A 53,211-nucleotide genomic window follows, 5' to 3' on the forward strand; every position below is an offset into this window, starting at 1 on the left:
GCCAGTATCCGTACTGCCTATCGCAGGTATCCTGCTGGGCGTCGGTTCTGCAAACTTCAGCTGGCTGCCAGCCGTCGTTTCCCACGTGATGGCAGAAGCGGGCGGTTCTGTTTTTGCCAACATGCCGCTGATCTTCGCTATCGGTGTTGCGCTAGGTTTCACCAATAACGATGGCGTGTCCGCACTGGCTGCCGTCGTGGCTTACGGCATCATGGTGAAAACCATGGCGGTTGTCGCGCCGCTGGTTCTGCATTTACCTGCGGAAGAGATTGCTGCTAAACACCTCGCGGATACCGGCGTACTCGGTGGTATCATTTCGGGTGCCATCGCAGCTTATATGTTTAACCGCTTCTATCGCATCAAGCTGCCAGAATATCTGGGCTTCTTTGCGGGCAAGCGTTTCGTGCCGATTATTTCCGGCCTGGCGGCGATTTTCACCGGTGTGATCCTGTCCTTTATCTGGCCACCGATTGGTACCGCTATCCAGACTTTCTCCCAGTGGGCGGCTTATCAGAACCCGGTTGTGGCCTTCGGCATCTACGGTTTCGTTGAGCGTTGCCTGGTACCGTTCGGTCTGCACCACATCTGGAACGTTCCTTTCCAGATGCAAATCGGTGAATACACCAACGCTGCCGGTCAGGTGTTCCACGGTGATATTCCTCGCTACATGGCAGGTGACCCGACGGCGGGCAAACTGTCTGGCGGCTTCCTGTTCAAGATGTACGGTCTGCCGGCAGCGGCAATCGCCATCTGGCACTCTGCGAAACCAGAAAACCGCGCGAAAGTGGGCGGTATCATGATCTCCGCGGCGCTGACCTCGTTCCTGACCGGTATCACCGAGCCGATCGAGTTCTCCTTCATGTTCGTTGCGCCGATCCTGTACGTGATCCACGCGATTCTGGCTGGCCTGGCATTCCCGATTGCTATCCTGCTGGGTATGCGTGACGGTACCTCGTTCTCGCACGGTCTGATCGACTTCATCGTCCTGTCTGGTAACAGCAGCAAGCTGTGGCTGTTCCCGATTGTTGGTATCTGCTATGCCATCATTTACTACACCATCTTCCGCGTGCTGATTAAAGCACTGGACCTGAAAACCCCGGGCCGTGAAGAGGCGACTGACGATGCGAAAGCCAGCGTTTCCAGCGAAATGGCTCCGGCTCTGGTCGAAGCCTTTGGTGGTAAAGCCAACATCACTAACCTCGATGCCTGTATCACCCGTCTGCGCGTCAGCGTAGCGGATGTGGCGAAAGTGGATCAGGCTGGCCTGAAGAAACTGGGCGCCGCGGGTGTGGTTGTTGCAGGTTCCGGCGTTCAGGCGATTTTCGGTACAAAATCCGATAACCTGAAAACCGAGATGGATGATTACATCCGCAACAACTAAAAAAGATAGTGGGGAGAACTAAGGCAGCCAAATGGCTGCCTTTTTTATTTTTTGCCCGGTGGCGGGCGGNTCTGGATAGTAGGTCGGGTAAGCGCAGCGCCACCCGACTCTTTTTTAGAAACTGTAGCTGGCGCTGACAGAGAAGTTGCGTGGCGCGCCATAGACGCCATAGGTGCCCAGATAATCGTAATATTCTTCGTCAAACACATTATTCAGGTTGCCCTGTACAGCGAAGTTTTTGGTCACCTGGTAGCGGGTAAAGAGATCGACCACAGTGTAGCCGTCCTGGGTAATCTGCTTAACGCCGTTCGGACCGTTATCGATATCCTGCCAGGTTTTGTTTTGCCAGCGCGCGCCGCCACCGACGGTCAGCTCAGGCAGCATCGGTAGCTGGTAGCGGGTGAACAGTTTCAGCGAGGTGCGCGGCTGACCTGGATTCACGGCGTTACCGTCTTCATCTTCCGCAATGTAACGGCTTCCGCCAAAGGTTAGCTGCCAGTTGTCGGTCAACGCGCCGTTCAGTTCAAACTCAATCCCTTTACTCACAGTGCCATCAACCGATTTATAGGCGGTCTGTCCGCCGGAACCCGGAATCGTCGTTCCTGTTGAAACGGCGACGTTGTCCTGTTCGATGCGGAACACGGATAGCGACGCAGTCAGACGGGTATTAAACCAGTCGCCTTTCACGCCCGCTTCATAGCTTTTACCGGTCGTCGGATCGATAAAGTTGCTGTTCACGTCACGCTGGCCAGATGGCTGGAAGATAGAGGTGTAGCTGGTATAGACGGACCAGGTATCGTCGATGTCGTAAATCAGGCCGGCATACGGGGTGACGTCATCGAACTTCGACGTACGAATCTCGTCAGGTTTACGTTCGAGGTTATATTTTGCGCTCCACTCGGTATAACGAGCACCGAGGATCAAATGCAGCGGATCGGCAAGCGAAAGGCGAGTGGCGGCATAGAGGGATTTCTGGCGAATCACGTCACGCTGGTAAAGGGCAAAATCAGACCAGGTCGGATCCGCCAGCTTGCCGTTGTAATCGTAAATGCTGCCCACATCCATCAGGCCGTAGTTGCTGTTAACCGGAAAAGAGTTGTCATAGTTGTTGCGTTGACGGCTGTAGCTGCCGCCCAGCATCAGCTCATGCTGACGGCCCAGCAGATCGTAACCGCCGCGCACGAACGCATCCACGGCGTCCTGCTTACGTTCGCCACGGTTCCAGCCGCCCCAGGCACCCTGGAACAGCGAGGCATCGTACAGGCCGGTGGCTTTATCCGGGTAACCATCGATGTACATCAGCTTGCTGTCGAAGTTGGTTTCCGCATGCATAGTGTTGATCTTCGCCTCCCAACCATTATCAAAACGCTGGGTCAGGTTGGCAAAGATCTTCGTGGAGTCTTTGTTCGAGTAAGTCCAGTCGGCGGCGGTATTAAAGCCACGACGGAAATGGGTCTTGCTGCCGTCACTGAACATCGACGGAAAACCGCCCCAGGTCGGGCTGTCTTCTTCACTTTCCTGATAGTCGTAGCCGACGGAAAGGGTTGTGGAGTCGGTGACATCGGCATCCACTACGCCGTAAATGAATTTTTTACGGTTGTGGTTGCGCTCGACCCAGGAATCGTTGTCCTGATAGCCGGTGATCACGCGTCCGCGAACGTCACCGGATTCAGTCAGTGGTGCCTGCAGATCCAGCACGTAACGCTGTTTATCCCAACTGCCATACGTCGCCGAGGCTGAGCCTTTGAATGCTTTGCTGTCGGCATGTTTACGCACCATGTTGACATAGGCGGACGGGTTACCTGTGCCGCTCATCAGACCCGCTGCGCCGCGCACCACTTCGATTTTATCGTAAATCGCCGTATCGCCCGCGGTATCGCCAAAGTTCCAGCGATTATCAAGGAATGTCGGCATATCTTCGTAAGCGAAGTTGCTGATAAAGAAACCACGGGAATAGAAATTAGTACGGCTGGTATCAATACGGGACGCGCTCACCCCGGTGGTGTTATCCAGCACCTGACCGATGGTGTTCAGTTCCTGATCCGCCATACGCTGCTGGCTGATCACGCTGACCGATTGTGGAATATCACGCGGAACCAGCAACAATTTGGTGCCGGTGGTTGTGGTTTTAACGCTGTAATCCTGATCCTGGCTGTCGGTAATGTTGTCCGCGGTGCCTTCAACGACGATGTTCTCTTCCTGAGCCTCGTTGGCGGCACGCAGGGTATTGGGAAAAAGTGCTGCTGCAATACAAACCGCCAGCATCGCTGGCGTGGTGACAGGGGAGCGCCGCTCATCCCTGGTGTGGTGGATGGAAGTCATGATAAACCCTTTAAAATAATTGTTGTTTTTTGCTGTTCACCTCGTCATGGCGAGATGAGCGTTATAGTGAGACGCGGTTGTGCATTTTTTGCATACAAATGCAAATGAGAAATATACGCATTCGAATTACCACTGTAAACAGATGTAAACAATATCAACGAAACTTTGTTTTACGTTCTGACAGGGGAAAGGCGCAGGAGAGTGGTTATTCCAACAGCAGCTAAAGGCTAAAGGGAGAAGAAATCACGGTTTCAGGTTGAAAGACAGGGAGTAAGTCGCTCATACTCAAGGTTCTATTCTGTTTGTCAGATTACCGCACGGTGAATAATTAAAAAGGAACAGGCCATGGCAGAAGAAACGATTTTTAGCAAAATCATTCGTCGCGAGATCCCCTCGGATATCGTTTATCAGGACGATCTTGTCACCGCATTTCGTGATATCTCCCCGCAGGCGCCAACCCACGTTCTGATTGTTCCCAATATCCTGATCCCGACCGTCAACCACGTCACCACCGAGCACGAACTGGCGCTGGGGCGCATGATGACTGTCGCGGCTAAAATCGCTGAACAGGAAGGAATTGCGGAAGACGGCTATCGACTGATTGTGAACTGCAACCGTCACGGCGGGCAGGAAGTCTATCATATTCATATGCACCTGCTCGGCGGCCGTCCGCTGGGGCCGATGCTGTCGAGAAAATGAAGGTGAACATGAAGACAGGGCGTTTCACCCTGATCCTGGCGCTGTTGACGCTGGCGGGTTGTGGTTCGCACCCGGAGATCCCGGTAGGCGACCAGCAGACGCTGGTGATGGAGTCGAACGTGCTGGTCGCCGGGATCAGCGCGGAAAAGCCGGAGCTGACGACGTCAGAAATTCAGGCGACCGCCTCTTCCGTTCTCTTCAACGAGCGCCGCGAACCGGTGACGCTCCACTATCGTTTTTACTGGTATGACGCCAGAGGGCTGGAAATGCATCCCCTCGAAGCGCCGCGCAGCGTGACGGTGCCGGGTAATGCCTCCGTTACGCTCTATGGCAGCGCTAAAAATCTTGGGGCGCATAAAGTCCGCCTTTATCTTTATCTTTAAGGGGTAAATCGTGATGTCAAAATTGAGTCGCTATGCATTAATGACGGCGCTGGCGATCGTCCTGTCAGGGTGTGTGGGGCAACGCGAAGAGCCCGCGCCGGTGGATCAGGTCAAACCGGTGCCGCAGCAACCTGAGCCGCAACAGCCGGTGCCAACCGTACCTTCAGTGCCGACCATTCCGCAGCAGCCAGGCCCGATTGAACAACCGGACCAGACCGCACAGCCGACGCCACGCGTTCGTCATTACGACTGGAACGGCGCAGTACAACCGATGGTCGGCAAAATGCTGCAGTCGGAAGGTGTAAACGCGGGCAGCATTCTGCTGGTCGACAGTGTCAATAACCGCACCAACGGTTCGCTGAACGCCAGCGAAGCCACCACCGCGCTGCATAATGCGCTGAGCGGTAACGGTAAATTCACCCTGGTGTCCGTGCAGCAACTGGCGGTCGCCAAACAGCAGCTCGGCCTGTCGCCGCAGGACAGCCTCGGCTCCCGCAGTAAAGCGATGGGCATCGCCCGCACTGTTGGCGCACAGTATGTGCTGTACTCCAACGCCACCGGCAACGTCAATGCACCGACGCTGCAAATGCAACTGATGCTGGTGCAGACTGGCGAGATTATCTGGTCAGGTAAAGGTGCAGTGCAGCAACAGTAAACTGACGCGTGACGAGGTGCTGTCGCGCTTTTTCCCCGACTATCAGCCTTTCCNNCAGCGGTTGGTGCTGCGCCAGCATCACACGCCCCAGGACGCCGAATACCATTTTCTTCGCCAGTATCATGCGCTGTCGCAGCTTCCACGGGATCTCGCGCCGCGCCCGCGTGTTTACACACGAGGCTGGATGGCGGTGGACTATGTCGCAGGTGAGATAAAAAGCGCGCTGCCCGACCATCGTCAACTGGCGGCAATGCTGTATTATTTGCATCAACAGCCCCGGTTTGGCTGGCGGGTGCTGCTGTTGCCGTTGCTGCAAAATTACTGGCAGCACAGTGCGCCCGCACGCCGTACGCCGTTCTGGCTGCGTCAGTTGCACCGCTTACGTAAAGCTGGTGAACCCGTTCCGCTGCGCCTGGCGCCGCTGCACATGGATATCCATGCCGGTAATATCGTCCATACGGCGGCGGGGCTGCGACTGATCGACTGGGAATATGCCGGAGATGGCGATGTTGCGCTGGAACTGGCGGCCGTCTGGGTCAGCAGTGAAGCGGAACATCGCCAGCTGGTTGAGGATTACGCCGCGCTGGCAAAAATAGAGCCACAGCGCCTGTGGCGACAGGTTCAGCGCTGGCTGCCGTGGCTGTTAATGCTCAAGGCCGGCTGGTTTGAACATCGCTGGGCGCAGANAACAATTTATCACGCTGGCCGATGACACATGGCGCCAGCTTAAGACGAATGGATAAGAGAGGTCTTTGTGGGTCCAGTAATGTTGGATGTCGAAGGGTTTGAGCTGGATGCGGAAGAACGCGAAATCCTGGCCCATCCGCTGGTTGGCGGGTTAATTATTTTTACCCGCAACTATCACGATCCCGCGCAATTGCGCGAGCTGGTACGCCAGATCCGCGCCGCATCGCACAATCATCTGGTGGTCGCCGTGGATCAGGAAGGCGGGCGCGTTCAGCGTTTTCGCGACGGATTCACCCGTCTGCCCGCGGCGCAGTCTTTTGCGGCGCTGCTGGGGATGGAAGAGGGCGGCAAACTGGCGCAGGATGCCGGGTGGCTGATGGCCAGCGAAATGATCGCCATGGATATCGACATCAGCTTCGCGCCGGTGCTGGACGTCGGACATATCAGCGCGGCGATTGGCGAGCGTTCATATCATGAAGATCCAGCCAAAGCGTTAGCCATGGCGCGTCACGTCATCGACGGCATGCACAGCGCAGGCATGAAAACCACCGGCAAACATTTCCCTGGTCACGGTGCCGTCACCGCCGACTCCCATAAAGAGACGCCGAGAGATCCGCGTCCACAGGCCGAAATTATCGCCAAAGACATGTCGGTATTCCGCACACTCATCGACGAGCAACGTCTCGATGCCATCATGCCAGCGCATGTCATCTACAGTGACGTTGATCCGCGCCCGGCCAGCGGCTCAGCACACTGGCTGAAAACCGTGCTTCGCGGTGAACTGGGCTTTGAGGGGGTTATTTTCTCTGACGATCTGTCGATGGAAGGGGCCGCGATCATGGGCAGTTACGCGGAGCGTGGGCAGGCATCGCTGGACGCTGGTTGCGATATGATCCTGGTCTGCAATAATCGTAAGGGTGCCGTCAGTGTGCTGGATAATCTGTCGCCGATCAAAGCAGAGCGTGTTACGAAATTGTATCATCAGGGTTCATTGACACGTGAGACGTTGATGGATTCCTCTCGCTGGAAGACGGTCAGCGCACAGCTGGAACAGCTGCATGAACGCTGGCAAGAGCATAAAGCGGATCGTTAATTCTCCCGCATCGGGATCGGAAGTGTTGTGAGGATGTGATGATTATTTATTTACACGGTTTTGACTCGAACAGTCCGGGTAACCACGAAAAGGTGTTGCAGCTGCAATTTATCGATCCGGATGTGCGATTGATAAGCTACAGCACGCTCCATCCAAAACACGATATGCAGCATCTGTTGAAGGAAGTCGACAAGATGCTCCAGCTTAACGTTGACGAACGCCCGCTTATTTGTGGCGTCGGGCTGGGCGGCTACTGGGCGGAGCGCATCGGTTTTCTGTGCGACGTGCGTCAGGTGATATTCAACCCGAATCTCTATCCGAATGAAAACATGGAAGGGAAGATTGACCGTCCCGAAGAGTACGTTGATATCGCCACCAAATGCGTGAGCAATTTCCGTGAAAAGAACCGCGACCGTTGCCTGGTGATCCTCTCGCGTCAGGATGAGGCGCTGAACAGCCAGCGTTCGGCGGAGGTACTGCATCACTACTATGAAATTATCTGGGACGACGTGCAGACGCATAAATTCAAAAATATCTCCCCGCATTTGCAGCGCATCAAAGCCTTTAAAACCTTAGGTTAACCCCTTTCAAACCCGGCGGGCGTCCTGCCTGCCGGGCCTCAGAATGCTCCCTCACCAGCTAAACTTGCTGATCATTGCAGCAGTAAAACTTGATGCATATCAATTTTGGTATGACCAATGCACCGTTCATGGTATTCTCAGTGCTGCTGAATGGTTTCGCGCAGGTAACCTGTTGTTAATTAAAGGCTATTTAAATAACTTTTAATTAACAATTGGTTAATAATTTTAGGGGGTCACGTTGACTACGCCATTGAAAAAAATAGTGATTGTGGGCGGCGGTGCTGGCGGTCTGGAGCTGGCTACTCAGTTAGGGAGAAAGCTGGGCCGTGGTAAAAAAGCGAAAATTACGCTGGTGGATCGCAATCACAGCCATTTGTGGAAACCGCTGCTGCATGAAGTGGCGACCGGTTCTCTGGATGAGGGCGTTGATGCCCTGAGCTATCTGGCGCACGCGCGTAACCACCATTTCCAGTTCCAGCTGGGTTCAGTGGTCGATATCAATCGCGAGAACAAAACCATTACGCTGGACGAAATCCGCGACAGCAAGGGCGACCTGCTGGTGCCGGAGCGCAAGCTGGCGTATGACACGCTGGTGATGGCGCTGGGCAGTACCTCCAATGACTTCAACACGCCGGGCGTGAAAGATCACTGCATTTTCCTCGACAACCCGCACCAGGCGCGCCGTTTCCATCAGGAAATGCTCAATCTGTTCCTCAAGTATTCCAGCCATCTGGGCGCGAACGGCAAGGTTAATATCGCGATTGTCGGTGGTGGGGCGACCGGTGTTGAACTCTCGGCAGAACTGCATAACGCGGTGAAACAACTGCACAGCTACGGTTATAAAGGGCTGACCAACGAAGCGCTGAACGTCACGCTGGTGGAAGCGGGCGAACGTATCCTGCCTGCATTACCACCGCGTATTTCCGGCGCTGCACATAGCGAACTGACCAAACTGGGTGTGCGCGTGCTGACGCAAACTATGGTCACCAGCGCCGACGAAGGCGGTCTGCATACCAAAGAAGGCGAGTATATTAAAGCCGATCTGATGGTCTGGGCGGCCGGTATCAAAGCGCCGGACTTTATGAAAGAGATTGGCGGCCTGGAAACCAATCGTATCAATCAGCTGGTGGTGGAACCGACGCTGCAGACCACCCGCGACGCGAACATCTATGCGATTGGTGACTGCGCTTCCTGCGCCCGCCCGGAAGGCGGATTTGTGCCGCCGCGCGCGCAGGCGGCACACCAGATGGCCTCCTGCGCCCTGAACAATATTCTCGCGCAGATGAAAGGCAAAACCCTTAAACCGTATGTTTATAAAGATCACGGTTCGCTGGTGTCACTGTCGAACTACTCGACAGTCGGCAGTCTGATGGGCAACCTGATGCGCGGCTCGATGATGGTGGAAGGGCGTATTGCGCGTATGGTCTATATCTCGCTGTACCGTATGCACCAGATTGCGCTGCACGGGTACTTCAAAACCGGGTTGATGATGCTGGTGGGGAGCATTAACCGCGTCATTCGTCCGCGCCTGAAACTGCATTAATCCTGCGTAGTATATCGCCGCCCCGGACTGGCTGCCGGGCCGGCGCTTTTCAGCATATCCTTCGGCATATCGCCGTTATCGCTTAAGAGTACTCTGAATCACTGCGATTTGCCCGACGATCACGCACTTTTCATCCACTTTCCGATTTGCTTAACCCCCTTTACAGTTGCAAAATTGTTACTAACAGCAACAAAGGAGGAACTCCCGTGAATAAATCAATGTTAGCGGGTATAGGGATTGGCGTGGCTGCCGCGCTGGGCGTGGCGGCAGTAATTAAAGAAACGGTCAAAACACCGCGTCAGGAATGCCGCAACGTCGCCGTCACCCATCGACGTCCGGTGCAGGATGAAAACCGTATTGCCGGTTCAGTACTCGGCGCGGTGGCAGGTGGGGTGATTGGTCACCAGTTCGGTGGCGGTCGCGGGCGCGATGTCGCTACGGTCGTCGGTGCGCTGGGCGGCGGTTACGCCGGTAACCAGGTGCAGGGGGCGATGCAGGACAACGACACTTACACCACCACGCAACAGCGCTGTAAAACGGTGTATGACAAATCGGAAAAAATGCTCGGCTATGACGTGACCTACAAGATTGGTGACCAGCAGGGGAAAATCCGTATGGACAAAGATCCTGGCACACAGATCCCACTGGATAATAACGGTCAGCTGATTCTGAATAACAAAGCGTAAAAAAAGCAGTTCCCGGTATATTGGCCCCTCATTCGCTCAGGCTGAGGGGCTTTTTTTGCGTCAGGCGGTGAGGATCTGCGGCCACAGACGCAGCGTGGTGTTCGCGATCTGCATCAGCGATTCAAAGCTGGCGCCATCACGGGCGCTGATCGACATCCCCTGCAAAATGCAGCTCAGAAACTGCGCCAGGGCGTTGATATCTTTTCCCTGTGGAATTTCGCCGCGCTGCTGTCGCTGGGCAAGAAACTGACGCAGCGTCTGTTCCTGCATGGCATGGCGGGATTTAATGGTTTTCGCAATCTCTTTAGAAGATGCCGCGAGCGTCGCCGAGGTGCTGATCAGGAAGCAGCCCGCCGGGGTTTCGTTGCTGGTAAAGCAGGCAGCGACGGCGGTGAAATAGTCACGCAAGGCCTGTTCTACGGGCTTTTCTTCGCAAAAGAGTTGCGCTTCATGCTTTGCGGCAAAACGCGCCACATAGCGGTCGAGGACAGCACGAAACAGCCCTTCTTTATTAACGAATTCAGCGTAGAGGGTAGGGGCTTTCGCGCCCGTTGCTTCTACTAAATCTGCCAGCGAGGTGGCTTCATAGCCGTGCTGCCAGAAGAGTGTCATGGCCTTATCAAGCGCCACATCCCTGTCGAACACTTTCGGTCGGCCACGGCTTTTTTTTGTGCAACTCGGAACGTCAGTTGTCATGGTGCCGGTGTACCTTAGTCAGTATTAATTACGTGCCTATTATAAATTATTTCTTATGGACGAACAGTAGCGACGACACAAAAATAAAAAAATCCTATCGATATGAAAAATATGGATTTTTAAATTATTTTAATGATCGTTATAAAATAAAGTTGACGTGTGATGCAGATCACATTATGATTTTTGTATCGATCGTTAAGCTAATGCTTGCGACCATCCTAATTCATCTGCACAGGTCATTAATCATGAAAAACGTTAACACCCTTATCGCTGCTGCTGTTCTGAGCTCACTGTCATTTGCCAGTTTCGCGGCTGTTGAAGTGCAATCCACTCCGGTCGATCAGCACAAAGTCGGCACCATCTCCGCTACCGCAGGCACTAACCTGGGTTCGCTGGAAGATGAGCTGGCACAGAAAGCTGACGCCATGGGCGCTAAATCTTTCCGTATTACCTCTGTGACTGGTCCTAACACCCTCCACGGGACTGCCGTCATCTACAAATAAGCATCATTAACCTCTGATGCCACTGCCACGAAAAAGCCCTGCTTCAGAAGAAGCAGGGCTTTTTTCTTGCCGCGAGATAAGTTACAGGGTTTGTGGGGCAGTGTCAGTGTGACGGCTCACATCTACCGGCATTCCTGAACGCACTTCCATTACCTGCGTCATGATTTCAGCGTCTGTCTGCGGCGCATCCTTAAATGTCTGCATCGCGGCATTGAGGACAATCGGCAGCGTCTGCGGATCGTCATCAATATGCTTCGACAGCGGCTGGTGTACTTCAACCAGACGCATACCGCCAGGCTCTACTGAGGTTTTGATCGGCGTATTGATGATATTCACCTTCGTACCCGGCTGGATCACCCTGAACAACGTTTCGATGTCGCCGTCGCGCAGGCGAATACAGCCTGAACTAACCCGCATGCCGATGCCGAAATCGGCGTTGGTGCCGTGCAAGAGATACACACCGCCGTAGGCGGCAAGANNCCACCGCAGGCAAATTAATCCCCTGTGCTTTATAACGTGCGCGAATATTCGCGGTAGGCGTCCACGTCGGGTTTGCACGCTTGTCTGACACCGTTGTGACCATAGTCGGCGTCAACGTGTCTCCTCCAAGCTGACCAATGCCAATCGGATAGACAGTCACCACGTTTTTACCCGGTGGATAATAATAAAGGCGCAATTCCGCCAGGTTGATAACGATGCCCACCCGAGGCGCATCCGGTAGCAGAGTCTGCAACGGGATCGTCAGCACGCTGCCGGCGCGGGGCACGTAAGGATCCACCCCCGGGTTGGCCTGCAACAGTGCGAGAAAACCGACATTGTATTTTTTGGCAATCGCTTCCAGCGAGCCGCCGTTATCTTCGACAACGTGGAAGCGGTTTTCACCCACCACGCGGCTGCCTTCAGGCGGCAACGGCCAGGTGTTGGCATGAGCGGGAAGGGCGAGAGATAACAACGAGGCTGCCATCAACAGCGGCAGCCAGCGGAAAAACGCGACATGTTTAATCATCACTGAACATCCATCCTGGTGATTGTCAGCTGCGGAACAGCGAAACCTCTATTATGGATTCAGATGATGAGAAAATGTTTCGATGGATTGCAAAGAGTTTGTAAATTAACGTCTTGCGTACCGGGCAGTCAGCGCCACCCGGCGACACCACCGGTCAGGCGACCGCGTTCTCTTCAAGCTGCTGCATAAACTGGCGCATCCAGTCCATACGGGTTTTACGCTCGCTGAGATCCTGCATAAACTTGAGGCGCGTCGGGCCGTCGAGGCGAAAATGCTGCGGCTGTTTTTGCAACAGGCCAATCAGCCACGCCGGATTAACGTGATTTTTCTCGTTAAACTCAATCACACCGCCTTTGTCATTGCCTTCCAGCTTACGAATGCCCAGTTTTTGCGCCTGCTGGCGTAAACGGGCGATATCCAGCAGATTACGCGCCGGGTCTGGCAGCAGACCAAAGCGGTCAATCAGCTCCACTTTCAGCTCTTCCAGCGCGCTTTCATTTTTCGCGCTGGCAATGCGTTTGTAGAAGGAGAGACGGGTATTCACGTCCGGAATGAAATCGTCCGGCAGCAGCGACGGCATCCGTAACTCCACTTCCGTTTGCTGACTGGTGAGATCTTCCAGCGAGGGCTCGCGACCCGCTTTCAGCGCATCAACCGCGTTTTCCAGCAGTTCCATATACAACGAGAAGCCGATGGTTTCCATCTGCCCGCTCTGATCTTCGCCAAGCAGTTCCCCGGCGCCACGGATCTCCAGATCGTGGGTTGCCAGCGCAAAGCCCGCGCCCAGATCTTCCAGTGAGGCAATCGCTTCGAGACGTTTTTGCGCATCGGTGGTCATCGCTTTCGGATGCGGCGTCAGCAGCCAGGCGTACGCCTGATGGTGTGAACGCCCGACGCGACCGCGTAACTGGTGCAACTGCGCCAGCCCGAAGTGGTCCGCACGTTCGATGACAATGGTGTTCGCCGTCGGGATGTCGATCCCGGTTTCGATGATGGTGGTGCAGACCAGCACGTTAAAACGCTGGTGGTGGAAATCGTTCATCACCCGCTCAAGCTCGCGCTCTCGCATCTGCCCGTGACCAATAGCGATGCGCGCTTCCGGCACCAGTTCCGCCAGTCGGTCCGCCGCTTTCTGGATGTTTTCCACGTCGTTGTACAGGTAATACACCTGGCCGCCACGTAACACTTCACGCAGAATCGCTTCGCGCACCACCAGGTTGTCGTACTCGCGCACAAAGGTTTTCACCGCCAGACGGCGTGCCGGTGGGGTGGCGATTATCGACAGATCGCGCATTCCGCTCATCGCCATATTCAGCGTGCGCGGAATTGGCGTTGCGGTCAGCGTCAGGATGTCGACATCCGCGCGCATCGCCTTGATACGCTCTTTATGTCGCACCCCGAAGCGGTGTTCTTCATCGACGATCAACAAACCGAGATCTTTCCATTTCACATCGCTCTGCAACAGCTTGTGGGTACCAATCAGAATATCGATTTTGCCCTCGGCGGCCTGCTCCAGAATCTGTGCCTGCTCTTTGGCGCTGCGGAAACGGGAGAGCATTTCGATGCGTACCGGCCAGTTGGCAAAACGGTCGCGGAAGTTGTCGAAGTGCTGCTGAGCGAGCAGGGTGGTCGGCACCAGCACGGAGACCTGTTTGTTGTTTTCAACGGCCAGAAAGGCAGCGCGCATCGCCACTTCGGTTTTACCAAAACCCACGTCGCCGCATACCAGACGATCCATCGCCAGCGGCTGGCACATGTCGCTGAGCACCGCGTTAATCGCCTGCGCCTGATCTGGCGTGGTTTCGAAGGGGAAACTGTCGCAAAACAGCTGATACTGCTCGCGGTCGTGTTTGAAGGCAAAACCGGATTTCGCGGCGCGCTGGGCGTAGATATCCAGCAACTCGGCGGCGACGTCGCGTACTTTCTCTGCCGCTTTTTGCCGCGCACGCGCCCAGGCATCGCCACCCAGTTTGTGCAGCGGCGCGTTATCTTCCGCACCGCCTGCATAACGGCTGATCAAATGCAGCGATGACACCGGGACGTACAGTTTTGCATCGCCCGCGTAGGTCAGCATCAGGTATTCGCCCTTGATACCACCCGCTTCGAGCGTGGTGAGCCCGGCGTAGCGCCCGACGCCGTGTTCCAGATGGACCACCGGTTGACCCGGATGCAGCTCCGCCAGGTTGCGAATAAGGGTATCCGGGTTGATGGTCCGGCGGCTGTCCTGACGACGCTGCGCCACGCGCTCGCCGAGCAGGTCGCTTTCGCAGATCAGCGCCCGGTTGCGCAGGGTATCGATGTAACCATGTTCCGCCGCGCCGAGCATCAGGTAACGCCCGTTGGCGGTGGCTTCTTCAAGACGAAGAAGGCGTTTGGGCGCCAGCTTAATGCGCGCCAGCAGTTCGCCCAGCGCTTCACGGCGACCCTCACTTTCCACGGAGAAAATCACCGGGCCAGTGAAGGCTTCAAGGAATTTACGCAGGTTATCCAGCGGCGACTTCTGCTGCGCCTGAACGGCGAGATCCGGTAGCGTCTGGTAGCCCAGATTCTGATGCGCGGCTTTCTCCGCCAGATGCTCTTTTCTCAACTGCACGCGCGGCCAGTTTTTCAGCTCGCTGAACAGGGCATCGGTGCGCAGCCAGATTTGCTCGGGCGGCAGCAACGGACGCATCGGGTCGACGCCGCGGTTTTCAAAACGCGCCTGCGCCTCTTTCTGAAAACGGTCAGCGCTGGATTCGAGATCGCCGGTGTTGACCAGCAGCGTATTCGCCGGGAAATAACTGAACAACGTCGGCAATGGCTCGCTAAAAAACAGCGGCTGCCAGNATATGTTCGGCGTCGCGTTTGACGTCGAATTTGTCGCGCCACTGGCTGCGGAACAGTTCAATAGCCGCTTTGTCCGTCGGAAATTCATGCGCAGGCAGTAAGTTAATTGCCTCAACCTCTTCCAGCGTACGCTGCGAGTCCACGTCGAACAGGCGCAGGCTGTCGATTTCATCATCAAAAAAATCAAGACGATACGGCTGCTCGCTGCCCATCGGGTAGAGATCCAGCAGCGCGCCACGGGTGGCGTATTCGCCGTGCTCCATCACCTGATCGACATGCCGGTAACCGGCGCTGTCAAGCTGCGCACGCAAGGCATCGCGGGAAAGCCGCTGCCCTTTTTTCATCACCAGCGCATGGCCGTGAAGAAAATTGTGCGGGCACACGCGCTGCATCAGCGTACTCAGGGCGACGATAAGCACGCCGCGTTGCATGGTCGGCAGTTGATATAACGTGGAGAGACGGGAAGAGATGATTTCCTGATGCGGGGAAAAGCTGTCGTAGGGGAGCGTTTCCCAGTCTGCAAGGTTCATCACCAGTTGATCGGTAAACTGCCTGACTTCATCCTGCAACCGCAGCGCGTTCTGCATATCCGGCGCAATCAACACCACGGGACCGCGATGACGTTCAATGATTTCGGCAACTTCTGTCGCACAGGCGGCGCCGGTAAGCTCGCCCAGCAGACGCTGCTCGCCTGCTTTCGCGGGCAGGGCGTATCGTTGTTTTTCAGGCATAAATGACATCAATATCTCTTAAGGACTTGCCCCGAAGTATGGGGGCAAATCGCTGAAATTCAATGCTGATTATTATCCCCGATCGTCACACATTAGCAAACGTTCGTGTGGGGGCTGTGAAAAGCACATCGCCAGGTACAGCGCGGGAGATGCGGCGCGCGGCAAGCCCGGTCAGCACACACAGTCCCAGTGCCAGCAACGGATAGACCAGGATCAGCCCCAGTTCCAGCGCGGCGGAGTCGTTCGACACGGTCAGATAATGCAGCGCCTCAAGGCTGAATATCTCCACCAGAATGCGGTGCGTGGTGTAGATGGCGATGGTGTTTGACCCCATCACATTCAGCAACCCGTCTTCCTGAGGTTCGATGCGGCGCCCGACAGCGTAGAACAGTTTCATAATGATGAAAATCGACAGCAGCGACAGGAACAGCGGCGTGCGCGCGAACCAGGTCACCACCGCGAAAACCGCCGCCAGCCCCAGCGGCAGCCAGTAACGACGCAGGTCGAAGCGCTGCATCCATTCCATCAACGTCGCGCCGTACCAGGCGCCCAGCGCATAGTAAATCACGTTACGCAGCACGCTGTTCATGCCCCACCACGGCGTGGGCAGGAAATTGATGGCGATGCTGAGTAGCGCCAGCGCCACCAGCACCGGCGCTTTGATACGGTGGGTCAGCTTGCAGAAGATGAAATAGACCACCAGCGCGTAGAGGTACCACAAACTGGTGCTGGCGGTCAGCATGCCGTGCAGAAACTCGCTGGTATTACCGGCGTAGGCCGCATTACTGGCCCCGCTCAGATCGCGTTCCGGCGCCAGCCAGAGGTTGATTTCGCTCAGCGCCAGCCATTGCAGAATGCCCCACAGCATCAGCACATAGAAAATCGACCAGATACGCTTCTTAAACCCGCCGCGCCAACTGACATCATCGATATAACGACGGATCAGAAAACCCGAAATAAAGAAGAATACCGGCATTCGGAACGGTGCCAGATATAAATTAAAATAAACCCAACATTTCGCCAGCGTTTCTGACCAGGGATGCTGGAAGCCGCTCAGGTGGGGATAAAAGGTGATCACCGAGTGATACACCACCACCAGACAGATGCATAATCCCTTGATTTGATTGATCCATAACGCTTTTTGTTTCATTGCGCTCAATGCCTTTCTTAGCCATTAACGAACTGACGATCGTGCCCGGCCCAGCGCAGTGAGTAATGAGTAACAGTCTGTATTTGGTTCATTTTCGGATTAGGATCAGGCTTGTCGGATCTGACTTCTCAGATTTACGCTCCGCGCTTTCGCTTATATACTCGTGCATCTGCTATCAGTAACCAGACGGATTACATGTACCAACCTGTCGCACTATTTATCGGCCTTCGCTATATGCGCGGGCGTGCAGCGGACCGCTTCGGTCGCTTCGTCTCCTGGCTGTCGACGATCGGCATTACGCTTGGCGTAATGGCGCTGGTGACCGTGCTGTCGGTGATGAACGGCTTTGAACGCGAGTTGCAAAACAACATTCTGGGGCTGATGCCGCAGGCTATTCTTGGCGCGAAACAGGGCTCCATTAACCCGCAAACGCTGCTGCCAGACTCCCTCAAATTACAGGGCGTGAACCGTATCGCGCCGCTATCCACCGGTGATGTGGTACTGCAAAGCGCGCGTAGCGTCGCGGTGGGCGTGATGCTGGGCATCGATCCTGCGCAAAACGATCCGCTGACGCCGTATCTGGTGAATGTCAAACAAACCGATCTCGAACCGGGCAAATACAACGTCATTCTCGGCGAGCAGCTTGCCGGTCAACTGGGCGTGAAGCGCGGCGAGCAAATCCGCGTGATGGTGCCCTCCGCCAGCCAGTTCACCCCGATGGGGCGCCTGCCGAGCCAGCGTCTGTTCACCATCATCGGTACCTTCGCGGCGAACAGCGAAGTGGACGGCTATCAGATGCTGATGAACATTCAGGATGCCTCGCGTCTGCTGCGCTACCCGGCCGGCAATATCACCGGCTGGCGTCTGTGGCTGGATCAGCCGTTGCAGGTCGATANNTCGCGGCATTTAACATCATCACCTCGCTGGGGCTGATGGTGATGGAGAAACAGGGCGAGGTCGCGATTCTGCAAACCCAGGGACTCACGCCGCGCCAGATCATGGCGGTGTTTATGGTACAGGGTGCCAGCGCCGGGATCATCGGCGCGCTGCTCGGTGCCGTGCTCGGCGTGCTGCTGGCCAGTCAGCTCAATAACCTGATGCCGGTTATCGGCGCGTTCCTCGACGGCGCGGCGCTGCCGGTAGCCATCGAGCCGCTGCAGGTGGTGCTGATCGCACTGGTGGCGATGGCGATTGCTTTACTTTCTACGCTTTATCCTTCCTGGCGCGCTGCCGCCACTCAACCCGCTGAGGCATTACGTTATGAATAAGATCCTGTTGCAATGCGACAACCTGTGCAAACGCTATCAGGAAGGCACGGTGCAGACCGACGTGCTGCACAACGTCAGCTTCAGCGTGAAGGAAGGGGAGATGATGGCGATTGTTGGCAGCTCTGGCTCCGGCAAGAGTACGCTGCTGCACCTGCTGGGCGGGCTGGATACGCCGACTTCCGGCGATGTGATTTTCAGCGGTCAGCCGCTGAGCACGCTCTCTTCTGCCGCTAAAGCGGAGCTGCGCAACCGCGATCTGGGCTTTATCTATCAGTTCCACCATCTGCTGCCGGATTTCACCGCTCAGGAAAACGTCGCCATGCCGTTGCTGATTGGCAAGAAAAAGCCAACAGAAATTCAGCGGCGGGCGCTGGCGATGCTTGATGCGGTAGGGCTGGGGCATCGTGCGAATCACCGTCCTTCTGAGCTTTCCGGTGGTGAGCGCCAGCGTGTGGCGATTGCCCGCGCACTGGTGAATAACCCGCGCCTGGTGCTGGCGGACGAACCGACAGCATTTTCCAGCTGCTGGGTGAGCTGAACGCCTCGCAGGGAACGGCATTTCTGGTGGTGACGCACGATCTGCAACTGGCGAAGCGGATGAGCCGTCAGCTGGAGATGCGTGACGGTCATCTGACGGAAGAAACGACCCTGATGGGAGCGGATTAATGGCTTTTTCCTTTTNGCGTCGCGGTCCTGATCGTCGGCCTGAGTGCCATGAACGGCTTTGAGCGCGAACTGAATAACCGCATTCTGGCGGTGGTGCCGCACGGCGAAATCGAGCCCGTCAACCAGCCGTGGAACGACTGGAGCCGCGCGCTCAGCAACGTGGAAAAAGTCAACGGCATTGCCGCCGCCGCACCCTACATCAATTTTACCGGGCTGATTGAGAGCGGCAGCAACCTGCGAGCAATCCAGGTGAAAGGGGTTGAACCGGCGCAGGAGAGCCGCCTCAGCGCACTGCCGAATTTTGTGCAGAACAACGCCTGGGCGGGCTTTAAGGCGGGCGATCAGCAGATCATTCTCGGCAAAGGCATTGCCGATGCGCTGCACGTGAAGCAGGGCGACTGGGTGTCAATCATGATCCCCAATTCCGACGACGACCATAAACTGCTGCAGCCAAAACGCGTGCGTCTTCACGTCACCGGGATCCTGCAACTGAGCGGTCAACTGGATCACAGTTTTGCGATGGTCCCCTTGCAGGATGCGCAGCAATATCTCGATATGGGCAGTAGCGTCACCGGTATCGCCATTAAAGTGAACGACGTGTTCAACGCCAATAAGCTGGTGCGCGACGCGGGCGAAGTGACCAACAGCTACGTTTATATCAAGAGCTGGATTGGCACCTACGGCTATATGTATCGCGATATCCAGATGATCCGCGCCATAATGTATCTGGCGATGGTGCTGGTGATTGGCGTCGCCTGTTTTAATATCGTCTCGACGCTGGTAATGGCGGTGAAAGACAAGAGTGGCGACATCGCTGTGCTGCGCACACTCGGGGCGAAAGACGGCCTGATCCGCGCAATCTTTGTCTGGTACGGGCTGCTCGCCGGACTGCTGGGTAGCCTGATTGGCGTGGCGATCGGCGTGATTTGCGCCTTCCAGCTGACGCCGATTATCAAAGGCATTGAATCGCTGACCGGCCATCAGTTCCTGTCTGGTGATATTTATTTTATCGACTTCCTGCCGTCTGAATTGCACTGGCTGGACGTCTTTTATGTGCTGGTCACTGCCCTGTTGCTGAGTTTGCTGGCAAGCTGGTATCCCGCCCGCCGCGCCAGCCGTATTGATCCAGCGAGGGTGTTAAGTGGTCAGTAATTACGTCAGGGTTTGACGGTGTTTGCCGCCAAATCAGAAAGAGGAATGCGTTATGTATTATGGATTTGATATTGGCGGCACCAAAATTGCGCTCGGCGTCTTTGATAACAACCGGCGCCTGCAGTGGGAAACCCGCGTGTCCACACCGCGCGACAGCTACGACGAATTTTTAGCCGCCATCACCTCGCTGGTGGCGCAAGCCGATGCCCGTTTTGGTGGCAAAGGCTCTGTCGGTATTGGTATTCCCGGCATGCCGGAAACCGCCGATGGCACACTGTATGCCGCCAACGTTCCAGCCGCCAGCGGTCGACCGCTGCGCGCAGATCTCAGCGCGCGTCTGGGGCGCGATGTTCGCCTCGACAACGACGCCAACTGTTTCGCGCTCTCCGAAGCCTGGGACGATGAATTCACGCAATATCCGCTGGTGATGGGGCTGATCCTCGGCACTGGCGTGGGCGGCGGTATGGTGCTGAATGGCAAATCCATTACCGGTCACAACTACATTACTGGCGAGTTTGGTCATATTCGCCTGCCGGTCGATGCCCTTGAGGTGGTTGGCCGTGATTTTCCGCTGACGCGCTGTGGCTGTGGTCAACTGGGGTGCATCGAAAACTATCTTTCTGGCCGGGGTTTTGCCTGGCTGTATGAACATTTTTACCAGCAGTCGCTCTCGTCACCGGAGATTGTTGCTCTCTGGCAGCAGGGCGACACGCGTGCGCGGGAACACGTCGAACGCTATCTGGATTTGCTTGCCGTTTGTCTTGGCAATATTCTGACTATAGTCGATCCGGATCTGCTGGTGCTTGGCGGTGGATTGTCGAATTTTAGTGCCATCACAGAGGGCCTCGCGGCGCGTTTGCCGCGTCATCTGTTGCCCGTCGCCCGTGTCCCGCGCATTGAACAGGCGCGCCACGGGGATGCAGGAGGAATGCGCGGCGCTGCCTTCCTCCACCTTACTGACTAATGACAGGGGTTGTGTTGTTATGCTGACGCGTCGCTTACATCGACTGAGTCGTTTTCGCCGTAACAAACGTCGGCTGCGCGAACGTCTGCGCCAGCGGATTTTCTTCAGGGACAAAGTGATGCCGGAAGCGATGGAAAAACCGCGAGTTGTGGTGCTGACCGGGGCGGGGATTTCCGCCGAATCCGGTATTCGTACGTTCCGCGCCGCGGACGGGTTATGGGAAGAGCATCGTGTGGAAGACGTGGCGACGCCGGAAGGCTTCGCCCGCGATCCGGCGCTGGTGCAGGCGTTTTACAACGCCCGCCGTCGGCAGTTGCAGCAGCCGGAAATCGCGCCTAACGCGGCGCACAAGGCCTTAGCGCGGCTGGAAGAGGCGCTTGGCGATCGCTTTACGCTGGTGACGCAGAACATCGATAACCTGCATGAGCGGGCAGGGACCCAGCGGGTGATCCACATGCATGGCGAACTGCTGAAAGTGCGCTGTTCCTGGAGCGGCCAGGTGCTGGAGTGGACCGGCGACGTAACGGCAGACGATAAATGCCACTGCTGTCAGTTTCCGGCGCTGTTACGCCCGCACGTGGTGTGGTTCGGCGAAATGCCACTCGGCATGGATGATATTTACAGCGCGCTGGCGACCGCGGACGTGTTTATCGCGATTGGCACGTCTGGTCACGTTTATCCGGCTGCCGGTTTTGTCCATGAAGCGAAACTGCATGGTGCTCATACCGTTGAACTGAATCTCGAACCGAGCCAGGTCGGCAGCGAGTTTGAAGAGAAACATTACGGGCTGGCGAGTGAAGTGGTGCCGGAGTTTGTTGAAAAGTTATTGAAAGGATTGTGATATTTGACTCACCCTCTCCGGCTGGTGAGGGTGAGTCAATAACGAATTACCGGCCCGCTTTCAGCTTCTGGTAATACTCTTCATAAATACGGCTGGCGTCGCCGACGTCGTTCTGCCATTCACCCTTCTTAATGGTTTCCGCATCCGGATAGAGCGATTTGTCGTTCGCCACTTCCGGGCTCAGCAGCTTGCGTGCCGCCAGGTTTGGCGTCGGGTAACCGATGGTTTCCGCCACCTGTTTTGCGACATCCGGGCGCAGCAGGAAGTTAATCAGTTTCAGCGCGCCGTCGACGTTTTTCGCATTGGCCGGAATAGCGAGGCTGTCCATCCAGAAAATCCCGCCTTCCTGCGGCCAGATCACTTCCAGCGGCGTACCGGCCTGACGCGCAACGTACGCGGAACCGTTCCATACCATCCCCAGATTCACTTCCCCTTCCATGTACGGGTTCGCCGGGTTATCGGAGTTAAACGCCGCCACGTTTGGCATCAGCTTTTTCAGCTCGTTGTAGGCCGCTTCAATCTCCTTCGGATCGGTGGTGTTGCCGGAAAGCCCCAACTTACGCAGCGCTACCTGGAACACTTCACGCGCGTCGTCGGTCAGCAGCAGGCTGCCTTTGTATTCCGGTTTCCACAGGTCGGCCCAGCGGGTCACGGTTTTCGGATCAATCGCGTCGCTGTTCACGCCAAGGGTGGTCGCACCCCAGATATACGGGATGGAGTAATCATTGCTCGGGTCGAACGGCTTGTTGAGCATTTCCGGATCGAGATTATGGAAGTTGGTCAGCTTCGTTTTATCGATCTTCTGAATCATGCCCTCTTTGCGCATCTTGTCGACGAAATAGGTGGAAGGCACCACCAGATCGTACGCGCCGTCTTTATAGGTTTTGAGCTTGGCATACATGGTTTCATTCGATTCATAGGTCGAATAGATAACCTTAATGCCAGTCTCTTTGGTGAATTGCTCCAGTAGTCCGGGCGGCACATATTCCGTCCAGTTGTAGAAGTAGAGCGTTTTGCTGTCGTCCGCGTGTGCAGCGCTCATGCCGAGTGCGAGAGCGCCCGCTGCGAGCAGGTGGCGTGACCATTTTTTCATTTTAACGTCCCCTGAATTTTCGTTTTATCACGAGCAATAAGCTGGCTGGCGATGACCATAACCAGCGACAGAACCAACAGAATCGTGGCCAGCGCGTTCACTTCGGGTGAGACGCCAACCTTGACCATCGAGTAGATCTTCAACGGCAGAATTTCATAGCCCGGTCCGGTGACGAACGATGAAACGACCACATCGTCCATCGACAGGGTAAAGCTCAGCAGCCAGCCGGCCGCCACCGCGGGCATCGCCAGCGGTAGAATGATTTTGCGCAGGATAGTGATCTCACTGGCGCCGAGATCTTTCGCCGCCTCCAGCATACGCACATCAAAGCCGTTCAGACGAGAAAAGACGGTAACAACGACAAAGGGCAGGCAGAAGGTAATATGCGAAAACAGCAATGACCAGAAGCCCAACTGCATGCCCAGCAGCATAAACAGCACCAGCAGGGAAATCGCCATCACGATGTCCGGCGACATCATCACCACGAACAACATGCCGCTGACAAAGGGTTTGCCACGAAAACGGTAGCGGTACAACGCCACGGCAGTGAGTGAGCCAATCAGCGTCGCGAAGGTGGCGGAAAACACCGCCATGGTCAGCGAGTGTTGCGCGGCCTGCAGCAGGCTGTCATTGTTCATCAGCAGGCTGTACCAGTCGGTGGTAAAACCCTGCCAGTTGATCCCGAACCGCGAGCGGTTAAACGAGTTCACGATCAGGATAATGATCGGAATATACAGGTAAGCGTAAATGGCGGTCATAAAACCGCCGCGAAGCAGTCGACCGATCATTCCAGTTCCACCTTTTTATTCAGCATGCGCGAAACGCGCCAGTACACCAGCAGCATCAGCCCCATCACCACCGTCAGCGTGATACTGGTGGCGGCGCCGAACGGCCAGTCGCGGATATTCAGGAACTGGCTCTTAATCACGTTACCAATCAGCAGGTTTTTCGCGCCGCCCATGAGATCAGAGACGTAGAACAGTCCCATCGCCGGGAGCATCACCAGCAGGCAACCGGCGATAATGCCCGGCATGGTCAGCGGCAGGATAATACGGATAAAGGTCTGGAATTTACTGGCACCGAGATCCCGCGCCGCCTCCAGCACCGGTTTATCCAGCTTCTCTATGCTTGAATAGAGCGGCATCACCATAAACGGCAGCAGGATATACACCAGACCGATAATTACCGCGCCGGGGGTGTACATGATGCGCATTGGGGTATCAATCACGCCGAGCCACAGCAGGAATTCGTTGAGATAGCCTTTGGTGCTGAGAAAAATTTTCAGACCATAGATGCGGATCAGCGAGTTGGTCCAGAAGGGAACAATCAGCAGAAAAAGCAGCAGCGGGCGGACTTTCTTCGGCAGCTTAACCAGAAACCAGGCAAACGGATAACCCAGCACCAGACAGGCGAGGGTGGCGATAACCGCCATATTCAGCGAGTGCAACAGCACGTCAAAATAGAGCGGGTCGAGCAGGCGCGCGTAGTTGTCCAGCGTAAAGACCAGACTGACAAAACTGGTGTCGTCACGGGTCAGAAAGCTGGTGCCAATGATCATCAGGTTGGGCAGGAAAACAAACAACACAAGCCAACCGACGATAGTGACAATCACCACATTCTGGAATTTACTTGTGTTCTTCATCAGCCAGTACCACCTCCCAGCTTTCGACCCAGTTGATCGCCATTTTTTGATCGAGGGAGTGGTCAAAATCCGGGTCGTCTTCGTTGAAGAACTCGCTGACCATCACCATTTTGCCGCTTTCCAGCTCGACTACAGACTCCAGCGTCATCCCCTTATAGTTACGCTCACGCACGTAACCGATCAGCCCTTCGATGTGGTTGTCATGGTTAATTTCATCGACGCGCAGATCTTCCGGGCGCAACAGCACATTCAGCTTCTGGCCTTTCTCAACCGCAAAGTTAACGTAGATATTGCACTCGCGGCCTTCGACGTTAGCGCGAACGCGTTGCTCGTCGAGACGTTCAATGACCGTGGCGTCAAAGTGGTTAATTTCGCCGATGAAGCTGGCGACAAACAGGTTTTTTGGCTCTTCGTAGATTTCACGCGGCGTGCCGTCCTGCTCGATTTTACCGTCACGCATCACCACGATGCGGTCAGACATGGTCAGCGCCTCTTCCTGATCGTGGGTCACGAACACGAAAGTGATGCCAAGCTTACGCTGTAGCGCTTTCAGTTCGTTCTGCATCTGCTTTCGCAGTTTGTAGTCGAGGGCGGAGAGGGATTCATCAAGCAGTAGCAGGCGCGGTTTGTTGACCACGGCGCGGGCAATCGCCACACGCTGCTGTTGACCACCAGAGAGCTGGTGCGGTTTGCGCTGAGCAAATTCTTCGAGCTGCACCATCCGCAGGGCGTCAGTCACGCGCGGCGGGATATCATGCGCCGGGGTTTTCTGCATCCGCAGGCCAAACGCGACGTTTTCAAACACCGTCATGTGCGGGAACAGGGCGTAACTCTGGAAGACAGTGTTGACGTGACGATCTTCGGCGGGGAGATCGGTGATGTCGTGATTTTCAAGAAGGATCCTGCCAGCATCGACATTTTCCAGCCCGGCAATCAGGCGCAGTACGGTTGTTTTACCGCAGCCAGAAGGCCCCAGCAGGGTGAGAAATTCACCGTTTTTGATGGTCAGGTTCAAATCTGAAATTACCGTTTTCCCATCAAAACTTTTGCGGATCCCCGCCAGCTCAACCAGCGGTGATAGCGAACACGGTTGTGTATTCAATGTTTTACTCTGTCCCTTATCTACGCAACGGGAAATTGCCGATGCGGGGTGTGTGGTTAACCACCTTGGTGACTCTTAATGAGGGCGGACATTCTACGGCAAACCACAGCAATCTCCAATCCTTGTTACACATTGATAAGCTACCTTTATTTCAATTCATCGTGGAATCATCGTGGAATGAAAAAAAATGGCGCTTGCAGGTCTAAAAGTGACCTGACGCAATATTTGTGTGTTCGCGCTTACTGATAATGTTGTCACAAAAAATGAGGGTGACTACATGGACAAATTACTAGAGCGTTTTTTACAGTACGTTTCTCTGGATACGCAGTCTAAGCCTGGCGTGCGCCAGGTGCCGAGCACGGAAGGACAGTGGAAACTGTTACGTTTGCTCAAAGAACAGCTGGAAGAGATGGGACTGGTGAACGTCACCCTGAGCGATAAAGGCACCGTGATGGGGACTTTGCCTGCCAACGTAGCGGGCGATCTCCCGGCGATCGGGTTTATTTCTCACGTCGATACGTCCCCCGATTTCAGCGGTAAAAACGTCAATCCGCAGATTGTCGAGAACTACCGCGGCGGCGATATCGCCCTCGGCATTGGCGACGAAGTGCTTTCGCCGGTAATGTTCCCGGTGTTGCATCAGTTGCTGGGCCAGACGCTGATCACCACCGATGGCAAAACGCTGCTGGGCGCCGACGATAAAGCCGGGGTGGCGGAAATCATGACCGCGCTGGCAGTGCTGAAAGGGAAGAATATTCCTCACGGCGATATTCATGTGGCATTTACCCCCGACGAAGAGGTCGGTAAAGGGGCGAAATATTTTGATGTGCCCGCCTTTGGCGCACAGTGGGCGTATACCGTGGACGGCGGCGGGGTCGGTGAGCTGGAGTATGAGAACTTCAATGCCGCGTCGGTAACGATCAAAATCGTCGGCAACAACGTCCACCCCGGCACCGCGAAAGGGGTGATGGTCAACGCCCTGTCGCTGGCGACACGCATTCATACGGAAGTTCCGACGGATGAATCGCCTGAAACCACAGAAGGTTACGAAGGCTTTTATCACCTCGCCAGCATTAAAGGCACGGTGGATCGCGCTGAAATGCATTACATCATCCGCGACTTTGACCGCAAGCAGTTTGAAGCGCGCAAACGCAAGATGATGGAGATCGCTAAAAAAGTCGGTAAAGGTCTGCATCCGGACTGCTACATCGAACTGGTGATTGAAGACAGCTATTACAATATGCGCGAAAAAGTCATGGAGCACCCGCATATTCTGGAGATCGCCCGTCAGGCAATGCAGGATTGCGATATCGAACCGCAGATGAAACCCATTCGTGGCGGCACCGATGGCGCGCAGCTCTCTTTTATGGGGTTACCGTGCCCGAACCTGTTTACCGGCGGGTATAACTACCATGGTAAACATGAGTTCGTGACGCTGGAAGGGATGGAAAAAGCAGTGCAGGTCATCGTACGCATCGCCGAATTAACCATCAAACATTGATAATAAAAACGCCCGGTTAACCGGGCGTTTTTATTTAATCCTCAAAGAACCAGTAGCCGCTGTTGACCAGCGCGGCGAGCATGGCGAGGAACGGCGGATCCTCCAGCGCATCGCCAAACAGGCTTTCGTTCAGCACGATGTGGCTGGCCAGCGCTTCCAGCGCCGGACGGTGCGGCGAGTCAATCTTCTCACCATTAACATACACTTCGCCATCAATGCGCAGCACGCGCAAACCACCCAGACGCACCAGTTTATCGCCTTGTTTCAGCGCATCGTAGATCTCATCTGGCTGATACGGCGGGGCCTGTCGCCAAACCACTGATTAAAGTGCTCGGGCTGGTTAATCATGGAAAGCATCATGCCACGCAGGCGATCAAGCTCCGACGGCAGAATATCCGCCGGGTGGTCACGGTTTGGAACGTCAGGGTCGGTATAACGCAGGCTGCCCAGTTCGCGTTGCAGAACGTAATCGGCAAAGCCGCTGATCATCTCCCGGCCGCTCGGCGCACGGAAACCAACGGAGTAATTCAGTGAATTTTCCAGTGAGTAACCTTCGTGCGGGAACCCCGGTGGGATGTAGAGAATGTCGCCAGGCTCCATCTCTTCATCAATGATCGCCTCAAACGGATCGACCTGCAGCAGGTCAGGATGCGGGCAGTGCTGTTTCATCGGCACTTTTTCGCCCACGCGCCAGCGACGACGGCCGGTGCCCTGAATAATAAAGACATCGTACTGATCGAGGTGCGGGCCAACGCCGCCGCCGGGTACCGAGAAGGAGATCATCAGATCGTCAATGCGCCAGTCAGGCAGCGCGCGGAACGGGCGCATCAGCGCGGCGGTCGGCTCATGCCAGTTGTTAACCACCTGAACCAGCAGCGACCAGTTGCTTTCACCCAGATGATCATAGCTCTCGAACGGACCATGGCTGACCTGCCATTTGCCGTCGAGGTGGCTGACCAGACGACTGTCGACTTCGCTTTCCATCGCCAGCCCCGCCAGCTCATCAGGGGTGATGGGATCGATAAAATTAGCAATGCCCCGCTTTAACACCACCGGGCGTTTTTGCCAGTAGCGTTCGATAAAGTCGGGCCAGTTGAGTGTTAAGTGATAGTCCATATTTTGATTCCGCAGGCAGGTAGCTGAGACGGATTATAACGGAACCTGCTGCAGAACGATGCAGGTGCCGCTAAATTTATGTCAGGCGGAGGTTTCCTTGCCTCCGCTGTGCTGGCGGCCAAAAATCACTTCCATGCGCGCGCCGCCGAGCAAACTGTCGCCCGCGACAATGCTGCCTTCGTACTGCTCGGCGATTTCACGTGCCACCGAGAGACCAACGCCCTGACCGGGTCGCAGGGTGTCTGCCCGCTGACCGCGGTCAAACACCAGTGTACGTTTGCTGCGTGGGATACCGGGACCATCATCTTCAACAATGATATGCAGATGGTCATCCGTCTGGCGCGCCGAAACTTCAACAAACTCAAGGCAATACTTGCAGGCGTTATCCAGCACGTTGCCCAGCACTTCCATAAAATCATTTTTCTCACCAACAAAGCTGGTTTCCGGCGAGATATCCAGCGAGATGTTTACCCCTTTGCGTTGATACACTTTATTGAGGGCAGAAGTGAGGTTATCGAGCAACGGTGCGACCGGATGCAGCTCACGGCTCAGCATGCCGCTGCCGCCACGCATGCTGGCGCGATGGAGAAAATAGCCAATCTGCTGCGAGATACGGCTGATCTGCTCCAGCATGACCGGCTCGGCGTCGTTGACCGTCAGTTTTTCACTGCGTAACGAGCGCAGCGTGCTCTGCAGCACGGCCAACGGCGTTTTCAGACTATGGGTGAGGTCGGTCAACGTGGTGCGATATTTATCATAACGCTCGCGCTCGCTTTTCAGCAGGCGGTTAAGGTTCTGCACCAGGCTGGTCAGTTCACGGGTGGTTTCCGGGTTCAGTGCCTCGCGGTGATGCTCTTCCAGCTCGCGCACTTCACGGGCCAGCGCCTCAATTGGCCGCAAGCTCCACCACGCCGCCAGCCACAGAAGCGGGATCACCAGCAGCAGATTGGCGGACAGTACGTACACAAACCAGCTCCAGACCATGTAAGAGCGTTTGAGTTCGATAGGAATGGTATCGACTACCACAATCGTTAACTGCGGCATACGGGCGGTGGCAGGGTAGATATTGACCGCCACCGAGTGGGTCATTTCTGAGTCGTCATGATCTTCACGAATTTCATTGAGCTGCTGCTGGACTTCGTGATCGCTGCGGATCAGCGCGCTGCTGGCGTTGATATCCGTTTCTATTTCGTGAAAACCATTGGTTTTTAGCCAGTCCGGATCGATGCGATTGGCCAGCCACGGCACGTCCCTCTGCGTCCACAAAAGCTTGCCCTGCTTATCGTAAATCAGCGCCATGGTGGGGCTTTGCAGGCTGAGATTTTCCGGCATTTCAACGCTGACGTTGCCGTTTTCCCATTTAGCCAGCGTATAGAAGAGATTACTTTCACCGCGCAGCAGGCGGAACGTGGTTTTATCGAAGCTGACGCTGTAGCCGACCAGCGCCACCATGCCGTATGCCAGAGACAACACCAGCACCACGGCGGCGGTGGCGAGCAGAAAGCGGATGCGCAGGGAGAGCGGCAGAAAATGCCGTAACAGTCTGCCCATCAGCGCAGTTCGAACAGATAACCCTGGCCGCGCACGGTGGTGATCACATCGTGCGGATACTGTGCCTGGATTTTTTTTCGCAGACGTCCCATCAGCACGTCAATGGTGTGGCTTTCGCGCAACTCCGCATCCGGATAAAGCTGGAGCATCAGCGAATCTTTGCTCACCACTTTGCCGCTGTTGCGGATCAGCGTTTCCATAATGGTGTATTCGAAGGCGGTGAGTTTGATGACCTCGTTGTTAATCGACAGCTCGCGGCGCGACAGGTCCACCTGAAACGGCGGCATGGAGATCACCTGCGAGGCCAGCCCGCTGTTGCGGCGCATCAGCGCCTGGATCCGCGCGGCCACTTCTTCGATATGGAACGGTTTGGTGACGTAATCGTCCGCCCCGGCGCTCAGCACTTCGACTTTATCCTGCCAGCCTTCGCGTGCGGTCAGCACCAGCACCGGCAGCGAAACGTCGTGACTGCGCCAGCGGCGAATAAGCGAAAGGCCGTCTTCGTCCGGCAGCCCGAGGTCAACGATGGCGATATCAGGAACATGTTCGCCAAGATAATAATCCGCTTCTCTGGCATCCTCTGCCGCGTCTACCTGATGCCCCATTTCCTGGAGTTGTACCTTGAGGTGATGGCGTAACAGGGCGTTATCCTCAACAACGAGTACGCGCATGGCCTGGCTCCCTTTTATTTGCGATTTCTTTAGTTTAACGCTGATTATGTCGCTGTGGGGATAAACATTGATTAAACCGGGGAGAGAGAGCCCTTCTGTCCCGGAGAACAGAAGGGGGAGGTGTGGATTACTTGAGGTCGTCAACCATCTGGATCGCACGGCCGATGTAATTAGCCGGGGTCATCGCTTTCAGGCGGGTTTTCTCGGCTTCCGGCAGGGCCAGGCCGTCGATAAACTGTTTCATGCCTTCGGCATCCACGCGTTTGCCGCGGGTCAGTTCCTTCAGTTTTTCGTACGGTTTTTCGATACCGTAACGACGCATCACCGTCTGGATCGGCTCTGCCAGCACTTCCCAGTTGTGGTCCAGTTCATCGAGCAGATGATCGCGGTTTACTTCCAGTTTGCTCACGCCTTTCAGGGTGGACTGGTAAGCGATCAGCGCATAGCCGATACCCACGCCGAGATTTCGCAGCACGGTGGAGTCGGTCAGGTCACGCTGCCAGCGCGATACCGGCAGCTTGCTCGCCAGATGCTGCATGACCGCGTTGGCCAGACCGAGGTTGCCTTCGGAGTTTTCGAAGTCGATCGGGTTCACTTTATGCGGCATCGTGGACGAACCAATTTCCCCGGCAATGGTTTTCTGCTTGAAGTGGCCCAGCGAGATATAGCCCCAGACATCGCGGTCGAAGTCGATCAGAATGGTATTGAAACGCGCGATGCAGTCAAACAGCTCGGCAATGTAGTCGTGCGGCTCGATCTGGGTGGTGTACGGGTTCCACTGAATGCCCAGCGAGGAAACAAATTCTTCGCTGAATTCATGCCAGTCCACTTCCGGATAAGCGGCGATGTGGGCGTTGTAGTTACCGACCGCGCCGTTGATTTTGCCAAGGATTTCCACCTGGTTGAGCTGGCGGTACTGGCGCTCCAGTCGGTACGCGACGTTGGCCATCTCTTTACCCATGGTGGACGGCGTGGCCGGTTGACCGTGGGTGCGTGACAGCAGCGGGATATCGCGATACTGCGCCGCCAGCGATTTCACCGCGTCGATGATCTGGCTCCAGTAAGGGAGGATCACTTCGTCACGGGCGGTTTTTAACATCAACGCGTGTGACAGGTTGTTGATATCTTCTGAGGTGCAGGCGAAGTGGATAAACTCAGACACCGCATGCAGCGCCGGGATCTCCGCAACTTTTTCTTTCAGAAAATATTCAACGGCTTTGACGTCGTGGTTGGTGGTGCGCTCGATGGTTTTGATGCGCGCCGCATCCTGTTCATTGAAATCAGCGACGATCTTATCCAGGTAACCGTTTGCGTCGGCAGCAAAAGCAGGAACTTCCTTGATCGCTGCGTGCGCGGCCAGTTTTTGCAGCCAACGTACTTCAACCTGTACACGGAATTTCAGCAAACCGTATTCGCTGAAAATCCCGCGCAGCGCGCTGACTTTATCGCCGTAGCGTCCATCGACAGGGGAAACAGCGGTCAGGGAGGATAATTCCATAAATCACAACTCCGGAGTTAAATGAGCGAGAATTTGTTTCGCCTGGGTGGTCAGGCGTTTACGGGAAAACATCAGCTGCAGACGTCCGCCGCCAACCTGGTGCCACAGCACCGCGGCGCGAATACCGGCCAGCAGCGAAGCGCGCACTTTGGCCTGTACCTGCGGACTTTGCAGGACGGCGGGCGAGCCGGTGACCTGAATACGCGGCCCCAGCGGACTTATCACATCGACATAGATGCCAGCCATTGCGCTGAGCAGCGTTTCAGATTGTAAGTCAAAATGGTCAAGCTGGCGTTGCAGCCCGGCAATGCGGTTACCCAGCGTATCCATCGCCCCTTTACTGGCGGCAAGCTTACGCTCAAGCACCATCAGGCTGAGGGTATAGCGGGTCAGTTCGGCGTTGAGGCCCTGGCGGCTGCTGGCATTCAGCACCCCGAGCAGGGTATCGAGCCCGGTACGCAGATTAGCTTCACTGCCGCCGAAAACGCCCAGCGTTGACGCGGGGTTCATATCAATGATGCTGTTCAGCGAAACGTGCAGGGCATCGCTATCACAATGCCCCTGATGTGCCAGTTGTTGCACCAGTCGGGCTGACTGGCAGATCCCTGCCAGCGCCAGCGTGATGTCATAATAATTCTTCGCCACACTTGCTCCTTTCTGTGCGCAATTGGCTTATTCAACAGGCAGCGGCAGACGCTGCTCGATAATACCGCCGCCGAGGCAGACCTCGCCGCTGTAGAACACCGCAGACTGGCCTGGCGTGACGGCCGCCACTGGCTCATCAAAACGGACGTCAATGCGATCGTCATCCAGCGCCGTAATGGTGCAGGGAATGTCGGTCTGACGATAGCGGGTTTTAACAGTACAACGCAGGGTACCCGTTAACGGCTGGCGGTCAACCCAGTGCAGTTGCTGGGCAATCAGTCCGACGGACATCAGGCGAGGGTGATCATGCCCCTGCGCCACCACCAGCACGTTATTCTCAACATCTTTGTCAACGACATACCACGGATCTTCCGAACCCTCTTTGGTGCCGCCGATGCCGAGCCCTTTGCGCTGGCCGAGCGTGTGGTACATCAGCCCCTGGTGTTCGCCAATTTCATCGCCGTCGACGGTGATGATTTTGCCCGGCTGCGCAGGCAGATAGCGACCCAGGAACTCACGGAATTTACGCTCGCCGATGAAGCAGATACCGGTGGAGTCTTTTTTCTTCGCGGTGATCAGCCCCAGATCTTCTGCGATTTTACGCACCTGCGGTTTTTCCAGTTCACCGACCGGGAACAGGCTCTGGGCGATTTGCTCATGACCGAGCGTGTAAAGGAAATAGCTCTGGTCTTTGTTGCTGTCGAGACCACGCAGCAGGCGACTTTTGCCGTCGACATCCGCACGACGTACGTAGTGGCCAGTGGCGATATAATCCGCGCCCAGATCTTCGGCCGCAAATTCAAGGAAGGCTTTAAATTTGATTTCTTTATTGCACAGAATATCCGGATTCGGCGTGCGTCCGGCTTTATATTCCGCCAGGAAATGTTCGAATACGTTATCCCAGTATTCTGCGGCAAAGTTGACGGTGTGCAGTTCAATGCCGAGCTTGTCGCAGACGGCCTGTGCATCGGCCAGATCGGCAGCGGCGGTGCAATATTCCTCGCCATCGTCTTCCTCCCAGTTCTTCATGAACAGGCCTTCCACTTTATAGCCCTGTTGTTGTAACAGGTAAGCGGAAACGGAGGAATCGACACCGCCGGACATGCCGACGATTACTTTTTTGTGGCTGTTATCTGACATGGAATACTCACGACATTGAACTTCAAGGCGGCGTATTCTAGCACGCGGCCCCTCACTTGACACCCTCTGTGAACGGCCAGTTAAATGCGCCGACCAGCGACAGCGGATGGCGCTCGCCAGTCTGCCAGCAGCGAATACTCTCAGCAACCAGCGCGGAACGCAGGTTTTTCGCGTTAAGGATCTCTTCCGCCGTCAGCCACAGGCAACGGTCAATGTCGCTGTCGTGCGGCTCAGTCGCGCACGTATCGTTAAGATCGATGGCAAACAGAAAGCGCAGAAAAGACGTGTTGTCCGGCGCCAGCCATTGATGCATACGAATGAAATGCTGCGGTGTGGCGCGAATACCGGTCTCTTCCCACAGCTCGCGTTCGGCGGCCTGCGCCAGCGTTTCATCGGCTTCAAGAGTTGATGGTTTCTTCCACCACCAGGAATTTACCGTTGGCATGTACGAGACAGGCGACGGTGACGTGCGGCTTAAACATGTGGACTCCTTTTTATGCCTCCCGCCATTCACCACTGGCGAGGTTATCGAGTGTGTAGTTGCCCATCGCATAGCGAATTAAACGCAGGGTGGGGAAACCCACATGGGCGGTCATGCGGCGCACCTGTCGGTTGCGGCCCTCATATAACGTGATTTTCAGCCAGCAGGTGGGAATGGACTTGCGCTCGCGAATGGGCGGATTACGCGGCCACAGCCAGTCGGGTTCGTCCACCCGTTCAATGCCCGCGGGCAGGGTGGGCCCGTCGTTCAGGGTGACGCCGTTGCGCAGTGCGTCAAGCGCCTCGTCCGTCGGCTCGCCTTCAACCTGCACAAAGTAGATTTTGCCCGTCCGCTTTCCCGGCTGAGTCAGTTTCGCCTGCAGCACACCATCGTTGGTCAGTACCAGCAGACCTTCGCTGTCACGGTCGAGCCGCCCGGCGGCATACACGCCCTGAATGGCTATGTAGTCTTTCAGCGTGCTGCGTCCCACCTCATCAGTAAATTGCGGCAACACATCGTAAGGTTTATTGAACAGAATGACGCGCTTCGGCGAGTTATCGTTACGCGGTCTGGCGGATTGTCTCGAGCTGAATCGCTCAAGCCGGTGATTTCTATACGAAGTTTTAGGCATGGTATTTTCAGACGTTGTCAATTGCCGCATTATAGCCTAATTACGAATGCCTTTCATGGAACCAAACATTCAGGTAGTATTGACAGGCTCATTACAAATCATTAACAAAAATATTGCTCAAACTTGTCCGCGCCTGCGGTGCGAGAGAGGAGGAGCAAACCCAGAAGCGCTCGAAGGAGAGGTTAATGGAAAGCAAAGTAGTTGTTCCGGCGGAAGGCCAGAAAATCACCCTGCAAAACGGCAAACTCAACGTTCCTCACAACCCGATTATCCCGTTCATCGAAGGCGATGGCATCGGCGTTGACGTGACCCCGGCTATGCTGAAAGTGGTGGATGCTGCCGTCGAGAAAGCCTATAAAGGCGAGCGTAAAATTTCCTGGATGGAAATTTACACCGGTGAGAAATCCACCAAAGTCTACGGCCAGGACGTCTGGCTCCCGTCTGAAACGCTTGATCTGATCCGTGATTATCGTGTTGCCATCAAAGGCCCGCTGACCACCCCGGTTGGTGGCGGCATTCGTTCCCTGAACGTTGCGCTGCGTCAGGAACTCGATCTGTACATCTGCCTGCGTCCGGTTCGTTACTACCAGGGCACCCCAAGCCCGGTTAAACACCCGGAACTGACTGACATGGTTATCTTCCGTGAAAACTCCGAAGATATTTATGCCGGTATTGAATGGAAAGCGGACAGCGCCGACGCAGAAAAAGTGATCAAATTCCTGCGTGAAGAGATGGGCGTGAAGAAAATTCGCTTCCCTGAGCATTGCGGTATCGGCATCAAGCCGTGCTCTGAAGAGGGTACCAAGCGCCTGGTTCGTGCGGCTATCGAATACGCGATCACCAACGACCGTGATTCCGTGACCCTGGTTCACAAAGGCAACATCATGAAGTTCACCGAAGGCGCGTTCAAAGACTGGGGTTACCAGTTGGCTCGCGAAGAATTTGGCGGCGAACTGATTGACGGCGGCCCGTGGCAGAAAATCAAGAACCCGAAAACCGGCAAAGAGATCATCATCAAAGACGTTATCGCTGACGCCTTCCTGCAGCAGATCCTGCTGCGCCCGGCAGAGTATGACGTGATTGCCTGTATGAACCTGAACGGCGACTACATCTCTGACGCCCTGGCGGCGCAGGTTGGCGGTATCGGTATCGCACCGGGCGCGAACATCGGTGACGAATGCGCACTGTTCGAAGCCACCCACGGTACAGCACCGAAGTACGCAGGCCAGGACAAAGTGAACCCGGGTTCCGTCATCCTGTCCGCAGAAATGATGCTGCGCCATATGGAATGGTTCGAAGCCGCAGACCTGATCGTCAAAGGTACGGAAGGCGCGATTGCCGCGAAGACCGTAACTTACGATTTCGAACGTCTGATGGAAGGCGCTAAACTGCTGAAATGTTCAGAGTTTGGCGACGCGATTATCGCGAACATGTAATCCAGTTATTGGGTTAAACGGGAAAGGGAGCGCTTCGGCTCCCTTTTTTACTGCTGTCGAAAAGTTCTTCCCCAAAACTTTCCCCAAAACCCCCTTATCATGACCCTGTTTTTGTGATGACGATCACCCAGTCCTTTCCTCGATCATCGTTATATTTGTCGGTCATTTCTCTGGATTTATGCCCAAGCAGTTTTTGAGTATCCACCCCTTGTTCTCTGTAGAGTCTTTCTGATAATGATCGCTGTTCGTGAAAGGTAGGTGCTGTTCCTGTATCCCAGGTAAGAGCGCTTTTAATTCTCACTTTTTTAAAGGTGGATGTCAGTGAACTGGTTGAAACCTGGTTGTGTCAGCAAAGAATTACTCTGCAGCTGCTGGCGCCATACAGATTTGCCAGCAGATTTCGAGCTGGCCGCGCAGCCGGTGGCGGTGAATTGCTGGCGCTGGACAGAATGGGGTCAGTTTGGATATCGAAAATCATTGTACGTTAAGCGCATTAAAGATCCTTTTTACCCATCGGATGCTCCATATCAGAACTACCAAATCGCTGATAGATCTGAACAAATATTTCCTTCGGCGACGCATATTTAGCGATCGTAATTACTTCATCACTTTTAATGCTTTTCCAGCATTCAGCCTCAACATCACAAGATTTTTGTGGTTCATACCCCTCGGATGTGAGGTAATTCCGAATTACGCTGCTGTCGGTAGCGCCATAAAAATGGATAGTAAAAACGTGAGCATCAGGTCCAGTAACATTGACAAAATCGAACTGTATTTTATCCGATATTCTTGGCATTTTTTTAAGTAGGTCAGGCGTATAAAACCTATATTCCAGCCAGTCCTGTTCGGTATAATATGCAGAGCCTGCAAAGAACAACTTACAAAAAATCCAGATGGTAATCAGAATAAGTCCCATCACAAGAACACTACTAATCCTTACGATTATTCTCTTACTCATAGCCCCATCCTGCCATTACCTGAACCCATAACCACAAAGGTCTTATCGTGCGTGGGAAGTATTACATTTCCCGACAAAAAATCGTTATAGGGAACTATCGTTCGCATGAAAGGTGGTAAAAAGCCTTTATGTGGATGTAAGTTAGGGAACTTTTCTGGGTCGGGGAACAACAGCGGCTGGAACGAATAATTCTTCCAGCTGCCGATCTTACCATAATAGTCCCAGCGCATAAGGGCTTCATCCTTGCTTACCGGACGTAATAAAGGAAATGGATTTGGGACAGACACCACACGGTAGAACCCCAGCAGATCCGATACCAAATCCTCACCACTGAATCCGCTGTCCGTTATCCAGTTACTGGGGAAGGAGCCCTGGAATGTCTCAAATGACCTGGCCATAGATATCATCATCGCCAGCGCAATACTCTGTCGTTCCCACTCCGGCCGACCGCGACGGATACGCCAGGTCATTACCTTTCCTGATCTGACCAGACCAAAGGGGGCAGACATTCCCTGAGCATACCTGACTTCATAAAATTCCTTTCCTGACGCTTCACCTCGAGCCATATTAATCAGAAGGTCACGAACATCATCCCCACGTGCATGCCCCAGATCCACCCAGCCAAGCACTTCCGTATAAATCAGTCCCGCTTTTTGAGTGCCTACATATCGCCCATCGATTATATCGTCTCGTTTGCTCATCCTGATCTCCCGCTACAGAGAAATCACAAAATATATCCATCACTCACTATAATCTCATTTTTCGGTTCAGATTAGAACGGTCAAAAAACAACCTTAACGTACAATAATTTTCGATATCCAAACTGACCCCAGAATCACCGGAACGTCCAGGTGCGCGGGGATTACGTGACGGGGCGGTTTTGTCAGCAGTTCTGCGACCGCACCGGCGCGTCGAGGGCGGGTAATGCCAACACCCATTTGACTGATCTCTTCCCTGTAAACAGTGCCAGGCTAAACTGAAGTCTCCGGTCTTTCTTCCATCTCAAAGAGAGGCTCATCGCCATGAAAAAGACCCGTTAGACCGAAGAACAGATCGCGTTTGCGCTGAAACAGGCCGAAACCGGCACCCGCGTCGGGGAAGTCTGCCGAAAGATGGGCATTTCTGAGGCCACTTTTTACAACTGGAAGAAGAAATTCGCCGGTCTGGGCGTAACGGAACTGCGTCGTCTGCGGCTACGGGAGGATGAAAATCAGCGGCTGAAGAAACTGGTGGCTGACCTGAGTCTGGACAAGGAGATGCTGCAGGAGGTACTGAAGCAAAAGTTCTGAGACCGGCTCAGAAGCGTCAGGCGGTGCATTTTCTGCGGGAGGCTTACCGTATCAGTGTCCGACGGGGGTGCGGACTGCTGATGCAGAGCAGAACCGTTTACCACTGGCAGAGCCGGCGGGATGATCGGGCCATAACCCTGCGTATCAGTGTTTGATGACTAAAAAGTATTTACACAGATAAAAAACAGAATACTCTGTTAAGAATGGTTATTTCGTTACTCAACTTAATAACCGAAATTCACTCAGAAGAAGAATACGGAATTTTGCCAGGGAGGAAGGGTACTTTGGAAATTAATAACGATATCTGCGACTTCTATGAGAACAACTTTGACGAGGCCAACCGTTTTTCAGGGAATCCTCTTGAGTTCATTCGCTCTCAGGATATCATCAAACGTTTTTTGACGCCTGCCCCCATGGTTATCGCCGATGTTGCCGGTGCAACAGGTATTTATTCTTTCTGGCTGGCAGAGCAAAGGCATCAGGTGCATTTGTTGGATCTATCCAGCAAACATATTGAACAGGCCAGACAACACGGAAAGCAAAGCGCTATTCAGTTGGCGTCATTCACCTGTGGGGATGCGAGACAATTACCATGGGACGACAATACATTCGATATGGTGCTGCTGATGGGTGCTCTGTACCACCTTCAGGAAAGCGGAGACCGGACGCGATGCATTGAGGAATGCTTTCGGGTACTGAAACCTGGTGGCAGAGCTGTTTTTGCCTACATTTCCCGGGCCGCGTCTCTGGTGGATGGCTATAAATATCATTTTTTAAATGATCCGATATTTCAGCACATTGTGGAAACCGATCTGCAAACGGGAAAACATGAAAACCCGACCAGTAATCCTCACTATTTCACTACAGCTTTTTTTCATACCCCTGCGTTAATAACACAGGAACTTCAGCAGGGCGGTTTTGAGGAAATTAGGATCTTTGCAGTGGAAGGTTTTGCCAGCATGATCGATACAGACAAAATTATGCAGGATGAGCACAAAAAAGCTCTTTTGCTTAAGCACTTAGCTTTCACTGAGGAGTCTTCAGAACTGCTGGGTATTTCATCGCATCTGTTAGCCGTTGCCAAAAAAGTCTAAGGGCCGTTATCCAGACTGGTGACGATGTCTTTACCCGCTTCGCCTGAATAATTATTAATCTTCTGTCGCTCGTTATGCACTATAGTTAGTATTCTATCTATCTGACTGGAGGGCTTATCCCTCAGATAAATTTCAGATGTCCGGTTTGCTCAAGCAAAAAGTTTTTTTTCACTTCTTTTAGCCCAACGCTAAACCTACCTCATGGTGCTGTCTGCTCTGTCTGCGGAACCAGACTCACCGCTAATTCATGCCTGTCAAAACTAAGACGGAGACGGTGGCCAAAGCAGGTGGTTTAAGACGGGCCTCTTACGAGGCCTTTTTCATTACTCTGTGATACTGTCAACTCACTGAAAAAATATTGTGAGCAAAATGACCGTTAGGCCAGGAGATTTTTTATTTAGTAACCGAGAGCAACATCATGAAGAATAAAGAAGAACAAACGGGTCTCGTTGGGCTCGCGATTGGCGCTGCCGTAATTGGCCTGGTTTCTGCGCAGAAATCTATCAATCGACAGAGTATTATCGAAGAACTGATGCGGTTAGGAAGGCAAAAGGGTGATGGCCTGGAAGATGAGGTGTTCGTAAAGGCGGCAGAATTAGTCGCAAAAGGCATCTGAACGTCTGGACAGGAAGTCGCTCACTGAAAAAACGAAAAGTGAGACACTATTCTCAAACAGGGATGAAATGAATATGAACAAAATTATCAGACATGAAATCAACGAAGACTGGGCGCTTGCAGGGTTGGTAGAAGCAGGCGGCTTCGTGTTCGTCAGCTATTGCGTTGGAAATATTGGGCAACCCATCGAAGCACAAATTAACGGCGCATTTGATGATTTGAGCAAAAGACTGGGCTCCATTGGCCTTACGCTGGAATCGGTGGTCAAAGTTGATGCGCTGTTCCGCGATATCTGGAATATTCCCCTCATGGAAAAGGTTATCAAGCAAAGATTCCATGGTCAGTATCCTGCCAGAAAGTCCATTCAGACTGAATTTGCGCACCGTGGCGGTGACTCAGGCATGTTGTTCCAGCTTGATGCCATCGCTTGTCGATGACATTTCCAGTTATAATCTCCCAAATTTTCCAACGGATCCAGAAACGACGATGACAAAACTCACCTTACAAGAGCAGATGCTAAAAGCCGGGTTAGTGACCAGTAAAAAAATGGCCAAAGTACAAAGAACGGCCAAAAAATCACGCGTTCAGGCGCGTGAGGCTCGCGAGGCGGTTGAAGAAAATAAAAAAGCACAGCTTGAACGTGATAAACAGCTTAGCGAACAGCAAAAACACGCGGCTTTATCTAAAGAATATAAAGCTCAGGTGAAGCAACTTATTGAAATGAACCGAATCACCCCTCAGAAAGGCGATATTGGTTTTAACTTCACGGATAATAACGTCATTAAAAAAATCACTGTCGATAAACTGACTCAGTCTCAACTGATCAGTGGTCGTCTTGCTATCGCGCGTTTGGTTATTGATAGCGCTGGTGAGTGTGAATACGCGATTATCCCTGCGGTCGTGGCTGATAAAATTGCGCAACGAGATGCGGACAGTATTGTCTTAAACAGTGCGCTGAGTCATGAAGAGCAGGATGAAGATGATCCATATGCTGATTTTAAAGTTCCCGATGATTTAATGTGGTAATACGGACTGGCAGTGCTTTACACTGCGCGCGGTAAAAACTGAGTAGACAGACGATTAAGCAGGCGATAATGGCGATGAACGGAACAATCAAAACCTGGTTTAAAGAGAAAGGTTTTGGCTTTATCAAAGACGAAAACGGCGATAACCGTTATTTTCATGTGATCAAGGTCGCCAACCCTGATCTGATCAAAAAAGAGGCTGCGGTGACGTTCGAACCCACCACCAATAACAAGGGGTTGTCAGCGTATGCGGTAAAAGTGATACCAGAAAGTAAATATATCTATATCGCGGGCGAGCGCCTTAAACTTACGTCGATTAAATCTTACGTGGTTTACAGCGAAGAAGTGCCCGCCGATACGCGCATCGATAAAGAAAATGCCGTGCTGTCTGTGGGTGTACTGATGGGAAGTATCAGGCCGAAATCTGCCACTAAGCCGGGTGAAATGCGCTCGCTAAAAAAACTGGCGATCACAACCTTTCAGGGAACAATGCTCACCTTCTCGGAAGATGAAATAGACATCGATGCGACGGTGAAAATGCTTAAGATCTGATGTTGTGGAGACGATTTATGACCAATGAAATACCGCTTAAATTTTATGACATCGTTGATGAGTATTCGACGGAATCGGCAATGCCAGTGAGCGAATCAGAGCGTGATTCTCTAGCGCATTACTTCCAGTTATTGATCACTCGCTTAACGAATAACGAAGAAATCAGTGAAGAAGCGCAGAAAGAAATGGCGGGCGTCGCCGGGATTAATACGCTTCGAATCGATGAGATAGCCACATTTCTCAATGAATGGGGTAATGAATAGCGCCTGTTACGGCTATTCTACAGCGAGGACATTAACACCGGGAAGCCCCGGCGTTTTTTATTCCTGCTTAAAACCACAGGACGTGGTTTTATCAGATAAAAGGAGATTGTCTTCATCACCTTTAATACATAGGCTTAACGTGCGTAATCCTTTTAGAGGTATGTATCATGTTTAAGCGTCGCACGTTAAAAACTGCATTGGCGGCGGTTATTTCGCTCACAGTGATGACCACCCCGGTTTTCGCCAATCCGGGTAACGGAAATGGTGGTGGACACGGTAACAGCAACGGAGGTCATGGCAACAATGGTAACAGCCATGGCAATGCAAAGCAGGACAAAGGCAATACCTTCGGACCGTCTTCAGAAAAAACGAATAACGGAAAAAGCAACAGAAAACCCGATCACGTGGATTCGGACATCAGCGTCTCAAGAGCGCGTGCGCTGGCGGTGAATTATGGCCTGACGGGGTATCAGTCTTTGCCACCAGGCATCGCCAAAAATGTGATGCGTGGTAAGCCGCTGCCTCCGGGGATTGCGAAGAAAACAATACCTGCATCCATGTTGGGTGAGTTACCCAATTATCCGGGCTATGAATGGAAACGAATTGGTGACGATCTGGTACTGGTCGCGCTCAGTACGGCGGGCGGGGGGGGCTTTTTACTTTCTGAGCTCGAGATAGCGCGCCATAAACAGGTCGTATGCCAGGCCGGGGCGTAGCGGCACAATGTGGAGCAAATCGCTTCCGGGGATCCCCTCAGGCATTGACCACGGTTCTCCATGTAAAACGTCGTTCTCCATGTTGATGCATCTGGCCTGTGGTTACGGAGTATATCACCGTGCGCATGGTGCTCTTATTTTTCATCCTCCTTTTTAAACGCCAGTTGCCACGCGTACTGGCGAATATCCTGCGGCCAGCTTGCGATGCAGGCCGTAAAACCCGGCTCATCATCGGCAAACAAGGCTCGCAGGCAGGCTTCGTATTCAGGAAGGTCTCCGGCGATTTCATGCATAAACTGATAGGCGCGCTCATGCCGACGGCGCTTATTTTCAGCCGGTTCACTGGTTTTTCTGGCCTGATCGATGAGCCTGCGCAGCGTGGCGGAGGCGCCGCCCGGCTGGGTCGCCAGCCATTCCCAGTGGCGAGGGAGCAGGGTAACCTCCTTTGCTGATACGCCAAGCTTTGGCCTGCCGCGGGATTTAGCGACCGTCGTCTGGCTCCCCAGTTCCGGGTAAACGGCCAGGGCGCTGGCTTCATCGCCGTGAGGGTGAATATCAAGGCGCTTACCGTTCTGGTCATTGAAAATGAAGACTGGCTCATTCCCCACGTCCATGGCCTGAATCTGCTGTAACAGTGCATTCAGCGTACCGTGGGCTATCTGCCGTTGCTGAAGAAAGGCTGTTAAGGTGATGGTAGACATCGGAGTAACCTATTTTATCCGGGTAAAAATTGCATCCTACTGAGCGATGAGGCTCTTGTCAATTATACCCGGGTAAAAATTTCCATTGCCGTGGTTACGGCAGTGCCAGCGCATCCGTCCCGGCCCGGAAGCGGAGCTGGCCAGATTCGTCGTTCGCCGCCTTAAATACTACTTCAGCCACGTCGGTTTCCCGGGTAAAGTCCGTGGCGTGGGCGAACCCGTCAAAGACGCTGCGCGCAAACGGCGCATAGGCTTCCGGAATCAGCCCCTGCATGCGTTGCTGACCATTGGCGGCGAAGCGGGTTGTGGGGCCATAGCCAGGCTCTACCAGCTTAACGCGCACGCCAAAGTACTGAAGTTCGTGTTCCAGCGAACCGGTAAATCCTTCAATCGCGGCTTTGCTGGCGGTATAGGCCGCCACCAGCGGATACGGTGCCAGCGTGGCGCTTGAGGTCACGTTGATGATGGTACCGCTGCGGCGGGTGCGGAACTGCGGGATGACCGCCTGGCACATCGCCATCACGCCAAATGTATTGGTTTCGAAGATGTCGCGCACGGTGGACACCGGGGTGACCTCAAAGGCGCCAAACAGGCCGATGCCGGCGTTATTCACCAGCACGTCGATCGGCCCTGCGGTTTTGAGGGCCTGGGTAATGCTGTCCGGCCGGGTGACATCCAGCGACAGGACGCATAATTTCCTTGAAGCGGGAAACAGCGTCGATCGTGGTGTACGCATTGTGGCAATGACGTTCCAGCCCTGGGCGAGGAAATAGCGGGCGGTCTCCAGGCCATAGCCGGAAGAGCAGCCGGTGATCAGTACAGTTTTCATTTTTGGCTCCGGGGTGCAGGTTAATTCGTCATCAACAATAGACGCACGTCGCTGGATTAACGATAATCAATCATCCTGCTTTTTTTAGTGTGAGTCCTGAAATGGGCGATCCGCTTTCTGAAGTCGTTCGACTGCTCCATCCCAGTGCCGCCTTTGCCAATATCATTAGTGGGAAGGGCAACTGGGCAGTGCGCTATACCGAATACGGTCTGCCCAGCTTTTGCATCATGCTGGAGGGCAGTTGCCTGCTGACGGTTGACGGGCACGAACCCATCGTCATCAGCGCCGGGGATTTTATCCTCTTACCCACGACCCCGGCCTTCACGCTGTCGAGTTTTGTACCGGCACCTCCGGTGTTTCTGGATCCGTTCAAAGTCGCCAGCGAGCATCGCGAGCTGCGTTATGGTGACGGGGAAGGCATCCCGGAGATGCGTTCGTTGGGCGGCGCGTTCCTGTTCGACTGCGCCGATCCCGGCTTGCTGGTGTCCCTGTTGCCGACGGTGGTTCACGTCCGGGATTCGGTGCGTTTGTCACAGCTCGTGCAGATGGTGGGGGAAGAATCTGCCGGGCAAAAGCCGGGTAGCGAATTCATGCTTTCCCGGCTGGCAGAACTGCTGCTGGTGGAGGCGATACGCTCCGTCGCGGCCGGAAACGCGCCGCCCGGGCTATTGCAGGGCCTGGCGGATGAGCGTCTGGCTCATGCCTTAAACGCGATGCATGCGCGTGTCGATCATGCCTGGACCATTGATGAACTGGCGAAACGCGCCGCCTTGTCCCGTTCAGTCTTCTTTGAACGCTTCTCGCGCAGGGTGGGAATGGCACCGATGGCGTATCTGCTGGCCTGGCGGATGGCGATCGCCAAAGATCTGCTTCGTGGCAACGAGCTGTCCGTGTCGGAGATTGCTGAGCGCGTGGGCTACGGCTCGACAAGCGCATTTAGTGTGGCGTTCAGCCGTCATGTCGGGATCGCGCCGGGCCGGTTTACACGGGCATCGTCATCAGAATAAAGGCGCCAAAATGAACGCCACCGAACTGAACACGCTTTACCATCCAACCACTGAAAAGACACTGCGCTGAATGTCGGTAAATCATAAATGAGATAATTATCTGATAGTCAGAAACGAAAATTACAGGATTGCCGTTATTTTTTATTATTTATATTGCAGTGCTGTCGGAATAAATATCAAAAATAATACGTAGCGTGAAATTTTGTATTCGACGTGTTTTTAAATTTTTGGTTGAAATCAGTAAATCAATTGTTATATTAATGATGCCCATTGTTAATGCAGGGATAGTAGAATGAAAAAGAAAATCATTCAAAGGCGAATTAATAAAAACCAATACGTTAATCCTGAACACATCGTGAAGATCGACTGGCAGAGCCACGATCAGGTGTTCGTCCTGCAGATTGTCACAGGAGAACGGATAACCCTGGATAAAGAAGAATCTCAAGATTTAATGGATTATTTTGATTTTAAAAATCCATTATAATAGTTGGCCGCGGCAGCGGCCTTTTTTAATTTATACCAAAATCGCCAGATCGGCATGAAATAATATCACCGCTCTGCCCGAAATCGTCACTTTCTCCGGCTGGTTATCGCGAATAGTAACGGTGATATCCACAACGCCGCTGCGGCCAATTGCCCGCCCCTGATGGCCGCGGATGCGGAGCAGGTGACCGTCATGCGTCATCAGTCCATGATGCACCAGCCACGCGCCCATCGGGCCGTTGGCATTGCCAGTGACCGGATCTTCCGCGATGCCGATCGCTGGTGAGAACATCCTGCCATCGGTTTCGGTTTTACCGGGGCGAATGAGGAACGGGAAAAAGCCGTTGCAGCCGATCTGCTGGCTAATGGCCGCCAGCGCCGAAAGGTCAGGGCTGAGTGCATCAATATCAACCTCAGGCTTCAGCGGCACCATCACTTTGGAATGACCGGTCGAGGCGACCTGAACCGGCAGACCGGGTAGCATGTCGTTTTCATCGAGCCCGAGCGCGGTGAGGATCGCGGCGCGGGTTTTTCCCTCCAGCGGTGGTTCAAATACGGGCGCACCCTGTTCCAGTGCTATCCGCAGATCATCCCCTTCGGAAAGAATATCGACGCGATGGCGTCCCGCCAGCGACGTCTGCCAGACCGTACAGTCCCTTAGCCCTAACACTTTCGAACGTACATAGTGCGCTGCCACGGTCGCGTGGCCGCAGATCGGCACTTCAACCGTGGGGGTGAAGTAGCGGATACGGACGTCACTGTCGTCGCTGTTTAACAGAAAAGCGGTTTCCGAATGTCGCAACTCACGGGCGATGAGCTGCATCTGCGCATCGCTCAGGCCATCGGCATTCAGCACGACGCCTGCGGAATTGCCACGAAACGGTTCGGTGGTGAAAGCATCAACGTGATAGATCTGTGGCGTCATTTTTACTCCGTGACAGTTGAGGGGAAAGGATCAGGCGCCACGTATTTGCGTGTTATAGCGAATGGCTGCCAGGGTTGCCGTCATGCTACTGCAAAACAGACGGTTATACGCCAGGTTCCAGTAGTTATTACGGTGCACAAACACCATGAATTTTTTAGTGCCGCAGCAGGGAACGACGCAATAACAGGGCGATGGTTGCTCGTTGGGCGGGAGTCCCTCGCCATAAGAAGAGAAGAGGATGCGGGTTTCTGAAAGAGTGAGCTGATCCATGTTAACACTGTCCATTTCTGAAGGCTGAAAACGCAAAATTCAGTCCCCAACCATATCGCATTGAAATTAATTAAGCGAGAGATAGCGATTTCATTTATGTTCAGCCATCCCACGAAAGCATGAAAATTATCCCCCGCTACGCACAATGCCTGAGTTTTTACCGCTGCGTGTTTCATCACTTCGTACGATCTGAGCGTGACCGCCACCGACGTATAATCACTCAGTCATAAACCGCGGAGGGGCGAGAATGAATAACGCGACGGTCGTCTGGATAACCCAACAGGTGGTTATTTTCCTTCCAGCGGTGCTGTGTGTTTTTCTCGGATACCGGTTATTAATGAAAGGGTTATTCGACGGCGAGCCCAATATCATCACCGCCTGGGGAAATAATCGCAGGCTTATTCTGAAGCGATCGACACCGGGTTTTCTGTTTGTGGTCATTGGCCTCGGGATGATTGCACTGAATCTCAACAGCGATGCGTTTTTAATCAAATCGACAGATGGGCCGCAGGATAAAACGGGAGGAGGGACAACCACGATAACCCTGCGTGACGGGAAATGTGAATCGTCAAACAATGTCGGGATCAGCAGTTGCGCCTTCACGGGGGAGTATATTACGGACATCCAGAGCGCGAGCCGATAAAAAAAACCTGCCACCGTGTCGTGGCAGGGGAACAAAAAAAGTTTANNTGTCGGAAAACATTATTACTCATTTGTATGACAAATAAAAGGCAATTCGCAGCAGAAATTTGCTTTAAGCCTCAGCGCGAGAAGCGCAAGGAAACGCGTGCGTAACATTAAACCTTCAAATTGCTTTTCATTAGTGTTACAACTAGCCGCGAAAATGAGCGTCGCCAGTCGAAGAGGAGGGAAGCGCGATGATTCTGGAAAGGCTGAAGAGCAAAAACGGCAAGAAGTTTATCGGCGTGGTAGTGGTGGCGTTTATCGCGGCCATCGCTGTTGTCGGAAGAGCGACTTTCGGGGGCGTCGTCAGAGAGTACAACCTGCCTTATTCCGAATGGACCACCGGCATGTTTATCCTGCAGGGTGCGATGGTATGTATTTACAGCATCGTCTTTACGATCCTGATTGCTATTCCTTTCGGTTTTATTCTGCTGGGTAGTGACAGTCAGAAAGAGAAGTGATGTGCAGAAGGCGGCGGCATCACCGGGCGCCTTCACGCAGCATTACCACCAGCCAAATTGCGTTCCGGCAACGGCGACGATCGCAATCACGATCATGATCAGTGTGGTTTTACGCATTACGCGCCTCCGGGAGCAGCATAGCCGCCCACAAAAAACCAGGTCAGAAACACAACGGCCGCGATAAAAATCGCCACCGGAAACAGCACGCCTAATTTCATCGTCGCTCCTTATTAATAAACCGCGCTCATCATACCTGATGCGTCATTCCATCGTGCTGAAAAAGAGCGTCTGGCGACGACTTTTCTTATCCAGATACATGGCATCGTCGGCTGCGCGCAGCGCAGTTTCGGCGTCGGTGCTGGCCGGATCAACGGCGACCAGACCAATGCTGGCGCCAGGATAGGTAAAGGTTACGCAGCCCAGATCGTACTCGCCACGTGTATGCGCGCGCAGTGCTTCGCGTTTTTCCTGCAGCCGCTCGCCGGTCAGCGTTCCACCGGATTTACTGATGCTGGCGAACAGAAATTCATCGCCACCAAGCCGCGCAACGATGTCGTCGCCGGTTCTGACCGCCGACAGACGGGCGCCAACCTGGCGAAGAAATTCATCCCCCGCCTGATGCCCGTAACGATCGTTGATAGATTTGAAATTATCAAGATCGATAAACGCCATCACCACGCTGTGCTTCATGTGGCTGGCAATGGAAAACAGCGTTGGCAGATGTTCGAACAGGGCGCGGCGATTGGGCAAGCCGGTCAGCTCATCGGTAAACGAATGCGCTCTTAATGCCGCGTTGGCCTCACGTAACTGAACGACCAGCGATTCGCGCTCAATATGGCGGGCAATCAGCCCTGCAAAGAGGTGCAGAACGTGCTCGCCACGCAGCGAAAAGTCGTGCCGGGTTTTGCTGGTCGCACATAGCGTGCCGTACAGCGACCCGTCATTGAGGTGCACCGGCGTGCTGAATAGCGTTTTAATACCAAGGGCGCGCGCCGCGTCGCAATCCTGCCAGCGCACATCCACTTCGTCTGAATAGAAACAGTTGTCCCGTATCGCCCGTTTGCAGAGCGTCTGCTCCCACGGAACCGTGAGCCCTTCAGGAATGTGCATTTCGCCGCTGTTGCGCGCGAACTGCACATGCTGCAACTCTGCGCCCATATCGATTCGGGTGAGGTAGGTGGATTCCATATCGGTCACCATCGCCAGCATCTCCAGCAACTGGCGGACAAGGCCTTCCAGCGACTGTTCTGTAGAGAGGCTATGAGAAACCTGGGCAAGAATAATATCGGACATTACTGCGATGACTCCCGCATGCTGGTCCTTACCAGCGCACGCTTTGCTGAAAATTTCGACGACTTAATCATAGTAAATCATGAAAACAGCGAATTTCATATCTTCGCCGCGCGGGTGTTGTCAGAAAGGTGGGCTAAAAAAAAGCCCCGTCGGGGGAGACGGGGCAAAACTCATTGATTATGGAATGATCTGTTCTCTGGTCATTCGAGAACAGGGAAATAGTACGCGGCAATCGTGCAGTTAAAATGAAGAAATCGTGAAGATTGTCAGAGGCGAAAACACGCCAGGCCAGTGACTTCGCGGGTTTGCTGCGTTACACTCTCGTTCAGATTTATCTGAAATCAGGATTGGCAACAGAAGTATGTTTCAACTCAGGCCAGGCACCATGGCGATGATTATCGGTGCGCGTACCATCGCCGGACGGGCGAACGTAGGAAAATCGGTCGAACTTTTTGCGCTGTGTCAGCCGGGCGAACGGCTGCTTAACCCGGTCAACGGGGTGATGACAGAACTCTCTGCCGATGCGCCGCGCCCGCTGTGGATGGTGACCGGGGATGTTTGTGCCAGCGATGGCCAGCGTGGGTTCACCTTTGTACGCGCGGAATACTTAATGCCGCTGGTGCCTGACTCCCGGCCCGAAGCGTCGCGCTTACTTGAGGTGCGCTAGCCATTCTGCCAGCACCCGCGCGTGGTTTTGCCGGGTGTTCCTGGCGGCGTAGAGAAGCGTCAGCCCTTTCTCGTCGGCTATCTTCAGCAGGCGTTTGCCTTCCTCACGCTGAGCGTCCAGTTCGTTGCAGTAGTGCTGGCTGAAGTTCGCGAAGTCGATCACTTTGCCGTGAAAGGCTTTGCGCAGCGCTGTCGACGGGGCGAGGGTTTTATTCCATTCATCATGCGCCAGACTCTCTTTTTTCACGCCGCGCGGCCATAACCGGTCAACCAGAACGCGATAGCCATCGTTGGCCTCAGGTGCATCGTATACGCGCTTACACTGAATCATCTCTCATCTCCCTGGTTAGTGCATACCAGGATAGTCCATCCGCCGCAGATATGACAGTATTACACCTGCTTCCGAAAACTGTCAGGCATAAGGATCTCTTAATGGAACATACCCGTCTCACCCCCGATCTCCGCATTGCGCTTGTTGGCGACCGTAGCGACACGGTGCTCGCGCATCAGGCCATTCCGCTGGCGCTCGACGATGCTGCCGCCGTGCTGGAAAAGGTCGTGAAGTATGACTGGCTGAGTACCGCGTCGATAAACTCTGCGGATGATCTCGCCGGTTACGATGCGATTTGGGTCGTGCCGGGCAGTCCCTATCAACATGTGGATGGCGCGTTTACCGCAATCCGCTTTGCGCGCGAAAACGGCATTCCGTTTCTTGGCACCTGCGGCGGCTTTCAGCACGCCATTATTGAATATGCCCGCAATGTGATGGGGTGGGCGGACGCCGCACACGCTGAAACCGACAGCAGCGGGCGAATGGTGATTGACGCGCTGACCTGTTCGCTGGTGGAGAAAACCGATGCCATCGAACTTCGCGGCAATACAATCGTTCACCGCGCTTATGGCCGTGGTGTGATTCAGGAAAAATATCACTGTAATTACGGCATTGCCCCGGCGTTTGCGCTTGAACTGGAGCATCAACCGCTGCAGGTGACCGGCTGGGACGAAGAGGGCGACATCAGAGTGGTAGAGCTAACGACCCATCCGTTCTTTGTGGCAACGCTGTTCCAGCATGAACGCAATGCGCTGGAAGGACGTCCGGCGCCGCTGGTGCAGGCGTTTCTGCGCGCCGCCGCGCTATAACATATGTTGCCCGGCGCAGGGTAACGCCGGGCAGTCTGTCAGGAGTGGATCTCCTGATCGCGCCCTGCACAGGCGCCAAAGCAGGCCATGAGGATGGCGAGCAGTGCAACGGCGATCAGCGGAATATGCCAGTCACCGCTGGCGTCATGAATTTTCCCCATCACTGGCGGGCCGCAGGCCGCCAGCAGATACCCCACNAATGGCCTGATCCGGCAGCAGCCAGAACCCGGCGGCACTGACCGCGCACATCAACGACACCAGCACCGCAATGCCGCGCTGGTCGCGCAATTTGTGCAGGATCAGCGGAATGACCAACCCCGGCGCGGCGGTGGCAAGCTGTAACAGCCCATGCAGCGAACCCGCCTGCGACTCGCTGTAGCCGTGGCTGATAAGAATGGCTGGCAGCCAGCCGATAATCACGTAATAGACCAGCGAGTTAAGCCCGAGAAACAGTGTTACCTGCCAGGCCAGCGCCGAGCGCCAGATACCGCGATCGTGCAGCGAACGCGAACCGGTAACAGACGACGTCTGATGGCTCCGCCACTGCGGCAGCCAGAACAGTAACGCCNCGTGGAGCGCCAGTGGGACGACCAGTGCGGAGCCCAGCGCCGCCGCGCCACCCATCGTCAGGGAATAGGCGCCGGTAAGCCGGGCGACATGCTGCGAAAAATCACGCTTGATTAAGCCCGGCAACAGCACGTTGCCCAGCGCGATGCCGCAGCCAATGATGGCAGTGCCAGCAAACAGCTGCGTGGGTGAGGGTAGCGAACGCACCGTAATCCCGACGCAAATCAACAGCAGAGCGGCGAACAGGCTGCGCTCCATGCCAAAACGACGGGCGATGCCAGCCGCCAGCGGAGAAATCAGACCAAACGCCAGCAGCGGCAGGGGGGGCNCCGGTCTGGGCGGTAGTCAGGCCGTAGTCGGCGCGAATGCTGTCCAGCAGCGGCGCGACACCGGTAAAAGTCACGCGCAGTGTGGTGGCAATCAGCAGAATGCCGGTGATAAGCAACAGGTGTTGACGGCCGGAAGAGGCAGCAGAAACAGACATAATATTCTCAGTTGCGAAAAAGTGACGACACGATAGCGGTTTTCGCCTTGTATTAAATCAAGCTAAAATGACAGATTATCGCTAAATTCGGACAACATGATGTACGGACTGGGACTTGATGGTTATGCGCCCGATAGCCAGCACGATGCGGCGATAGCCTTTCGCATTCGCGTGGTGGAGGACGAACAGTTTATTCCGCGCCATCAGCACCGCAAAGGGCAGCTGATTCTCGCGCTGCACGGCGCCCTGACCTGTGAAGTGGACAATGCGATGTGGATGGTGCCGCCACAATATGCGGTGTGGGTTCCCGGCCAGGTGCCGCACAGTAACCGGGCGACGCCGGGCGCGCGGATTTGCTTTCTGTTTATCGAACCCGGAGTGGCGGAGATGCCGGACCATTGCTGTACGCTGAAAATCTCACCGCTGGTTCGGGAGCTTATTCTCACGCTGTCAGAACGTACCGGCGCGGACACCGGGCGGCTGGTGCAACTGCTGTTTGATGAGCTTCCGCAACAGCCGCAGCAGCATCTGCAACTGCCGGTCTCTTCGCACCCGAAGATCCGCGAGATGACTGACACCATGGCGAACGCGCCGGATCGCTGNGGCGCTGCAGCTGTTGATCCGCGGTCAGGCGGTGCAGCAGGTGGCGCAGGCGCTCGGTTACGACTCCACCACCGCGTTTATCACCATGTTTAAAAAAGTGCTCGGTAAGACGCCGAAAGCGTATATCGCAGAATTAGGCCATGATTCATGATTTGCCGATGAGCAGCGACACCAGACCGGCGGCGATCAGCGGCCCGACGGGCACGCCACGGAAGAGGGCGACGCCGAGCACTGTTCCCACCAGCA

Annotated in this window: 49 protein-coding genes and 12 pseudogenes (1 of these 61 running past the window's edge); 32 read left to right on the forward strand and 29 right to left on the reverse strand. The window is 54.5% G+C overall.

Translation table 11 applies throughout. The features are described from left to right. Positions 1 to 1,381, forward strand: partial view of a PTS glucose transporter subunit IIBC gene (ptsG, locus tag GM30_RS21630; protein WP_049850268.1) — the 3' portion only. It extends 53 nt beyond the left edge of the window; 1,381 of the gene's 1,434 nt are visible here — the last part of the coding sequence; the start codon falls outside the window, past its left edge; it ends in the stop codon at positions 1,379 to 1,381. A 114-nt stretch (positions 1,382 to 1,495) separates the two neighbouring features. Here the strand turns inward: ptsG and fhuE are convergent, their stop codons facing one another. After that, positions 1,496 to 3,703, reverse strand: coding sequence for a ferric-rhodotorulic acid/ferric-coprogen receptor FhuE (gene fhuE, locus GM30_RS21635; protein ID WP_049850269.1), 2,208 nt, complete (start codon positions 3,701 to 3,703; stop codon positions 1,496 to 1,498). A 345-nt stretch (positions 3,704 to 4,048) separates the two neighbouring features. Between fhuE and hinT the strand changes: the two genes are divergently transcribed. The 8 genes and pseudogenes from hinT to GM30_RS21675 all read left to right on the forward strand — a co-directional run bounded on the left by hinT (position 4,049) and on the right by GM30_RS21675 (position 10,030). Continuing rightward, the gene (hinT, locus tag GM30_RS21640) at positions 4,049 to 4,402 is read left to right on the forward strand and encodes a purine nucleoside phosphoramidase (RefSeq protein WP_049850270.1); all 354 of its coding nucleotides are present in this window, start codon (positions 4,049 to 4,051) and stop codon (positions 4,400 to 4,402) included. 8 nt (positions 4,403 to 4,410) lie between these two features. Beyond that, the gene (locus GM30_RS21645) at positions 4,411 to 4,785 is read left to right on the forward strand and encodes a YcfL family putative periplasmic lipoprotein (RefSeq protein ID WP_049850318.1); all 375 of its coding nucleotides are present in this window, start codon (positions 4,411 to 4,413) and stop codon (positions 4,783 to 4,785) included. Between the two features lie 13 nt (positions 4,786 to 4,798). Then, positions 4,799 to 5,440: a penicillin-binding protein activator LpoB gene (gene lpoB / locus GM30_RS21650; protein ID WP_049850271.1), complete on the forward strand. Its 642-nt coding sequence runs from the start codon at positions 4,799 to 4,801 to the stop codon at positions 5,438 to 5,440. Next, positions 5,421 to 6,183 (forward strand): annotated as a pseudogene (gene thiK / locus GM30_RS21655) (thiamine kinase). Before lpoB ends, thiK begins: the two are co-directional and overlap by 20 nt. Before the next feature lie 11 nt (positions 6,184 to 6,194). Next, positions 6,195 to 7,220: a beta-N-acetylhexosaminidase gene (gene nagZ, locus GM30_RS21660; RefSeq protein ID WP_049850272.1), complete on the forward strand. Its 1,026-nt coding sequence runs from the start codon at positions 6,195 to 6,197 to the stop codon at positions 7,218 to 7,220. Between the two features lie 38 nt (positions 7,221 to 7,258). Further along, positions 7,259 to 7,801, forward strand: coding sequence for an alpha/beta hydrolase YcfP (gene ycfP, locus GM30_RS21665; protein ID WP_049850273.1), 543 nt, complete (start codon positions 7,259 to 7,261; stop codon positions 7,799 to 7,801). Between the two features lie 238 nt (positions 7,802 to 8,039). Further along, positions 8,040 to 9,344, forward strand: a complete 1,305-nt coding sequence (locus GM30_RS21670; protein WP_049850274.1) for an NAD(P)/FAD-dependent oxidoreductase — start codon at positions 8,040 to 8,042, stop codon at positions 9,342 to 9,344. A 206-nt stretch (positions 9,345 to 9,550) separates the two neighbouring features. Continuing rightward, positions 9,551 to 10,030, forward strand: coding sequence for a glycine zipper 2TM domain-containing protein (locus GM30_RS21675; protein ID WP_049850275.1), 480 nt, complete (start codon positions 9,551 to 9,553; stop codon positions 10,028 to 10,030). Positions 10,031 to 10,090: 60 nt separating this feature from the next. Here GM30_RS21675 and GM30_RS21680 read toward each other — a convergent pair whose 3' ends face one another. Continuing rightward, the gene (locus GM30_RS21680; protein ID WP_049850276.1) at positions 10,091 to 10,726 is read right to left on the reverse strand and encodes a TetR/AcrR family transcriptional regulator; all 636 of its coding nucleotides are present in this window, start codon (positions 10,724 to 10,726) and stop codon (positions 10,091 to 10,093) included. Between the two features lie 245 nt (positions 10,727 to 10,971). On the opposite strand from GM30_RS21680, the gene bhsA reads away from it, so the two are divergent. Further along, positions 10,972 to 11,229 carry a multiple stress resistance protein BhsA gene (bhsA, locus tag GM30_RS21685; protein ID WP_049850277.1) on the forward strand — a complete coding sequence of 86 codons (258 nt, stop codon included), beginning with the start codon at positions 10,972 to 10,974 and terminating at the stop codon, positions 11,227 to 11,229. Positions 11,230 to 11,310: 81 nt separating this feature from the next. Here bhsA and ldtC read toward each other — a convergent pair. The 3 genes and pseudogenes from ldtC to GM30_RS21700 form a co-directional block, all read right to left on the reverse strand. Continuing rightward, positions 11,311 to 12,235: pseudogene (gene ldtC, locus GM30_RS21690) on the reverse strand (L,D-transpeptidase LdtC). 154 nt (positions 12,236 to 12,389) lie between these two features. Next, positions 12,390 to 15,792: pseudogene (gene mfd, locus GM30_RS21695) on the reverse strand (transcription-repair coupling factor). Between the two features lie 85 nt (positions 15,793 to 15,877). Beyond that, complete coding sequence (locus GM30_RS21700; protein ID WP_049850278.1) at positions 15,878 to 16,942, reverse strand: acyltransferase family protein; 1,065 nt, start codon at positions 16,940 to 16,942, stop codon at positions 15,878 to 15,880. Positions 16,943 to 17,137: 195 nt separating this feature from the next. Here GM30_RS21700 and GM30_RS21705 point away from each other — a divergent pair. The 5 genes and pseudogenes from GM30_RS21705 (at position 17,138) to cobB (ending at position 21,833) form a co-directional block, all read left to right on the forward strand. Further along, positions 17,138 to 18,210, forward strand: a pseudogene (locus tag GM30_RS21705) (FtsX-like permease family protein). After that, positions 18,203 to 18,876 (forward strand): annotated as a pseudogene (gene lolD / locus GM30_RS21710) (lipoprotein-releasing ABC transporter ATP-binding protein LolD). Before GM30_RS21705 ends, lolD begins: the two co-directional pseudogenes overlap by 8 nt. Before the next feature lie 18 nt (positions 18,877 to 18,894). After that, positions 18,895 to 20,028: pseudogene (gene lolE / locus GM30_RS21715) on the forward strand (lipoprotein-releasing ABC transporter permease subunit LolE); the annotation flags it as partial. Positions 20,029 to 20,080: 52 nt separating this feature from the next. After that, positions 20,081 to 20,992: an N-acetylglucosamine kinase gene (nagK, locus tag GM30_RS21720; protein WP_049850280.1), complete on the forward strand. Its 912-nt coding sequence runs from the start codon at positions 20,081 to 20,083 to the stop codon at positions 20,990 to 20,992. Between the two features lie 19 nt (positions 20,993 to 21,011). After that, the gene (gene cobB / locus GM30_RS21725; protein ID WP_049850281.1) at positions 21,012 to 21,833 is read left to right on the forward strand and encodes a Sir2 family NAD+-dependent deacetylase; all 822 of its coding nucleotides are present in this window, start codon (positions 21,012 to 21,014) and stop codon (positions 21,831 to 21,833) included. Between the two features lie 46 nt (positions 21,834 to 21,879). Here cobB and potD read toward each other — a convergent pair whose 3' ends face one another. Genes potD through potA form a run of 4 tightly spaced genes read right to left on the reverse strand, consistent with a single transcriptional unit; the run spans position 21,880 to position 25,706 of the window. After that, entirely contained in the window at positions 21,880 to 22,926 is a 1,047-nt protein-coding gene (potD, locus tag GM30_RS21730; protein WP_049850282.1) for a spermidine/putrescine ABC transporter substrate-binding protein PotD, read from the reverse strand. Further along, on the reverse strand, positions 22,923 to 23,714 hold the full coding sequence (gene potC / locus GM30_RS21735; protein ID WP_049850283.1) for a spermidine/putrescine ABC transporter permease PotC: 792 nt from the start codon (positions 23,712 to 23,714) through the stop codon (positions 22,923 to 22,925). Before potC ends, potD begins: the two co-directional genes overlap by 4 nt. Beyond that, a complete protein-coding gene (potB, locus tag GM30_RS21740; protein ID WP_049850284.1) occupies positions 23,711 to 24,568 on the reverse strand; it encodes a spermidine/putrescine ABC transporter permease PotB in 858 nt (285 codons plus the stop codon). The genes potC and potB overlap by 4 nt, the downstream gene beginning before the upstream one ends. Next, positions 24,552 to 25,706 carry a spermidine/putrescine ABC transporter ATP-binding protein PotA gene (gene potA, locus GM30_RS21745; protein WP_072094215.1) on the reverse strand — a complete coding sequence of 385 codons (1,155 nt, stop codon included), beginning with the start codon at positions 25,704 to 25,706 and terminating at the stop codon, positions 24,552 to 24,554. Before potA ends, potB begins: the two co-directional genes overlap by 17 nt. 241 nt (positions 25,707 to 25,947) lie before the next feature. On the opposite strand from potA, the gene pepT reads away from it, so the two are divergent. Further along, positions 25,948 to 27,171: a peptidase T gene (gene pepT, locus GM30_RS21750; RefSeq protein WP_049850286.1), complete on the forward strand. Its 1,224-nt coding sequence runs from the start codon at positions 25,948 to 25,950 to the stop codon at positions 27,169 to 27,171. A gap of 34 nt (positions 27,172 to 27,205) precedes the next feature. On the opposite strand, the pseudogene GM30_RS21755 reads toward pepT, so the two are convergent. The 8 genes and pseudogenes from GM30_RS21755 to rluE all read right to left on the reverse strand — a co-directional run bounded on the left by GM30_RS21755 (position 27,206) and on the right by rluE (position 34,934). Beyond that, a pseudogene (locus GM30_RS21755) lies at positions 27,206 to 28,287 on the reverse strand (ribosomal protein uL16 3-hydroxylase). Between the two features lie 81 nt (positions 28,288 to 28,368). Then, positions 28,369 to 29,838 carry a two-component system sensor histidine kinase PhoQ gene (phoQ, locus tag GM30_RS21760; RefSeq protein WP_049850287.1) on the reverse strand — a complete coding sequence of 490 codons (1,470 nt, stop codon included), beginning with the start codon at positions 29,836 to 29,838 and terminating at the stop codon, positions 28,369 to 28,371. Continuing rightward, positions 29,838 to 30,509, reverse strand: coding sequence for a two-component system response regulator PhoP (gene phoP / locus GM30_RS21765; protein WP_049850288.1), 672 nt, complete (start codon positions 30,507 to 30,509; stop codon positions 29,838 to 29,840). Before phoP ends, phoQ begins: the two co-directional genes overlap by 1 nt. A gap of 127 nt (positions 30,510 to 30,636) precedes the next feature. Beyond that, positions 30,637 to 32,007, reverse strand: a complete 1,371-nt coding sequence (gene purB, locus GM30_RS21770; RefSeq protein ID WP_049850289.1) for an adenylosuccinate lyase — start codon at positions 32,005 to 32,007, stop codon at positions 30,637 to 30,639. A 3-nt stretch (positions 32,008 to 32,010) separates the two neighbouring features. Further along, positions 32,011 to 32,652 carry a high frequency lysogenization protein HflD gene (gene hflD / locus GM30_RS21775; RefSeq protein ID WP_049850290.1) on the reverse strand — a complete coding sequence of 214 codons (642 nt, stop codon included), beginning with the start codon at positions 32,650 to 32,652 and terminating at the stop codon, positions 32,011 to 32,013. A gap of 27 nt (positions 32,653 to 32,679) precedes the next feature. Further along, the gene (gene mnmA / locus GM30_RS21780; protein ID WP_049850291.1) at positions 32,680 to 33,792 is read right to left on the reverse strand and encodes a tRNA 2-thiouridine(34) synthase MnmA; all 1,113 of its coding nucleotides are present in this window, start codon (positions 33,790 to 33,792) and stop codon (positions 32,680 to 32,682) included. A gap of 52 nt (positions 33,793 to 33,844) precedes the next feature. Continuing rightward, a pseudogene (locus GM30_RS21785) lies at positions 33,845 to 34,274 on the reverse strand (NUDIX domain-containing protein). Between the two features lie 12 nt (positions 34,275 to 34,286). Then, positions 34,287 to 34,934, reverse strand: coding sequence for a 23S rRNA pseudouridine(2457) synthase RluE (rluE, locus tag GM30_RS21790; RefSeq protein WP_049850292.1), 648 nt, complete (start codon positions 34,932 to 34,934; stop codon positions 34,287 to 34,289). Between the two features lie 155 nt (positions 34,935 to 35,089). Here rluE and icd point away from each other — a divergent pair, with 155 nt between their 5' ends. Beyond that, entirely contained in the window at positions 35,090 to 36,340 is a 1,251-nt protein-coding gene (gene icd, locus GM30_RS21795; protein WP_049850293.1) for an NADP-dependent isocitrate dehydrogenase, read from the forward strand. A gap of 97 nt (positions 36,341 to 36,437) precedes the next feature. Here the strand turns inward: icd and GM30_RS25195 are convergent. The 3 genes and pseudogenes from GM30_RS25195 to GM30_RS21805 form a co-directional block, all read right to left on the reverse strand. Continuing rightward, positions 36,438 to 36,683 (reverse strand): annotated as a pseudogene (locus GM30_RS25195) (tyrosine-type recombinase/integrase); the annotation flags it as partial. A 150-nt stretch (positions 36,684 to 36,833) separates the two neighbouring features. Continuing rightward, on the reverse strand, positions 36,834 to 37,298 hold the full coding sequence (locus GM30_RS21800) for a hypothetical protein (protein WP_049850294.1): 465 nt from the start codon (positions 37,296 to 37,298) through the stop codon (positions 36,834 to 36,836). Beyond that, positions 37,295 to 37,999: a hypothetical protein gene (locus tag GM30_RS21805; RefSeq protein WP_049850295.1), complete on the reverse strand. Its 705-nt coding sequence runs from the start codon at positions 37,997 to 37,999 to the stop codon at positions 37,295 to 37,297. The genes GM30_RS21800 and GM30_RS21805 overlap by 4 nt, the downstream gene beginning before the upstream one ends. A gap of 351 nt (positions 38,000 to 38,350) precedes the next feature. Between GM30_RS21805 and GM30_RS25775 the strand changes: the two are divergent. The 8 genes and pseudogenes from GM30_RS25775 to GM30_RS21845 all read left to right on the forward strand — a co-directional run. Beyond that, positions 38,351 to 38,733 (forward strand): annotated as a pseudogene (locus GM30_RS25775) (transposase); the annotation flags it as partial. A 57-nt stretch (positions 38,734 to 38,790) separates the two neighbouring features. After that, the gene (locus GM30_RS21815) at positions 38,791 to 39,681 is read left to right on the forward strand and encodes a class I SAM-dependent methyltransferase (RefSeq protein WP_049850296.1); all 891 of its coding nucleotides are present in this window, start codon (positions 38,791 to 38,793) and stop codon (positions 39,679 to 39,681) included. 418 nt (positions 39,682 to 40,099) lie between these two features. Next, positions 40,100 to 40,297 carry a hypothetical protein gene (locus tag GM30_RS21820; protein ID WP_049850297.1) on the forward strand — a complete coding sequence of 66 codons (198 nt, stop codon included), beginning with the start codon at positions 40,100 to 40,102 and terminating at the stop codon, positions 40,295 to 40,297. A gap of 73 nt (positions 40,298 to 40,370) precedes the next feature. Beyond that, on the forward strand, positions 40,371 to 40,733 hold the full coding sequence (locus tag GM30_RS21825; RefSeq protein WP_049850319.1) for a RidA family protein: 363 nt from the start codon (positions 40,371 to 40,373) through the stop codon (positions 40,731 to 40,733). Between the two features lie 49 nt (positions 40,734 to 40,782). Continuing rightward, complete coding sequence (locus tag GM30_RS21830; protein ID WP_049850298.1) at positions 40,783 to 41,322, forward strand: DUF2058 domain-containing protein; 540 nt, start codon at positions 40,783 to 40,785, stop codon at positions 41,320 to 41,322. A gap of 68 nt (positions 41,323 to 41,390) precedes the next feature. Further along, complete coding sequence (locus tag GM30_RS21835) at positions 41,391 to 41,873, forward strand: cold-shock protein (RefSeq protein ID WP_049850299.1); 483 nt, start codon at positions 41,391 to 41,393, stop codon at positions 41,871 to 41,873. A 17-nt stretch (positions 41,874 to 41,890) separates the two neighbouring features. After that, on the forward strand, positions 41,891 to 42,136 hold the full coding sequence (locus GM30_RS21840; RefSeq protein ID WP_049850300.1) for a YmjA family protein: 246 nt from the start codon (positions 41,891 to 41,893) through the stop codon (positions 42,134 to 42,136). A 167-nt stretch (positions 42,137 to 42,303) separates the two neighbouring features. Then, on the forward strand, positions 42,304 to 42,852 hold the full coding sequence (locus GM30_RS21845) for an anti-virulence regulator CigR family protein (protein WP_238582692.1): 549 nt from the start codon (positions 42,304 to 42,306) through the stop codon (positions 42,850 to 42,852). 134 nt (positions 42,853 to 42,986) lie between these two features. Here GM30_RS21845 and GM30_RS21850 read toward each other — a convergent pair whose 3' ends face one another. Both GM30_RS21850 and GM30_RS21855 read right to left on the reverse strand, forming a co-directional pair. Continuing rightward, positions 42,987 to 43,553 (reverse strand): DUF2239 family protein, encoded by a 567-nt coding sequence (locus tag GM30_RS21850; protein ID WP_049850301.1) that lies wholly within the window; start codon positions 43,551 to 43,553, stop codon positions 42,987 to 42,989. A gap of 94 nt (positions 43,554 to 43,647) precedes the next feature. Continuing rightward, positions 43,648 to 44,382 (reverse strand): SDR family oxidoreductase, encoded by a 735-nt coding sequence (locus tag GM30_RS21855; protein ID WP_049850302.1) that lies wholly within the window; start codon positions 44,380 to 44,382, stop codon positions 43,648 to 43,650. A gap of 101 nt (positions 44,383 to 44,483) precedes the next feature. On the opposite strand from GM30_RS21855, the gene GM30_RS21860 reads away from it, so the two are divergent. Both GM30_RS21860 and GM30_RS21865 read left to right on the forward strand, forming a co-directional pair. Next, a complete protein-coding gene (locus GM30_RS21860; protein ID WP_155484027.1) occupies positions 44,484 to 45,389 on the forward strand; it encodes an AraC family transcriptional regulator in 906 nt (301 codons plus the stop codon). Between the two features lie 292 nt (positions 45,390 to 45,681). Beyond that, positions 45,682 to 45,873, forward strand: a complete 192-nt coding sequence (locus tag GM30_RS21865; protein WP_049850304.1) for a hypothetical protein — start codon at positions 45,682 to 45,684, stop codon at positions 45,871 to 45,873. 30 nt (positions 45,874 to 45,903) lie between these two features. Here GM30_RS21865 and GM30_RS21870 read toward each other — a convergent pair whose 3' ends face one another. Beyond that, the gene (locus tag GM30_RS21870) at positions 45,904 to 46,797 is read right to left on the reverse strand and encodes a PhzF family isomerase (RefSeq protein WP_049850305.1); all 894 of its coding nucleotides are present in this window, start codon (positions 46,795 to 46,797) and stop codon (positions 45,904 to 45,906) included. A gap of 30 nt (positions 46,798 to 46,827) precedes the next feature. Then, a complete protein-coding gene (locus GM30_RS26455) occupies positions 46,828 to 47,067 on the reverse strand; it encodes a hypothetical protein (protein ID WP_155484028.1) in 240 nt (79 codons plus the stop codon). Positions 47,068 to 47,314: 247 nt separating this feature from the next. On the opposite strand from GM30_RS26455, the gene GM30_RS21875 reads away from it, so the two are divergent. After that, entirely contained in the window at positions 47,315 to 47,710 is a 396-nt protein-coding gene (locus tag GM30_RS21875) for a hypothetical protein (RefSeq protein WP_049850306.1), read from the forward strand. 235 nt (positions 47,711 to 47,945) lie between these two features. Beyond that, entirely contained in the window at positions 47,946 to 48,212 is a 267-nt protein-coding gene (locus GM30_RS21880) for a DUF2534 family protein (protein ID WP_049850307.1), read from the forward strand. Between the two features lie 116 nt (positions 48,213 to 48,328). Here the strand turns inward: GM30_RS21880 and GM30_RS26460 are convergent, their stop codons facing one another. Both GM30_RS26460 and GM30_RS21885 read right to left on the reverse strand, forming a co-directional pair. Next, positions 48,329 to 48,430, reverse strand: coding sequence for a YoaK family small membrane protein (locus GM30_RS26460; RefSeq protein ID WP_038154422.1), 102 nt, complete (start codon positions 48,428 to 48,430; stop codon positions 48,329 to 48,331). Between the two features lie 43 nt (positions 48,431 to 48,473). After that, positions 48,474 to 49,505: a sensor domain-containing diguanylate cyclase gene (locus tag GM30_RS21885; protein WP_049850308.1), complete on the reverse strand. Its 1,032-nt coding sequence runs from the start codon at positions 49,503 to 49,505 to the stop codon at positions 48,474 to 48,476. Between the two features lie 361 nt (positions 49,506 to 49,866). Between GM30_RS21885 and GM30_RS21890 the strand changes: the two genes are divergently transcribed. After that, positions 49,867 to 50,172 (forward strand): hypothetical protein, encoded by a 306-nt coding sequence (locus GM30_RS21890; RefSeq protein ID WP_049850309.1) that lies wholly within the window; start codon positions 49,867 to 49,869, stop codon positions 50,170 to 50,172. Here the strand turns inward: GM30_RS21890 and GM30_RS21895 are convergent. Further along, positions 50,155 to 50,502: a DUF488 domain-containing protein gene (locus GM30_RS21895; RefSeq protein ID WP_049850310.1), complete on the reverse strand. Its 348-nt coding sequence runs from the start codon at positions 50,500 to 50,502 to the stop codon at positions 50,155 to 50,157. The two genes, GM30_RS21890 and GM30_RS21895, sit on opposite strands and share 18 nt — an antisense overlap. Before the next feature lie 101 nt (positions 50,503 to 50,603). Here GM30_RS21895 and GM30_RS21900 point away from each other — a divergent pair, with 101 nt between their 5' ends. Further along, the gene (locus tag GM30_RS21900) at positions 50,604 to 51,311 is read left to right on the forward strand and encodes a CTP synthase C-terminal region-related (seleno)protein (protein ID WP_049850311.1); all 708 of its coding nucleotides are present in this window, start codon (positions 50,604 to 50,606) and stop codon (positions 51,309 to 51,311) included. Between the two features lie 38 nt (positions 51,312 to 51,349). Here the strand turns inward: GM30_RS21900 and GM30_RS21905 are convergent. Further along, positions 51,350 to 52,362: pseudogene (locus GM30_RS21905) on the reverse strand (MFS transporter). Between the two features lie 96 nt (positions 52,363 to 52,458). Between GM30_RS21905 and GM30_RS21910 the strand changes: the two are divergent. Next, positions 52,459 to 53,116: pseudogene (locus GM30_RS21910) on the forward strand (helix-turn-helix domain-containing protein). Here GM30_RS21910 and GM30_RS25200 read toward each other — a convergent pair. Then, a partial coding sequence (locus tag GM30_RS25200; protein ID WP_155484029.1) for a DUF441 family protein occupies positions 53,111 to 53,211 on the reverse strand: 101 nt, incomplete at its 5' end. The pseudogene GM30_RS21910 and the gene GM30_RS25200 overlap by 6 nt on opposite strands.

The sequence above is a fragment of the Trabulsiella odontotermitis genome, assembly GCF_001188485.1.
In the GTDB taxonomy this organism is placed as follows: domain Bacteria; phylum Pseudomonadota; class Gammaproteobacteria; order Enterobacterales; family Enterobacteriaceae; genus Trabulsiella; species Trabulsiella odontotermitis_A.

What these genes read in the sequence shown, in the direction of transcription:
- GM30_RS21680 (WP_049850276.1), bottom strand. Translation starts at nt 10,726, where the DNA reads ATGACAACTGACGTTCCGAGTTGCACAAAAAAAAGCCGTGGCCGACCG.
- bhsA (WP_049850277.1), top strand. Translation starts at nt 10,972, where the DNA reads ATGAAAAACGTTAACACCCTTATCGCTGCTGCTGTTCTGAGCTCACTG.
- ycfP (WP_049850273.1), top strand. Translation starts at nt 7,259, where the DNA reads ATGATTATTTATTTACACGGTTTTGACTCGAACAGTCCGGGTAACCAC.
- GM30_RS21855 (WP_049850302.1), bottom strand. Translation starts at nt 44,382, where the DNA reads ATGAAAACTGTACTGATCACCGGCTGCTCTTCCGGCTATGGCCTGGAG.
- GM30_RS21700 (WP_049850278.1), bottom strand. Translation starts at nt 16,942, where the DNA reads ATGAAACAAAAAGCGTTATGGATCAATCAAATCAAGGGATTATGCATC.
- potD (WP_049850282.1), bottom strand. Translation starts at nt 22,926, where the DNA reads ATGAAAAAATGGTCACGCCACCTGCTCGCAGCGGGCGCTCTCGCACTC.
- hinT (WP_049850270.1), top strand. Translation starts at nt 4,049, where the DNA reads ATGGCAGAAGAAACGATTTTTAGCAAAATCATTCGTCGCGAGATCCCC.
- icd (WP_049850293.1), top strand. Translation starts at nt 35,090, where the DNA reads ATGGAAAGCAAAGTAGTTGTTCCGGCGGAAGGCCAGAAAATCACCCTG.
- GM30_RS21850 (WP_049850301.1), bottom strand. Translation starts at nt 43,553, where the DNA reads ATGTCTACCATCACCTTAACAGCCTTTCTTCAGCAACGGCAGATAGCC.
- GM30_RS26460 (WP_038154422.1), bottom strand. Translation starts at nt 48,430, where the DNA reads ATGAAATTAGGCGTGCTGTTTCCGGTGGCGATTTTTATCGCGGCCGTT.
- GM30_RS21645 (WP_049850318.1), top strand. Translation starts at nt 4,411, where the DNA reads ATGAAGACAGGGCGTTTCACCCTGATCCTGGCGCTGTTGACGCTGGCG.
- GM30_RS21835 (WP_049850299.1), top strand. Translation starts at nt 41,391, where the DNA reads ATGGCGATGAACGGAACAATCAAAACCTGGTTTAAAGAGAAAGGTTTT.
- pepT (WP_049850286.1), top strand. Translation starts at nt 25,948, where the DNA reads ATGGACAAATTACTAGAGCGTTTTTTACAGTACGTTTCTCTGGATACG.
- mnmA (WP_049850291.1), bottom strand. Translation starts at nt 33,792, where the DNA reads ATGTCAGATAACAGCCACAAAAAAGTAATCGTCGGCATGTCCGGCGGT.
- GM30_RS21845 (WP_238582692.1), top strand. Translation starts at nt 42,304, where the DNA reads ATGTTTAAGCGTCGCACGTTAAAAACTGCATTGGCGGCGGTTATTTCG.
- potB (WP_049850284.1), bottom strand. Translation starts at nt 24,568, where the DNA reads ATGAAGAACACAAGTAAATTCCAGAATGTGGTGATTGTCACTATCGTC.
- GM30_RS21815 (WP_049850296.1), top strand. Translation starts at nt 38,791, where the DNA reads ATGGTTATTTCGTTACTCAACTTAATAACCGAAATTCACTCAGAAGAA.
- GM30_RS21885 (WP_049850308.1), bottom strand. Translation starts at nt 49,505, where the DNA reads ATGTCCGATATTATTCTTGCCCAGGTTTCTCATAGCCTCTCTACAGAA.
- GM30_RS21830 (WP_049850298.1), top strand. Translation starts at nt 40,783, where the DNA reads ATGACAAAACTCACCTTACAAGAGCAGATGCTAAAAGCCGGGTTAGTG.
- phoP (WP_049850288.1), bottom strand. Translation starts at nt 30,509, where the DNA reads ATGCGCGTACTCGTTGTTGAGGATAACGCCCTGTTACGCCATCACCTC.
- GM30_RS21895 (WP_049850310.1), bottom strand. Translation starts at nt 50,502, where the DNA reads ATGATTCAGTGTAAGCGCGTATACGATGCACCTGAGGCCAACGATGGC.
- fhuE (WP_049850269.1), bottom strand. Translation starts at nt 3,703, where the DNA reads ATGACTTCCATCCACCACACCAGGGATGAGCGGCGCTCCCCTGTCACC.
- GM30_RS21870 (WP_049850305.1), bottom strand. Translation starts at nt 46,797, where the DNA reads ATGACGCCACAGATCTATCACGTTGATGCTTTCACCACCGAACCGTTT.
- GM30_RS21805 (WP_049850295.1), bottom strand. Translation starts at nt 37,999, where the DNA reads ATGAGCAAACGAGACGATATAATCGATGGGCGATATGTAGGCACTCAA.
- phoQ (WP_049850287.1), bottom strand. Translation starts at nt 29,838, where the DNA reads ATGGGCAGACTGTTACGGCATTTTCTGCCGCTCTCCCTGCGCATCCGC.
- GM30_RS21840 (WP_049850300.1), top strand. Translation starts at nt 41,891, where the DNA reads ATGACCAATGAAATACCGCTTAAATTTTATGACATCGTTGATGAGTAT.
- GM30_RS21825 (WP_049850319.1), top strand. Translation starts at nt 40,371, where the DNA reads ATGAACAAAATTATCAGACATGAAATCAACGAAGACTGGGCGCTTGCA.
- lpoB (WP_049850271.1), top strand. Translation starts at nt 4,799, where the DNA reads ATGTCAAAATTGAGTCGCTATGCATTAATGACGGCGCTGGCGATCGTC.
- purB (WP_049850289.1), bottom strand. Translation starts at nt 32,007, where the DNA reads ATGGAATTATCCTCCCTGACCGCTGTTTCCCCTGTCGATGGACGCTAC.
- GM30_RS21860 (WP_155484027.1), top strand. Translation starts at nt 44,484, where the DNA reads ATGGGCGATCCGCTTTCTGAAGTCGTTCGACTGCTCCATCCCAGTGCC.
- rluE (WP_049850292.1), bottom strand. Translation starts at nt 34,934, where the DNA reads ATGCGGCAATTGACAACGTCTGAAAATACCATGCCTAAAACTTCGTAT.
- GM30_RS26455 (WP_155484028.1), bottom strand. Translation starts at nt 47,067, where the DNA reads ATGGATCAGCTCACTCTTTCAGAAACCCGCATCCTCTTCTCTTCTTAT.
- GM30_RS21900 (WP_049850311.1), top strand. Translation starts at nt 50,604, where the DNA reads ATGGAACATACCCGTCTCACCCCCGATCTCCGCATTGCGCTTGTTGGC.
- GM30_RS21800 (WP_049850294.1), bottom strand. Translation starts at nt 37,298, where the DNA reads ATGAGTAAGAGAATAATCGTAAGGATTAGTAGTGTTCTTGTGATGGGA.
- GM30_RS21820 (WP_049850297.1), top strand. Translation starts at nt 40,100, where the DNA reads ATGAAGAATAAAGAAGAACAAACGGGTCTCGTTGGGCTCGCGATTGGC.
- GM30_RS21890 (WP_049850309.1), top strand. Translation starts at nt 49,867, where the DNA reads ATGTTTCAACTCAGGCCAGGCACCATGGCGATGATTATCGGTGCGCGT.
- potC (WP_049850283.1), bottom strand. Translation starts at nt 23,714, where the DNA reads ATGATCGGTCGACTGCTTCGCGGCGGTTTTATGACCGCCATTTACGCT.
- cobB (WP_049850281.1), top strand. Translation starts at nt 21,012, where the DNA reads ATGCTGACGCGTCGCTTACATCGACTGAGTCGTTTTCGCCGTAACAAA.
- GM30_RS21875 (WP_049850306.1), top strand. Translation starts at nt 47,315, where the DNA reads ATGAATAACGCGACGGTCGTCTGGATAACCCAACAGGTGGTTATTTTC.
- GM30_RS21880 (WP_049850307.1), top strand. Translation starts at nt 47,946, where the DNA reads ATGATTCTGGAAAGGCTGAAGAGCAAAAACGGCAAGAAGTTTATCGGC.
- GM30_RS21865 (WP_049850304.1), top strand. Translation starts at nt 45,682, where the DNA reads ATGAAAAAGAAAATCATTCAAAGGCGAATTAATAAAAACCAATACGTT.
- nagK (WP_049850280.1), top strand. Translation starts at nt 20,081, where the DNA reads ATGTATTATGGATTTGATATTGGCGGCACCAAAATTGCGCTCGGCGTC.